Annotated in this window: 75 protein-coding genes and 1 tRNA gene (2 of these 76 running past the window's edge); 69 read left to right on the forward strand and 7 right to left on the reverse strand. The window is 66.2% G+C overall.

The window, feature by feature from the left end; all coding sequences use genetic code 11:
• The 66 genes from ACIPWA_RS18115 to ACIPWA_RS18440 form a co-directional block, all read left to right on the forward strand.
• Positions 1–30, forward strand: the final stretch of a protein-coding gene (locus ACIPWA_RS18115; RefSeq protein WP_400291938.1) for a hypothetical protein. It extends 222 nt beyond the left edge of the window; only the last 30 of its 252 coding nucleotides appear in the window; its start codon lies off the left edge, out of view; its stop codon occupies positions 28–30.
• Positions 27–293: a hypothetical protein gene (locus ACIPWA_RS18120; protein WP_400291939.1), complete on the forward strand. Its 267-nt coding sequence runs from the start codon at positions 27–29 to the stop codon at positions 291–293. The genes ACIPWA_RS18115 and ACIPWA_RS18120 overlap by 4 nt, the downstream gene beginning before the upstream one ends.
• Positions 294–713: 420 nt before the next feature.
• Complete coding sequence (locus tag ACIPWA_RS18125) at positions 714–998, forward strand: hypothetical protein (protein ID WP_400291940.1); 285 nt, start codon at positions 714–716, stop codon at positions 996–998.
• Between the two features lie 81 nt (positions 999–1,079).
• Positions 1,080–1,400, forward strand: coding sequence for a hypothetical protein (locus ACIPWA_RS18130; RefSeq protein WP_400291941.1), 321 nt, complete (start codon positions 1,080–1,082; stop codon positions 1,398–1,400).
• Positions 1,397–1,657, forward strand: a complete 261-nt coding sequence (locus ACIPWA_RS18135; RefSeq protein ID WP_400291942.1) for a hypothetical protein — start codon at positions 1,397–1,399, stop codon at positions 1,655–1,657. The genes ACIPWA_RS18130 and ACIPWA_RS18135 overlap by 4 nt, the downstream gene beginning before the upstream one ends.
• Positions 1,654–1,872 carry a DUF7455 domain-containing protein gene (locus ACIPWA_RS18140; RefSeq protein ID WP_400291943.1) on the forward strand — a complete coding sequence of 73 codons (219 nt, stop codon included), beginning with the start codon at positions 1,654–1,656 and terminating at the stop codon, positions 1,870–1,872. The genes ACIPWA_RS18135 and ACIPWA_RS18140 overlap by 4 nt, the downstream gene beginning before the upstream one ends.
• A gap of 136 nt (positions 1,873–2,008) precedes the next feature.
• The gene (locus ACIPWA_RS18145; protein ID WP_400291944.1) at positions 2,009–2,260 is read left to right on the forward strand and encodes a hypothetical protein; all 252 of its coding nucleotides are present in this window, start codon (positions 2,009–2,011) and stop codon (positions 2,258–2,260) included.
• A 91-nt stretch (positions 2,261–2,351) separates the two neighbouring features.
• Positions 2,352–2,576, forward strand: a complete 225-nt coding sequence (locus ACIPWA_RS18150) for a hypothetical protein (RefSeq protein ID WP_400291945.1) — start codon at positions 2,352–2,354, stop codon at positions 2,574–2,576.
• A 1-nt stretch (position 2,577) separates the two neighbouring features.
• On the forward strand, positions 2,578–2,742 hold the full coding sequence (locus tag ACIPWA_RS18155; protein ID WP_400291946.1) for a hypothetical protein: 165 nt from the start codon (positions 2,578–2,580) through the stop codon (positions 2,740–2,742).
• A 4-nt stretch (positions 2,743–2,746) separates the two neighbouring features.
• The gene (locus tag ACIPWA_RS18160; protein ID WP_400291948.1) at positions 2,747–3,544 is read left to right on the forward strand and encodes a hypothetical protein; all 798 of its coding nucleotides are present in this window, start codon (positions 2,747–2,749) and stop codon (positions 3,542–3,544) included.
• Positions 3,541–4,005, forward strand: coding sequence for an HNH endonuclease signature motif containing protein (locus tag ACIPWA_RS18165; RefSeq protein WP_400291950.1), 465 nt, complete (start codon positions 3,541–3,543; stop codon positions 4,003–4,005). Before ACIPWA_RS18160 ends, ACIPWA_RS18165 begins: the two co-directional genes overlap by 4 nt.
• Before the next feature lie 198 nt (positions 4,006–4,203).
• Complete coding sequence (locus tag ACIPWA_RS18170; protein WP_400291951.1) at positions 4,204–4,452, forward strand: hypothetical protein; 249 nt, start codon at positions 4,204–4,206, stop codon at positions 4,450–4,452.
• A 133-nt stretch (positions 4,453–4,585) separates the two neighbouring features.
• Positions 4,586–4,804, forward strand: a complete 219-nt coding sequence (locus ACIPWA_RS18175) for a hypothetical protein (protein ID WP_400291953.1) — start codon at positions 4,586–4,588, stop codon at positions 4,802–4,804.
• Positions 4,805–4,917: 113 nt separating this feature from the next.
• The gene (locus tag ACIPWA_RS18180; protein ID WP_400291954.1) at positions 4,918–5,616 is read left to right on the forward strand and encodes a lambda exonuclease family protein; all 699 of its coding nucleotides are present in this window, start codon (positions 4,918–4,920) and stop codon (positions 5,614–5,616) included.
• Between the two features lie 2 nt (positions 5,617–5,618).
• Positions 5,619–6,125, forward strand: a complete 507-nt coding sequence (locus ACIPWA_RS18185) for a hypothetical protein (RefSeq protein WP_400291955.1) — start codon at positions 5,619–5,621, stop codon at positions 6,123–6,125.
• Positions 6,122–6,313 (forward strand): hypothetical protein, encoded by a 192-nt coding sequence (locus ACIPWA_RS18190; RefSeq protein WP_400291956.1) that lies wholly within the window; start codon positions 6,122–6,124, stop codon positions 6,311–6,313. The genes ACIPWA_RS18185 and ACIPWA_RS18190 overlap by 4 nt, the downstream gene beginning before the upstream one ends.
• The gene (locus ACIPWA_RS18195) at positions 6,310–6,588 is read left to right on the forward strand and encodes a hypothetical protein (RefSeq protein ID WP_400291957.1); all 279 of its coding nucleotides are present in this window, start codon (positions 6,310–6,312) and stop codon (positions 6,586–6,588) included. The genes ACIPWA_RS18190 and ACIPWA_RS18195 overlap by 4 nt, the downstream gene beginning before the upstream one ends.
• Positions 6,585–7,091, forward strand: a complete 507-nt coding sequence (locus tag ACIPWA_RS18200; RefSeq protein ID WP_400291959.1) for a WhiB family transcriptional regulator — start codon at positions 6,585–6,587, stop codon at positions 7,089–7,091. The genes ACIPWA_RS18195 and ACIPWA_RS18200 overlap by 4 nt, the downstream gene beginning before the upstream one ends.
• On the forward strand, positions 7,088–7,336 hold the full coding sequence (locus tag ACIPWA_RS18205; protein WP_400291960.1) for a glutaredoxin domain-containing protein: 249 nt from the start codon (positions 7,088–7,090) through the stop codon (positions 7,334–7,336). The genes ACIPWA_RS18200 and ACIPWA_RS18205 overlap by 4 nt, the downstream gene beginning before the upstream one ends.
• Before the next feature lie 199 nt (positions 7,337–7,535).
• On the forward strand, positions 7,536–8,174 hold the full coding sequence (locus ACIPWA_RS18210) for a M15 family metallopeptidase (protein ID WP_400291961.1): 639 nt from the start codon (positions 7,536–7,538) through the stop codon (positions 8,172–8,174).
• 15 nt (positions 8,175–8,189) lie between these two features.
• A complete protein-coding gene (locus ACIPWA_RS18215) occupies positions 8,190–8,465 on the forward strand; it encodes a hypothetical protein (protein WP_400291962.1) in 276 nt (91 codons plus the stop codon).
• Between the two features lie 2 nt (positions 8,466–8,467).
• Positions 8,468–8,956 (forward strand): single-stranded DNA-binding protein, encoded by a 489-nt coding sequence (locus ACIPWA_RS18220; RefSeq protein WP_400291963.1) that lies wholly within the window; start codon positions 8,468–8,470, stop codon positions 8,954–8,956.
• A gap of 67 nt (positions 8,957–9,023) precedes the next feature.
• Positions 9,024–9,185: a hypothetical protein gene (locus ACIPWA_RS18225; protein ID WP_400291965.1), complete on the forward strand. Its 162-nt coding sequence runs from the start codon at positions 9,024–9,026 to the stop codon at positions 9,183–9,185.
• Positions 9,186–9,367: 182 nt separating this feature from the next.
• Positions 9,368–9,586 (forward strand): hypothetical protein, encoded by a 219-nt coding sequence (locus ACIPWA_RS18230; protein ID WP_400291966.1) that lies wholly within the window; start codon positions 9,368–9,370, stop codon positions 9,584–9,586.
• Positions 9,579–10,058 (forward strand): NUMOD4 motif-containing HNH endonuclease, encoded by a 480-nt coding sequence (locus ACIPWA_RS18235; protein ID WP_400291967.1) that lies wholly within the window; start codon positions 9,579–9,581, stop codon positions 10,056–10,058. Before ACIPWA_RS18230 ends, ACIPWA_RS18235 begins: the two co-directional genes overlap by 8 nt.
• On the forward strand, positions 10,051–10,428 hold the full coding sequence (locus ACIPWA_RS18240; RefSeq protein ID WP_400291968.1) for a hypothetical protein: 378 nt from the start codon (positions 10,051–10,053) through the stop codon (positions 10,426–10,428). Before ACIPWA_RS18235 ends, ACIPWA_RS18240 begins: the two co-directional genes overlap by 8 nt.
• A complete protein-coding gene (locus ACIPWA_RS18245) occupies positions 10,425–11,177 on the forward strand; it encodes a DNA cytosine methyltransferase (protein WP_400291969.1) in 753 nt (250 codons plus the stop codon). Before ACIPWA_RS18240 ends, ACIPWA_RS18245 begins: the two co-directional genes overlap by 4 nt.
• Position 11,178: 1 nt before the next feature.
• Positions 11,179–11,391 (forward strand): hypothetical protein, encoded by a 213-nt coding sequence (locus ACIPWA_RS18250; RefSeq protein ID WP_400291970.1) that lies wholly within the window; start codon positions 11,179–11,181, stop codon positions 11,389–11,391.
• A gap of 186 nt (positions 11,392–11,577) precedes the next feature.
• Positions 11,578–12,000, forward strand: a complete 423-nt coding sequence (locus ACIPWA_RS18255) for a GIY-YIG nuclease family protein (RefSeq protein ID WP_400291971.1) — start codon at positions 11,578–11,580, stop codon at positions 11,998–12,000.
• Positions 12,001–12,002: 2 nt separating this feature from the next.
• Positions 12,003–12,833 (forward strand): hypothetical protein, encoded by an 831-nt coding sequence (locus tag ACIPWA_RS18260; protein ID WP_400291972.1) that lies wholly within the window; start codon positions 12,003–12,005, stop codon positions 12,831–12,833.
• Positions 12,830–14,089, forward strand: a complete 1,260-nt coding sequence (locus ACIPWA_RS18265; protein WP_400291973.1) for an AAA family ATPase — start codon at positions 12,830–12,832, stop codon at positions 14,087–14,089. Before ACIPWA_RS18260 ends, ACIPWA_RS18265 begins: the two co-directional genes overlap by 4 nt.
• A gap of 11 nt (positions 14,090–14,100) precedes the next feature.
• On the forward strand, positions 14,101–14,646 hold the full coding sequence (locus ACIPWA_RS18270) for a hypothetical protein (protein ID WP_400291974.1): 546 nt from the start codon (positions 14,101–14,103) through the stop codon (positions 14,644–14,646).
• Positions 14,639–14,941 carry a hypothetical protein gene (locus ACIPWA_RS18275; RefSeq protein ID WP_400291975.1) on the forward strand — a complete coding sequence of 101 codons (303 nt, stop codon included), beginning with the start codon at positions 14,639–14,641 and terminating at the stop codon, positions 14,939–14,941. The genes ACIPWA_RS18270 and ACIPWA_RS18275 overlap by 8 nt, the downstream gene beginning before the upstream one ends.
• The gene (locus ACIPWA_RS18280; RefSeq protein WP_400291976.1) at positions 14,934–15,344 is read left to right on the forward strand and encodes a hypothetical protein; all 411 of its coding nucleotides are present in this window, start codon (positions 14,934–14,936) and stop codon (positions 15,342–15,344) included. The genes ACIPWA_RS18275 and ACIPWA_RS18280 overlap by 8 nt, the downstream gene beginning before the upstream one ends.
• Positions 15,341–15,883 (forward strand): hypothetical protein, encoded by a 543-nt coding sequence (locus tag ACIPWA_RS18285; protein WP_400291977.1) that lies wholly within the window; start codon positions 15,341–15,343, stop codon positions 15,881–15,883. Before ACIPWA_RS18280 ends, ACIPWA_RS18285 begins: the two co-directional genes overlap by 4 nt.
• Positions 15,880–16,173, forward strand: coding sequence for a hypothetical protein (locus tag ACIPWA_RS18290; protein WP_400291978.1), 294 nt, complete (start codon positions 15,880–15,882; stop codon positions 16,171–16,173). Before ACIPWA_RS18285 ends, ACIPWA_RS18290 begins: the two co-directional genes overlap by 4 nt.
• Complete coding sequence (locus ACIPWA_RS18295) at positions 16,170–16,373, forward strand: hypothetical protein (RefSeq protein ID WP_400291979.1); 204 nt, start codon at positions 16,170–16,172, stop codon at positions 16,371–16,373. Before ACIPWA_RS18290 ends, ACIPWA_RS18295 begins: the two co-directional genes overlap by 4 nt.
• Complete coding sequence (locus ACIPWA_RS18300) at positions 16,370–16,921, forward strand: hypothetical protein (RefSeq protein ID WP_400291980.1); 552 nt, start codon at positions 16,370–16,372, stop codon at positions 16,919–16,921. Before ACIPWA_RS18295 ends, ACIPWA_RS18300 begins: the two co-directional genes overlap by 4 nt.
• Positions 16,922–16,931: 10 nt before the next feature.
• A complete protein-coding gene (locus ACIPWA_RS18305; RefSeq protein WP_400291981.1) occupies positions 16,932–17,096 on the forward strand; it encodes a hypothetical protein in 165 nt (54 codons plus the stop codon).
• Between the two features lie 475 nt (positions 17,097–17,571).
• Positions 17,572–17,642, forward strand: a tRNA-OTHER gene (locus ACIPWA_RS18310).
• Between the two features lie 136 nt (positions 17,643–17,778).
• Positions 17,779–18,009 (forward strand): HNH endonuclease, encoded by a 231-nt coding sequence (locus ACIPWA_RS18315; protein WP_400291982.1) that lies wholly within the window; start codon positions 17,779–17,781, stop codon positions 18,007–18,009.
• Positions 18,010–18,161: 152 nt separating this feature from the next.
• Entirely contained in the window at positions 18,162–18,407 is a 246-nt protein-coding gene (locus ACIPWA_RS18320; protein WP_400291983.1) for a hypothetical protein, read from the forward strand.
• Positions 18,391–19,851 (forward strand): terminase large subunit domain-containing protein, encoded by a 1,461-nt coding sequence (locus ACIPWA_RS18325; RefSeq protein ID WP_400291984.1) that lies wholly within the window; start codon positions 18,391–18,393, stop codon positions 19,849–19,851. Before ACIPWA_RS18320 ends, ACIPWA_RS18325 begins: the two co-directional genes overlap by 17 nt.
• Positions 19,852–19,871: 20 nt before the next feature.
• Entirely contained in the window at positions 19,872–21,302 is a 1,431-nt protein-coding gene (locus ACIPWA_RS18330) for a phage portal protein (protein ID WP_400291985.1), read from the forward strand.
• A 22-nt stretch (positions 21,303–21,324) separates the two neighbouring features.
• On the forward strand, positions 21,325–21,960 hold the full coding sequence (locus ACIPWA_RS18335) for a VG15 protein (RefSeq protein WP_400291987.1): 636 nt from the start codon (positions 21,325–21,327) through the stop codon (positions 21,958–21,960).
• 92 nt (positions 21,961–22,052) lie between these two features.
• Positions 22,053–22,541 (forward strand): hypothetical protein, encoded by a 489-nt coding sequence (locus tag ACIPWA_RS18340; protein ID WP_400291989.1) that lies wholly within the window; start codon positions 22,053–22,055, stop codon positions 22,539–22,541.
• A gap of 26 nt (positions 22,542–22,567) precedes the next feature.
• Positions 22,568–23,494: a phage major capsid protein gene (locus ACIPWA_RS18345; RefSeq protein WP_400291991.1), complete on the forward strand. Its 927-nt coding sequence runs from the start codon at positions 22,568–22,570 to the stop codon at positions 23,492–23,494.
• Between the two features lie 164 nt (positions 23,495–23,658).
• On the forward strand, positions 23,659–24,090 hold the full coding sequence (locus tag ACIPWA_RS18350) for a Gp19/Gp15/Gp42 family protein (RefSeq protein WP_400291993.1): 432 nt from the start codon (positions 23,659–23,661) through the stop codon (positions 24,088–24,090).
• On the forward strand, positions 24,087–24,428 hold the full coding sequence (locus ACIPWA_RS18355) for a hypothetical protein (RefSeq protein WP_400291995.1): 342 nt from the start codon (positions 24,087–24,089) through the stop codon (positions 24,426–24,428). The genes ACIPWA_RS18350 and ACIPWA_RS18355 overlap by 4 nt, the downstream gene beginning before the upstream one ends.
• A 249-nt stretch (positions 24,429–24,677) precedes the next feature.
• Complete coding sequence (locus ACIPWA_RS18360; RefSeq protein WP_400291997.1) at positions 24,678–25,037, forward strand: hypothetical protein; 360 nt, start codon at positions 24,678–24,680, stop codon at positions 25,035–25,037.
• Between the two features lie 68 nt (positions 25,038–25,105).
• Positions 25,106–25,279: a hypothetical protein gene (locus tag ACIPWA_RS18365; RefSeq protein WP_400291998.1), complete on the forward strand. Its 174-nt coding sequence runs from the start codon at positions 25,106–25,108 to the stop codon at positions 25,277–25,279.
• 1 nt (position 25,280) lies between these two features.
• Positions 25,281–25,814 carry a phage tail tube protein gene (locus tag ACIPWA_RS18370; RefSeq protein ID WP_400292000.1) on the forward strand — a complete coding sequence of 178 codons (534 nt, stop codon included), beginning with the start codon at positions 25,281–25,283 and terminating at the stop codon, positions 25,812–25,814.
• Positions 25,815–25,903: 89 nt separating this feature from the next.
• On the forward strand, positions 25,904–26,269 hold the full coding sequence (locus ACIPWA_RS18375; protein WP_400292002.1) for a hypothetical protein: 366 nt from the start codon (positions 25,904–25,906) through the stop codon (positions 26,267–26,269).
• A 2-nt stretch (positions 26,270–26,271) separates the two neighbouring features.
• On the forward strand, positions 26,272–26,664 hold the full coding sequence (locus ACIPWA_RS18380) for a DUF5361 domain-containing protein (RefSeq protein WP_400292004.1): 393 nt from the start codon (positions 26,272–26,274) through the stop codon (positions 26,662–26,664).
• Positions 26,665–26,718: 54 nt separating this feature from the next.
• Positions 26,719–27,114: a hypothetical protein gene (locus tag ACIPWA_RS18385; protein WP_400292006.1), complete on the forward strand. Its 396-nt coding sequence runs from the start codon at positions 26,719–26,721 to the stop codon at positions 27,112–27,114.
• A 73-nt stretch (positions 27,115–27,187) separates the two neighbouring features.
• Positions 27,188–30,079 (forward strand): tape measure protein, encoded by a 2,892-nt coding sequence (locus tag ACIPWA_RS18390; protein WP_400292008.1) that lies wholly within the window; start codon positions 27,188–27,190, stop codon positions 30,077–30,079.
• On the forward strand, positions 30,076–31,008 hold the full coding sequence (locus tag ACIPWA_RS18395) for a phage tail family protein (RefSeq protein ID WP_400292010.1): 933 nt from the start codon (positions 30,076–30,078) through the stop codon (positions 31,006–31,008). The genes ACIPWA_RS18390 and ACIPWA_RS18395 overlap by 4 nt, the downstream gene beginning before the upstream one ends.
• Positions 31,008–32,159, forward strand: coding sequence for a Gp37-like protein (locus tag ACIPWA_RS18400; protein ID WP_400292012.1), 1,152 nt, complete (start codon positions 31,008–31,010; stop codon positions 32,157–32,159). Before ACIPWA_RS18395 ends, ACIPWA_RS18400 begins: the two co-directional genes overlap by 1 nt.
• 324 nt (positions 32,160–32,483) lie before the next feature.
• Positions 32,484–33,185 (forward strand): hypothetical protein, encoded by a 702-nt coding sequence (locus ACIPWA_RS18405; RefSeq protein WP_400292014.1) that lies wholly within the window; start codon positions 32,484–32,486, stop codon positions 33,183–33,185.
• A gap of 29 nt (positions 33,186–33,214) precedes the next feature.
• The gene (locus ACIPWA_RS18410; RefSeq protein WP_400292016.1) at positions 33,215–33,472 is read left to right on the forward strand and encodes a hypothetical protein; all 258 of its coding nucleotides are present in this window, start codon (positions 33,215–33,217) and stop codon (positions 33,470–33,472) included.
• Positions 33,472–34,428 (forward strand): M15 family metallopeptidase, encoded by a 957-nt coding sequence (locus tag ACIPWA_RS18415; RefSeq protein WP_400292018.1) that lies wholly within the window; start codon positions 33,472–33,474, stop codon positions 34,426–34,428. Before ACIPWA_RS18410 ends, ACIPWA_RS18415 begins: the two co-directional genes overlap by 1 nt.
• A 4-nt stretch (positions 34,429–34,432) precedes the next feature.
• Positions 34,433–34,657 carry a hypothetical protein gene (locus tag ACIPWA_RS18420; RefSeq protein ID WP_400292020.1) on the forward strand — a complete coding sequence of 75 codons (225 nt, stop codon included), beginning with the start codon at positions 34,433–34,435 and terminating at the stop codon, positions 34,655–34,657.
• A gap of 150 nt (positions 34,658–34,807) precedes the next feature.
• Entirely contained in the window at positions 34,808–35,017 is a 210-nt protein-coding gene (locus ACIPWA_RS18425; protein ID WP_400292022.1) for a hypothetical protein, read from the forward strand.
• On the forward strand, positions 35,014–36,216 hold the full coding sequence (locus tag ACIPWA_RS18430; RefSeq protein ID WP_400292024.1) for a hypothetical protein: 1,203 nt from the start codon (positions 35,014–35,016) through the stop codon (positions 36,214–36,216). The genes ACIPWA_RS18425 and ACIPWA_RS18430 overlap by 4 nt, the downstream gene beginning before the upstream one ends.
• A 24-nt stretch (positions 36,217–36,240) precedes the next feature.
• Positions 36,241–37,242, forward strand: coding sequence for a hypothetical protein (locus ACIPWA_RS18435; RefSeq protein WP_400292026.1), 1,002 nt, complete (start codon positions 36,241–36,243; stop codon positions 37,240–37,242).
• 14 nt (positions 37,243–37,256) lie between these two features.
• Positions 37,257–40,406: a hypothetical protein gene (locus ACIPWA_RS18440; RefSeq protein WP_400292028.1), complete on the forward strand. Its 3,150-nt coding sequence runs from the start codon at positions 37,257–37,259 to the stop codon at positions 40,404–40,406.
• A 437-nt stretch (positions 40,407–40,843) separates the two neighbouring features.
• On the opposite strand, the gene uvrB is transcribed toward ACIPWA_RS18440, so the two are convergent.
• Positions 40,844–42,940 carry an excinuclease ABC subunit UvrB gene (uvrB, locus tag ACIPWA_RS18445; RefSeq protein ID WP_400292030.1) on the reverse strand — a complete coding sequence of 699 codons (2,097 nt, stop codon included), beginning with the start codon at positions 42,938–42,940 and terminating at the stop codon, positions 40,844–40,846.
• A gap of 251 nt (positions 42,941–43,191) precedes the next feature.
• On the opposite strand from uvrB, the gene ACIPWA_RS18450 reads away from it, so the two are divergent.
• Positions 43,192–44,595: a choice-of-anchor A family protein gene (locus ACIPWA_RS18450; protein ID WP_400292032.1), complete on the forward strand. Its 1,404-nt coding sequence runs from the start codon at positions 43,192–43,194 to the stop codon at positions 44,593–44,595.
• Between the two features lie 150 nt (positions 44,596–44,745).
• On the opposite strand, the gene ACIPWA_RS18455 is transcribed toward ACIPWA_RS18450, so the two are convergent.
• From ACIPWA_RS18455 to ACIPWA_RS18465, 3 genes are read right to left on the reverse strand one after another with little or no spacing between them, the layout of a single operon-like run.
• Positions 44,746–45,381: a pyroglutamyl-peptidase I gene (locus tag ACIPWA_RS18455; RefSeq protein ID WP_400292034.1), complete on the reverse strand. Its 636-nt coding sequence runs from the start codon at positions 45,379–45,381 to the stop codon at positions 44,746–44,748.
• On the reverse strand, positions 45,378–45,995 hold the full coding sequence (gene coaE, locus ACIPWA_RS18460) for a dephospho-CoA kinase (protein WP_400292036.1): 618 nt from the start codon (positions 45,993–45,995) through the stop codon (positions 45,378–45,380). The genes ACIPWA_RS18455 and coaE overlap by 4 nt, the downstream gene beginning before the upstream one ends.
• Positions 45,996–46,011: 16 nt before the next feature.
• Positions 46,012–46,476 carry a MarR family winged helix-turn-helix transcriptional regulator gene (locus tag ACIPWA_RS18465; protein ID WP_056651544.1) on the reverse strand — a complete coding sequence of 155 codons (465 nt, stop codon included), beginning with the start codon at positions 46,474–46,476 and terminating at the stop codon, positions 46,012–46,014.
• Between the two features lie 150 nt (positions 46,477–46,626).
• On the opposite strand from ACIPWA_RS18465, the gene ACIPWA_RS18470 reads away from it, so the two are divergent.
• Positions 46,627–48,561 (forward strand): ABC transporter ATP-binding protein, encoded by a 1,935-nt coding sequence (locus tag ACIPWA_RS18470; protein ID WP_400292068.1) that lies wholly within the window; start codon positions 46,627–46,629, stop codon positions 48,559–48,561.
• 28 nt (positions 48,562–48,589) lie between these two features.
• Here ACIPWA_RS18470 and ACIPWA_RS18475 read toward each other — a convergent pair whose 3' ends face one another.
• From ACIPWA_RS18475 to ACIPWA_RS18485, 3 genes are all read right to left on the reverse strand, one after another.
• Positions 48,590–49,189: an NUDIX domain-containing protein gene (locus tag ACIPWA_RS18475; protein ID WP_400292039.1), complete on the reverse strand. Its 600-nt coding sequence runs from the start codon at positions 49,187–49,189 to the stop codon at positions 48,590–48,592.
• Between the two features lie 119 nt (positions 49,190–49,308).
• Positions 49,309–50,778, reverse strand: a complete 1,470-nt coding sequence (gene rpsA, locus ACIPWA_RS18480; RefSeq protein WP_056651541.1) for a 30S ribosomal protein S1 — start codon at positions 50,776–50,778, stop codon at positions 49,309–49,311.
• Positions 50,779–51,087: 309 nt separating this feature from the next.
• Complete coding sequence (locus tag ACIPWA_RS18485; protein ID WP_030152443.1) at positions 51,088–52,113, reverse strand: 6-phosphofructokinase; 1,026 nt, start codon at positions 52,111–52,113, stop codon at positions 51,088–51,090.
• Positions 52,114–52,244: 131 nt separating this feature from the next.
• Between ACIPWA_RS18485 and ACIPWA_RS18490 the strand changes: the two genes are divergently transcribed.
• Positions 52,245–52,649, forward strand: the beginning of a protein-coding gene (locus ACIPWA_RS18490) for a class I SAM-dependent methyltransferase (protein WP_400292042.1). Its footprint extends 405 nt past the window's final position; 405 of the gene's 810 nt are visible here — the first part of the coding sequence; its start codon is at positions 52,245–52,247; its stop codon lies off the right edge, out of view.

A 52,649-nucleotide genomic window follows, 5' to 3' on the forward strand; every position in this document is an offset into this window, starting at 1 on the left:
CAGCCCGTCATCCCCGCGGCGAAGCCATGAGCGCCGTACTGCTGCGCCGAGCCGCATCGGCCGAGTATGCGGAGTGGGGCGGCGACCTGAACGCTCGACTGTACCCGGGGGCGGTCGAGATCCACCTTGCCCTTGCTGGGTGGCTCGACGCCATCGCCTACCACTGGGAGCGTGTCGCCGAGCAGGCAGAGGACCCGGACGACCCGGTCGACGCAGACGGGCAGCGCATCGGCGAAACCCTAGACGCTTGGGCGGTCGTCATCGCCCGCCGGATCCTCGGGGACGACTCATGACGACGTACGCGGGTCGTCCTCTACCTGTTTGGCAGATTCTCGACCGGGAGACGGGCGAGCTCATCGACACCGTGCCGTCAGGGTCGCACCAGGACCTCGCACTCATGGCGGGGTCGACGGAGTACTTGTTCCGGCACGAGGTAGCGCACAACGTCCTCACTGGCGAACGGATCTACCGGTGAAGGCGCGCCGTGTTTTCAAGTACGGGTCCGCGCAACCTGACGAGCTGAACGGTTGGTCCCGCGCGCACTGCACCCTGTGCGCCGGCACTGGTCGCACGCCCGTTGCCGGGTTCACGCAGACGTGCGGGCGGTGCATGGGCCACGGGTTCGTGTACACGCCCGACGTCGTTCGCACGTACCAGGTTGACCGTCAGCCGGGTGGTCGCACCGTCACATACAGGGAGAGGCGGGTGCGGGTATGAGCGCGGCGACGGAAACTGACATCCTCGCCGGACTCGACTGGAACCCCGTCTGGGCGTGTGAGCACTCCGACCACCCGAAATGGCCCGGCAACCCCGCCGCGACGTGGATCAAGTACTCGAAGTGTCCCGCGTGCGACCACGGACCCCAGGTGCTGCTCGTGTGCAACCCGGACCGCCTCGACTTCATGAAGGCGCGGGTCATCGTGTGCAACTCCTGCGCGCATGAGGGCCCACCCCAGGCTTTCAAGCTGACGTTCCGCCCGATCGGTGACATGCCATGACCCCCGGCCAGCGTTTCACCGCGCGGGTGTGGCTCACGTTGTGGGCACTCACCCGACCCCGACGAAAGAAGGAGAACACCCGTGGCTGACTACCGCACCACCGGCTCTGTCAAGGGCACGCACTACGACCACACCGGCGACATCCCGCCGATGACGGAGGCCGAGTTTCTGGGCCGACCGCATCCGGCTGTGGTTGATCACACGGCCGCTGTCGTCGAACGCGTCCAAGCACTCACACCACCGTCCCTCGTGAAGCTCGATCGGGCCGAAGCGCTCGTCGCCGCTGTCGTCATCTGGCGCAACCGCGAGCTTCACGGCCAAGCGCCCGGCGAAGAACAGTACGACTCCGCACTCGACTACATCCGCGACCTCACCGACCGGTACATCGAGGCGACACCGTGAACCGCAAGACGACGCACGAGCCGAAGCCGCTCACGACCGAAGCCGACGCGTGGGACCTCGGATATGCCGAAGACGCGTGGTACCTGAACGGGTGCGGACAGTACCTCCCCGAGAACGCGGTCCACATAGCGGTCCGCCACAACCCCGCCCTTGTGGGGGCGTTCCAGGCCGGGTCCTGGGCACACACCAACGACGACCAGGCGGGCGGCTTCAACGGCCCCCGCACCCCCAACCCGCACAAGGAGGTGAAGTCATGAGCAAGTTGACACTGCTGGACCGGTGCGACGCCTGCAACTCCGCCGCATACGTACGGGTCACAAACCCCGAGAAGGGCCACGACCTGAACTGGTGCGGACATCACTGGCGCCGCGTCGCCGACCACATCCCCGACCACTGGCTGCTGCACTCCGAGCTCGCCCGCCTCGAGGCTGAACACGGACCCAACCGCGAACGACCGGGGGTACACGCGTGAGCCTGAATGCCGCTGGGAGCGGGAATCTCACCGACATCTGCCACTGCGGCCACTACTGCAAGTCACACGACTACCTCGGGTGCATCCGCTGCAACTGCAACACCCCGCACCCCACCGCCGCTCCCAAGGAGGACGCATGAGCCTGTTCATCCGTCTGACTGTTGGGCATCACATGGTCGACCGGATCCGCGTATCCCGTGTCTCCAACACGGATGAGAACGTGCTCGACCCCGACACCGTGTCCACGTACCAGGTCGACACCCCCGCCGGCCGGGACCGACAGGGCTACATCGTCTGGCGCACCGTCACCACGATCTCCCACCGGTACGGCGACGGGGCAACCGAACTCGCACGACTCGCCCTCAACGCACTCAAGGAGAACACGTGACCGGCGCCACGTTCACGCACTGCCCCACGTGCGGGCGCCTACTCATCTACGGGCAAACCTGCACCTGCGGCACCAACACCAAGGAGAACCCGTGAGCAAACGCGACCCGTGGTACTACCGCCCCCCGAAGTCCCTCGTCACCGCAATGGCCGTGACCATGGCGCTCTGGATGACGGGCCTCATCGTGTGGGTGCTGACCCTGAGTCCATGGGCTTTCGGCATCTGCCTTCTCGCTGTTGCGTGGGGCATTGGTCGCCCCGCCTTCGCACTCCACCTTCTCGCACGAGACGACGCACGCTACGACAAGGAGAACTGACATGTACCGCCTGACACTCACCCCCACGACCGGCCGCCACCACGCACCCACCCTCGGCGACGAGGGCGAGCAGATCGAAACGATCGAAGTCCTCCCCACCGAAGAGCCCCTCACCGCACCCGTCGCCCCCATCGTCCCGGCCGAGCCCACGCCCGTGCCTGCGTGACGACATGACCCACATCGACGACGGGTGGCAAGCCCCGAAACCCCACACGAACAACCCCTTCCAAGACGGCCCCACCCGATACCGGGTGGGGTCTCTCTATGGGGCACGAACGTTCATCGCAGACGCCGACGGCAACCTCGCCGGCGCCACGTACCGGCGAATCTGGGCACCCGGCGTCAACGAAGCCGAGTGCTGGAAGATCACCGGCTGGCAAGTCTGCAACGTCGGCCTCGTCCCGACGCGACCCGCACGCGAACACAAGACCGTCTTCACCGGCCGCACCATGACCCGCGCCGACGGAACCACGTACCCCGCGTACGTGCAGGAGTTCGTCGGGTGGGCGTGGACCCTCAACGGTGAGCGCGGCATCACGTCCGTCGAACCGCTGCCCCACTACGGGAACAACGGGTCCGACAAGCACTCCATCCACGACTGCGACTGTGGCCTGCACGGTTTTCTCACCGGGTCGCTGACGTACGCGAACCGTGACAGCTCGGTGAGCGGCGTCGTCCGTGCGTTCGGGAACGTCACCGTCCACGAGCGAGGGTTCCGGGCGTCGCATGCGGAGATCGTCGCGCTGTACATGCCGGACGGTTCTCGGCCTCGCGCGAAGGGGTACCGGGTCAGCCCTGATGCCCCGCTGAGCGAAGGGTTCGCGCGGGTTGGGAAGACCCTCACGCCCGAGCTCGCTCGCGCTGTCGCGGACCGTTACCCGCTGGTCCCTGTGTACACGGACCTCGACGCCATGCTCCGCGAGCACCCCACCGAACCGCCCCAGAAGAGGAAGGAGATCACGGCATGAGAGGCGAAGAAATACCTGTCACACGTGACGACATCACGAGTCGATACCGTCTGGACGAGGACACGGGATGTTGGCACTGGACCGGCGCGCTCAATCGGCACATCGGGTACGGGTACTTCCGACAGAAGATCGCGCACCGCCTGTCCTACGAGTTGCTCGTCGGCCCGATCCCCGACGGCTACCAGATCGACCACCTGTGCCGGGTCCGAGACTGCATCAACCCGGACCACCTCGAGGCGGTCACCCCAGAGGAGAACAACCGGCGCTCCGACTCGTGGAGTGCGGTCAAGATGCGCCAGACAGAGTGCCACAACGGCCACCCCCTGTCCGGCGACAACCTGAAGATCACTACTCGCGGCAGTCGCCAGTGCCGTGAGTGCCGCCGCAACTACAAGCGTGAGTGGTACCGCGAGAAGCGCGCCAAGGAGCGTGAAGCTCGAGCGCTTGTGAGGACCGCATGAGACATGCCCAGCCTCGTCCGAAGAGCCCCGCCCGACTCCTGATCGGTGCGGGGCTCTTCTGCGTCCTGACCGTGGTCTTGACCATCACCGCGCGTTGGGTGTGGGCGCACCCAGACACCGCGTTCTGGGCCCTCCTCGCCGTACTCATACCCACCACACTCGCCGGCAACCGGTGGTCCAAGCAGAAAGAGAAGGAACATGCCCGACACCCCCATTGAGCGCGCGGCCGAAGCGATCGGCGCGCACATGCGACCCGTGCTCGAACTCGACCTTGACGTCGCCCGTGCCGTGTTCGCGTCCATCGACACCGACGAACTCGCGCGGACGCTGCACGCGCACCGGTTTCGCAACATGCCGATCCCTTGGGACGCCCTTCCCAAGTCGCACCGCGTCGCATTCCGCGCTCAGGCCGAGGCCGTGAAGGCGCACCTGCTGGGGTCGTCGTGACGTTCACGGCGCGCACGGGCGAGGACCGACACGTGCACAACACGTGCGATACCTGCCAAGCGACCTCCTGGCACATCAACGTTCGCCTAGCCGATATGTGGCGCAGAAACCACCGCTGCCGAAAGGACACCCCATGAGCAAGTACACCCTCTACTTCACCAACGTCACGAGCACAGCCGTCGAGGTCGAAGCCGACGACCTCGACTCGGCCCTCGAGCTGGCCTACAACCGCCTGCCCGGCTCGATCTGCGCCCAGTGCTCCGGCTGGGGCGAGTCCTGGGACCGCGACGAGGGCGAGTGGGAGTTCGACGAGACCGCGCACTACGTCGACGACATCGAAGTCCGCTCATGAGTGACCCGGGTTGGTGGGGCGTCGTAATCGTCCTCTCTGCCGTAACCGCCTGGTGCCTCTACAAGAACCAGCGCTCCAAGTACTAACCCCCCTGACACCAGAAGAGAGGCACCATGCCGCCGATTGATACAACCCTGCGCGAGTACCCGAACATCACCCAGGGCACTGACGAGTGGCGTGACCTCCGCGCGGGGATCGTCACCGCCTCCACGGTCGGGCAGCTCATCACCCCGAGCACGTTGAAGGTCGCGTCCAACGAGACGTCGCGTGGCCTGACGCTCACCCTCGCCGCTGAGCGCATCACGGGTCGGGCGGAAGAGACCCCGATGACGTCGGACATGTGGCGTGGCGTCGAGAACGAACCCCGCGCCCGCGACAAGTACGCCGAAACCGTCGCCCCGGTTCGCGAGCTCGGGTTCATGACCCGCGACAACCCGTTCGACGGCTGGGCCTTGGGCTACTCCCCCGACGGTCTTGTCGGCGACGACGGCCTCATCGAGATCAAGTCACCCCGACCCAAGGGGCACCTCCGCACGATCCTGTCCGACCGGGTCCCGTCTATGTACATGGCGCAGTTGCAGGCGGGCCTGTTCGTGTCCGGGCGGCAGTGGATCGACTACATCTCCTACTCCGGTGGCATGCCGATGTACGTGAAGCGCGTCGAACCCGACGAGGAGTGGTTCACGGCGATCAAGGCGGCTGTCGTCGCGTTCGAGAAGGACGTCGCCGACATGGTCATGGCCTACACCGAGGCGGCACGGACGCTGCCCGCAACCGAGTACATCGAACCGTTCCAGGAAGCGAGGGTCTGACCGTGGACATCTCTGCAACGCTCGTCGGCAAGTCTGATCAGCTCGACAATATCGACCTCCTCTCCGGCCCGCGTGACTTCACCATCACGGACGTCTCGGCGGGCAACGCTGAGCAGCCGATCAACATCACGTTGGCTGAGTTCCCGCGTCCGTGGCGCCCGGGTCTGACGATGCGCCGCGTTCTCGCTGCGGTGTGGGGGCCTGACGCGTCCGTGTACGTGGGCCGCCGCGTCCGCCTCTACAGGGACCCGGGCGTGACGTTCGGCAAGGACGCAACAGGCGGCACGCGACTGTCCCACGCGTCCCACATTGAGAAGCGCGTGGAGATCACGTTGCCGACGTCGCGCGGCAAGTTCGGCCTGTTCAAGGTCGCCCCCCTCCCTGACGCTCCCCCGGTTGATGTGGGGGCGATCACGGACCAGAACGAGTTGCGTGATCTGTGGAACACGCGACCGGACCTGCGCGACGCCATCACGGCCCGCGTCAACGAACTCAAGGAGCAGCCGTGAAGGTTCGCATCCTCATCAGCGACGACCTGGGCGAGGTTGATCTGCAACGCGAGTACGACCTGACCCCACCCAAGGCCGCGTTCGGTTTGCACCCCACCGACGCACCCAAGCCGGGGTTCACGGACGACGTCGAAGCAATCCACCACCTCGTGGACCTGGCAACCGCCGCATGGAAGGAGCTGGCATGAGCACGACTGCGGCAACCAGCGCGCGCACGGCCCAAAACGCCCAAGCCCGCGCCGACCGCATCGAAGACATCAACTTCATGATCGCAACCGGCGTCTCCAACGAAGCGGAAGTCGCACACAGGCTCGGACTCACCCTCGCATCATTCGAACGCTGGTGCTACCGAACAGGGAACGCCGAACTCTGGAACCGCCTCATCGCATACCGCGCCATCCAACGCGACGACTGGAAAGGCGACCGGTCACTACTCCGCCCACGGAAGGACACCGCAGCATGAACGACGACAACCCGTGGCCCTTCCGCGCCGCATGCAACACCACATCACCCGAAACGGACCACTGGTACGCGCCAACGAAGATCCCGGGCGGGAAGATCGAGGGCGGCAAGGCCAAGCGGGCACGCCTCAAGCTCGCGTTGGCCGCGTGCGAAACCTGCCCTGTGCGCCGTGAGTGCGGTGACGCCGGCCGGGACGAAGAACACGGCATCTGGGGCGGCATCGACAAGGGTGCTGAGAAGCGCGAACCGACCCGGCCCACACGACGCACCCCCGAGCAGAACAGTGCCGTCCAGCAGAAGGCCAACGCTGCCCGAACCGCACGCGCAACCGCGGCGTTCGATCAGTTCGTTGAGACCATCACCACCCTCCACCTTCAGGGCGCAACCCTGGCGGACATCCTCGAGCACACCGGGTACGACGACCGGCAAGTGTTCTACAACCGCCTCCACCGACGCGGACGACTCGACCTCTACTCAATGCTCACAGGAGCCGCCACCACATGACGACCGTTGACCTGTATTCCAAAGCTCACTGCGTTCAGTGCACGTTCCAGAAGAAGAAGCTCGACCTCCTCGGCATCCCGTACGTCGAGCATCGGATCGACCAGGATCCGGAAGCGCTCGCCGTCGTGCAGGCCGCTGGTTTCCTTCAAGCCCCCGTCGTGATCGCGCCGGGGGCTTTCTCGTGGTCGGGGTACTCGCCCGACAAGTCCACCGCCCTCGCAACCCACCTCAAGGAGCAGACATGAGGTACGAACCCCAGCGCCTTGTCGTGGACCCACCGGGCTGCGGCTGCACTGACTGCATCACCCACTACTCGGTACCGGCTGACTACCTGACGGACGAGCACTTGGCCCTGATTCGGTCAGGTTCGCCCGAGTGGGTCGACCGCACGCACTGGCAGAACGAGCCCCTCGACAGGTGGCTTCAACTACTCCAGGAGCAGACATGACCGCGGTGGCGTTGGTGCTCGCCCTGACAGCACCCGTACTCGGCAGCGGCCCGGATCTCACCACACCACCCCTCGAAGCCCCGGTCATCGTCGAGCTCAGACCGGTCGCACCACCCCGCACACCACCACCCACACCCGTCACACCGGTGCAGGTCCCAACCGAGGCCGCGTTCTCCGTAGAGATCGCGGCCTCTGCTGTGCAGCCCAAACCGCCGTCGCCCGTGGTTGTGCAGCAGCCCGTTGCACGAGTCGCCGACCACGCGGACGCCATCGCACGCGCACGGTCCGCACCCAACGGGCAGTTGCCCCGCGACGCACTCTGCCCCATCTGGGACGGCACCCTCTTCCGCTGCGACATGGCCGCCGCACTCGAATCAGCAGCCGCCGCTGGTATGCCAAGGGTCAACATGACCGACGGCTACCGGTCCTACGACCAACAGGTCTCCGTCAAAGCATCACGCGGGTCGTGGGCAGCCCAACCCGGCACGTCCAACCACGGGTACGGCACAGCAGCCGACATACCCGAACCCGCCCGGTCCTGGCTCTTCCGCCACGGAGCCGACCACGGACTCATCAACCCCGCCTGGGCCAAGACCGAGAAGCACGAGCCCTGGCACTGGGAACTCGCCAACTAACCAAGGAGCACAACCATGACCAGCACCGCGACGACCGTCACCTACGCACTCCGCCCCCTGTTCGAGGCGTTCCTCGAGGAGCAGCACTCCACGGGCGACGCTGACCTCTACTACTTCATCCGGGACTACAACGGGCGACCGTGGATCGTCAGCTTCGACCACAACGGCGACCCGTTCGTGGCGTCCATCCCGTACGAGGACAAGGACTCGGGCCTGATCGAAGAGCCTGACCGGTTCCACGGCGGACTCGACCTCCCCACCTACCCCGTCCGCATCGTCGAGGAGTCCTGAATATGTCCGGAGAAACCATCATCGCTGTCGTCGGCAACCTGACCGGAGACCCCGAGCTCAAGTTCACGCCGTCGGGCGCAGCCGTCGCGAACTTCACCATCGCGTCCACCCCCCGCACGTTCGACAAGCAGACCAACGAATGGAAGGACGGCGACACCCTCTTCCTCCGCTGCTCCATCTGGCGCGAGGCCGCGGAGAACGTCGCCGAGTCCCTCACCAAGGGAACACGCGTCATCGCACAGGGCCGACTCGTGCAGCGCTCCTACGACAAGGACGGCGAGAAGCGCACCGTCGTCGAGCTCCAGGTCGAAGAGGTCGGGCCGTCGCTCAAGTACGCCACGGCGAAGGTCACCCGCTCCACCAAGGGCAACGCGACATCCTCGGGTGGCTTCAACCGCCGCACCCCCGCCAACACCGGCGACTACGGCCAGGCACCCGCGTCCGACCCCTGGACCACGTCGACCGAGGGAGCATCCGGTGCCCCGTTCTAGCCGACCCCGCTACCGGGTCTTCAAGACATGGAGCCAAGGCTGGTACATCGCGGATCGCGAAGCGGGGGTGGTCACCTACGCCGGCGAACGATGGGCCGACGCGATCGAAGGTGTCCGCGCACGCTACGACCGCCTCCAACGCGCACACGACTACATGACCCACTTCCACCCCGACCAAATCGACGCCGACGAAATCATCTACACACCCGGCAACTGGGCCAACGGATAGGAACACCGGATGAGAATCCGATTCACGCTCGACGTCACGCGGGCGCCCAAGCCTGAACCCGTGGATGCCCCCGACGTTTACGACCTGTCGGGGGCATCCACGGAGCGAGCCGGGGACCAACCCATCGGCTTCCGCATCCAACCCCCTAACGACCCCGCATACGCAGACGAGGTGAAGCACGCATGAGCACCCTCTACCCGCAACGGCGACCAGGCGGAATCGTGTGGCGAGACTTTGTCGGCGACGTGCACTTCCACTGGTGGCCCGGCCTGGACTGGGCCGACACCAGCACCGGGCGACTCTACGGCGCCCACTACACCGTCAACGACTGGGTCACCCGCGCCCAAGCCGAACGCACCCTTCGCCAGCTCGGACACACGATCGGCGAATGGGATGACTGACCTCGAAGAGGTTTGGCTTCCTGCCGTTGGCTACGAGGGGCTCTACGAGGTAAGCAACCACGGGCGGGTCCGCTCGCTTGATCGCATCGATGCTAATGGCCGACGCAGGAAAGGCCGCATTCTACTACCGGTGAAGAACCTCAAGGGCGGCCGTTTGCGGGTGGATCTTTACCGTGGCGGGCAGAAGCGCATGCTGCTGATTCACCGCCTGGTTTTGATGACCTTCGTAGGCCCCGCACCTGACGGCATGGAGGCTTGCCACAACGACGGCAACCATACGAACAACGCGCCCAACAACCTCCGCTGGGACACGTCGTCAGCGAACAAGCTGGATTCCGTTCGCCATGGCACACACGCCAACGCCATCAAGACCCATTGTCCGCGCAGTCACCCTTACGACTCGGTGAACACATACATCGACTCGAAAGGCAAGCGCAGGTGCCGAGCGTGCTGGAGGCCACAAGATGCCTGACCTTTGGCTCGAGTTCACCAAGAACGAATGGTGGAGCTCCAACGACCGCCTCCACTGGGCAGTCAAATCCAAACTCACCAAGAACGCCCGATCGAAGGCCCGCGACGCAGCAGTTGTCGCGGGCCTTCCCGTGTTCGACCGCGCCCACGTCACCGCCTGGATCTCCTACCCGCGCGCATCCAAAGCCGACCCGAGCAACGCAGCGCCATGCGTCAAAGCGCTTTTAGACGGCATAACGGACGCAGACGGGTACGGCTGGGTAGACGACGACAGCACACACGTCGTCGCCGTCACCTACCGCAGAGGGCCGCACACCAAACGACCCGGCACCTGGGTTATTCGGCTCCAAATCGAAGAAGAGAACACATGAACCGACCCAAGGCCCTCGACCTCTTCGCGTGCGAAGGCGGCGCAACAGTCGGATACCAGCGCGCCGGCTATGACGTCTACGCCGTCGACATGGATCACAGCCGCCTCAAGCGCAACCCCGCCGAGCACAAGCTGGTCGGGGACGCGCTCAAGGTGCTGGACGACCTGTACGTAATGGGGCGAGTGTTCTTTGACGACGGCTCCTCACTTGAGCTCACGGACATCGACCTCATCCACATGTCGCCGCCCTGCCAGGCCTTCACGCGCGGCAACGCCGGCCGAGAGACGTCCTGGCCGAAGCTAATCGAGCCCTGCCGGGAGAAGGCGGCGATGCTCGACCTCCCCTACGTCATCGAGAACGTGAAGGACGCCGGCCCCGAGATGGTGGACCCGGTCGGCCTGTGCGGGTGCATGTTCGGCCTGTCCACGATCGACACCGACGGGGTGCGCATCCACTTGCAACGCCTGCGCTTGTTCGAGACCAACTGGAACCTTCAGCCGCCCCGGCCGTGCGACCACTCAACGCACGAGTGGGTGGCCGGCGCGTACGGGGGTGCCCGCCGCGACAAGTACGAAGCCAAGTACGTCCGCAAGGGCGGCTACGTGCCCCGCGAGAAGGCCGTCGTGAAGCGGCTACTGGGTATCGAGCACGACGTCACATGGAACGGGGCGTTCGAGTGCATCCCGCCGGCCTATGCCGAGTGGGTCGGCCTCAACGCACGCGTACAGCTCATCAAGGAGGCCGCCTGACGTGTGCCCCGACTGCACCGCCCAGTACATGGCCTGGCTCGACTACAAAGCACCGATCGGCCGATGGCTCCACTACTCCCCCTCGCACGAGACCAGGGCGCGCCTGAGCCGGGAGAACTACTCCGCCCTCGTCGCGGACCGGTACCAGCTCATCCGGGAGCAGACGACCGCGATCCGACGCCACTGCCACGACAACCACAAGGAGGCCGCCTGATGGCCGGCAAACACACCGGGCCGCGACGGGAACACCTCGAGCACCTCTCGTGGCTGTTCGCGAACCACGGCGTGAGGGAACCCCTCGTCGGCCGCCACCACCTCACGTGCGCGCCCGCGATCGTGCGCGCCCACTACCACCGGTGGAACGCATCCACTGAACGACAGCACACACAAAAGGAGCAGCATGCAAGCCCTCTACCGCTTCTATGACGACGGCGGCTCCCTCCTCTACGTCGGCATCACCTCCAACCCGGGAGCTCGGTTCGCCGCGCACGGCACCACCAAGTCCTGGTGGCCGCAAGTCCGCGGCATCTCCGTGGAGTGGTACGACACGCGACCCGAAGTCCTGGCGGCAGAGACCCGGGCCATCGCGCTCGAGGCCCCCATCTACAACATCCGACGCCCGCCCCTGCCCACCGGGGCATCGACCGCGACACGGTGCGGACACTGCACCCTGTGCCGCGACAACGCCGGCTGCGTCATGGCCGAAGACACCGCTGGCGACCTGGCCTGCGAGTGCGGCAACCCCACATGCCTCTACGTCCTGGCCTACGAGGCCGGGTCGCAAGTCGGATGGACGATCGCGAACCAGATCAGGAAGGAGTAGACGTGGCGAAGCCGAAGCGGATCCCCAGCACGTTCGTCCCCCTGGACGTGAACTACCTCCGCGACAGGGCCATCCGACAGGCCGGCCCGACCGCCGAACTGCTCTTCATCCGGTCGTTGGCATACGCGAAGGGCGCACAAACTGACGGGTTCGTGCCGGACTACGACCTCGAACTTGTCACCGTCGGGGTGCGCAACGGTGCCCGTCATGTCGCAGCTCTCATCCGCGAGGGCCTGTGGGACGAGAGCGAGGGCGGGTGGACGATCCGGTCCTGGTCCAAGTGGAACGGAACAAAGGCGCAGGTAGAAGAGGTGACGGACACCCTTTCAGCGGCTGGGCGCCTCGGACTGCACCGCCGCTGGCACGAGTCAAAAGGGGTAAACAACCCCGACTGTGAGTACTGCGCGGATAGCCAAGGCTATAGCCACCCTAATAGCCCCTCGATAGCAGAGAAGAGTAGAGAAGAAGAGAAGAGAGACTCTACGTCCGACGCTGACGCGACGGACGGCGGATCCTTCTCCGACGACGTCCACCGCCTCTGCGATCTCCTCGCCGAACTCATACGCGCCAACGGGCACAAGGTCGGCACAGTCGGCACCACATGGCACCAAGCATGCGACCGCCTCATCCGCCTCGACGGGTACACCCCGGAACAGATCGAGTGGATCGCTAGGTGGGCCACAACCGACGAGTTCTGGGCGGGGAACATCCGGTCCATGTCCACGCTGCGGGACAAGTTCTCCACCCTCAAGGCGCGCGCCCTCGCAGGACGCGACGCGGCCAAGCCCACGAAGCCCGCCGCGCTCGACGACGACCAATGGAGGTTCAGGTGACAACAACGGAGGAAGCGGAACGGTCAGTCATCGGGGCCGCCCTTCTCGACGCAGGGAGTTTGCGCCTTACGTCCGAGCACATCGACGCCAACGACTTCGGCGACAAGCGCCTCGGGCAGGTCTACGGGCTCCTTGCGCGTCTCCACGCGACCGGGGAGCCTATCGACCCAGTTACGGTCGCTGGTGCCGCCCGCACGCAGCGCATGTCATGGTGCGACGGCGTCATGCTCCACGACCTCTTGGCGTCCACCCCCACCGCATCGAATGCGGGCTACTACGCGAAGATCGTCCGCGAGGCCGCAATTCGGCGCCGGATGGAAGCTGCGGGGCTGAGGCTCATTCAGTTCTCCACCACGTCTGACCCGCTCGAGGAAGTCATGGGGCACGCCCGGGCCGAGTGGGAATCGATCCGCGGGTCCGCAGCCGGCACCCTGACCACGAAGCGCCTCGCCGAACTCCTCGAAGGCACCGACGAGTACGACTGGCTCATCCCCGGCCTCATCGAACGTCACGACCGGTGGGTCCTGACAGGCGGTGAAGGTGGAGGGAAGTCAACCCTGTTCCGGCAGGTCGCGATCCTCGCCGCAGCGGGCATTCACCCGTTCCTCCTGACCCCGATCACCCCCGTCAAGGTTCTCGTGGTCGACGTCGAGAACACCGAACGGCAATGGCGGCGCGAGGTCCGCACCACGGTCGCCAACGCCCGCCTGCAAGGCTCCGTCGACCCCGCCGAGACCATCAACATTCAGTGCATGGACGGCATGCCCGGTGGCCGCCTCGACCTCACCACGGAACGCGACCTAGGCGCCGTTCACCGCCTCATCGACCAGCACGAACCCGACATGCTCCTCATCGGCCCCCTGTACAAGCTCATCCCCCGCGCCATCACGTCAGACGACGACGCCGCACCCCTCATCACCAACCTCGACGCGCTCCGGGCACGCGGCGTCGCGCTCCTCATGGAAGCGCACGCCGGCCACGGCAAAACAGCCAGCGGCAACCGCGACCTACGCCCTCGAGGGTCTGCCGCGCTCATGGGTTGGCCCGAGTTCGGGCTGGGCCTCACCGCGGACCCGGAAGACACGTCCGGGTGCACATCCAAGCTCATTCCGTGGCGTGGCGGTCGCGATGGGGAGCGCGCCTTCCCTGACCGCCTGGTTCGTGCCGCGAAGGGTGAGCGGCAGGCATGGCCGTGGATGACCGAAGAGAACGCCCGAAGCCCATGGACGCCGCGGTATCCGGGCGATCCGACATGAGAGGAACCCTGATGACCAACGATGATCTGCGCACCGCCCTCACCAAGCTCGCGGACAAGTGGCTGAGCAACAAGGACCGACCGTCTGACTACCAGGACGGCGTCGCGGATGCGGCTTGCGCTATCCGTGCCCTGCTCGCCGCTCACCCGGCAGAGGTCGTGTCCGACACCCGACGCGAGGACGACGAGCTCGTGGAGGCCGTGGCCCGAGCGCTGCAAGAGCACGCCAACAGCCTTGCGCGCGACCTTGAGTGGGGAGAGGGCGTCCCCTTCGAGGACCTGGCCCCGCACATGCAGGACGCACGCAGAGGCCAGGCCCGCGCCGTCCTGGCCGTGCTCCCTGCCCCGCCCGTGGTGGGCGAGACGCTCGCCCTTGAGGAGGCCGCTGACGACATGGAAGCGGTGATCGCGCTGGGCGACGCTGCGGAGAGCACGGCCGTACCGGCTGGCACGACGGGCGTCGGCTCGGCAATCGGGGCACGCGATGCCCTGTACGAGGACCCGGTCGCTTGGCTTCGTGACCGTGCCGCCCGCCTGAGAGGAGAGTCCCGTGGCTGACGAGTACACGCCGACGACCGATCAGGTGCGCGAGGAGTACAGCATCACCGTGATCGACGGGACCGTGCTGCCCTCGCGCGCCAGAGCATTCGACCGGTGGCTGGCCGCGTATGAGGCGGAGGTGTTGGCTGCTGCTGGCCTGATCCCCACGAGCACCGAATGGGGCGTGCGGGGCAGGAAGCGCGTCGTCGTGGTTCGAGATCTCGAACACGCAAAGCGATTCGCGCCGTACGCACCTGAACAACCGATCTACTCCCGCGCTGTGACCGACTGGAAGGACGCAAGCGATGACTGACCCTCGCGCCTGGCTTGACCAAGTGGACGCACGCACCAACGCCGCCACAGACGGGCCATGGAAGGTCGACGGCCTAGACCGCGAGGGACAGTACGTCACACGCCCTCGTGACCTAGACGAGTGGCCCGAAGCGTCGATGTTCTTCGTGACATCGAAGGGGTCCATCGAGGAGGACGCCGAGTTCATCGCTCACGCGCGGACTGACCTGCCCGCCGCGACCGCCGCACTCCGCGCAGTACTCGACCTGGCTGACATGTGGGACTCGCGCGCAGACCACGACCTCGAAGCGCTCAAGGCGTTCCCCGTCGAAGTCCAGGACGCGCTCTACGGCCAGGCGTGGGACATGAAGCACAAGGCGACCTACATCCGCACCGCCATCACGACCGCTTTGGAGGACGCATGAGCACCGACGACCTGGTTCGACGCGCGAGGGAGTGGGCTACTGGTCCCATCGCTGCCAGAAGTTCCGAGTCCACGTTCACCCTCGTGTCCGAGCTGGCCGACGAGGTAGACCGACTACAGGCCGAGAACGACAGCCTGCACAGCGCCGCACTCGAAGGCATCAAGCTCATCGCCGGCCTGCGATACCAGGTCGAGAGCCGGACCGCCGAGCGTGACGAGTGGGCTGCACAGTGGCGCGGCGCGAACGACATGTTCGGCGCCATGCGAGACGTACGCGACGAACTACGGGCCGAGGTAGACCGACTGACCGCGCGGACCGCCACCCTGTCCGAGACCCGGCCCCGCCTCCTCGCCAAGTACCCACACGTCGGCTGCGAACAGGTGCGCGAGGAGGTCGAAGCCGAGAGGGATGCGGCACGGGCAGCACTCGAACGCGTGCGGCTCATCACGGACCGGGTGGCCGGCGTCGATAGCGAACTGGCACACCGCGCAACGGTCGTGCACCACCTACGCGTCGCCCTCGAAGGGGAGCCCTCATGACCCGCATCGACACCGTGGACCAGCTCGACGCACTACCCATCGGCAGCATCGTCCACTGGCCCGACACATCCCGCGCAGCCGCCGTGAAGCTCGATGCCGACACCTGGACGATCACCGGCTTCGAGAACGGATACGAGACCTACCGACTCCTCGGCGGCAACCCGCCTGCCCTGCTGTTCGTGCCGGGGCGTGACCTCGTGCAGGAAGCCCGGGCCGAGGGGTGGGACGAAGCCAACAACTACGTCGGGTCCGCTGTCCCCACCAACCCTTACCGAGACGAGGCCCCGTGAGCGTCGATCAGATCGTCGACCTCATCGCAAAGCACGGCTACCACAGCCCGACCAGCCACGGGCGCAGCATGGGCCTCTACTGCCGCTGCGGCAGGTACATGCCCGGCGGCCTGGTGCGCGGCGAGCACATCACCGATATCGACATGTGGCGACGGCACGTGAAGGCCGTCGTCAACCGAGCGCTCAAGGAGCCTGCGTGACTGGATCCGTGTACGACACCCGCGACCGACTCCGCGAACTCGCCGACACCTGGCCCCGCCTCGAGGCCGCGCTCGGGGGCTTGAAGGGCGTCATCTACGACGACATGCCCAAGCCCGCCAGCAAGGAACGACAGTTGCCCATCAACGCCGCAGTGAGTGACCTCATGGCCGAAATCCGCGACTGGGCAGCCTTCCTCGCCAGGACTGTCCACAGCGAGAGCGACGCCATCCTCGCCATCGACCCACAAGGCCGACTTCGAGGACTCGCAACCCACGCCGAGTGGCTGACCGCACACCCCGAGCTCGGCGACCACGTAGCCACCGAAGCCGCCGACTGGATCACCAAAGCCCAGAAGCAACTCAACCCCGGCCACCGCAAAGCCCGAATGCCCGGATGCCGCCAACCCGGCTGCAACGGCACCTACAGCGCCAACAACGGGCGCCTCGAATGCTCCACCGGCAACCCCTTGCACGCCGTCAACATCACCCGACCACCCACCATCAACGAAGCCGCACTCACCCGGCTACGGCAAGCCGCCACGCGATAGGATCACCGACATGCACCCCGCCTGGATCATCGTCCTCATCGAAGCAGCAATCCTCGTCGGCATCTGCTTCGCCGACGACCTCCTCGCCCGACCCTGGAACGCGATCCGAGACTTCATGGTCAAGTGGACCGGCCTCGAATGGCTCACGGCCAAGATCAATCACTATCAGCGCTAGACAAACCATCGCTCTTGACATAGAGTGATCTTTGATGGTTCTTCCATCCCAAGCCCCGCCGAGCACACCAGCTCGCCGGGGCTTTCTGCTTGCCCGTCCGGTGCATGCTCAAACCGCCCGCTCATACGATGCGACCGGGCAAGCCACTGCACCGGCACAAACACGGCCCCGTCACAGTAGCTTCGGTGAACGACCGGCCGTCATAACCATGCAACAACGCCACCGTGAAGAGTCGGTGCGGCCTGCGAGATCCTCTAGCCACGGCAGAAGATGGTCAGCCCGTTGTTGCATGGCCCCGTTCACACACGGCCCGCGTTCACCACACACGAACACGGGCCAAACATGAACACACCCGTTGGAACCACGGCGTACCCACCACGGTGAGGAAAACCCCCAACGGGCACACGCTTCCGGCACCCACGCGGTGAACCGGGCGGCACAACAGCCGCGGGACACCTCACCCACCAAAGAGGCAAGCCTCGTAGCTTAACCAAGGCAAAGCCGCCACTCGAGGGCGAGTTGCAGGTTCGAATCCTGCCGAGGCACAACAAGGGGAACACACCACATGGCAAGCAACCCACGCTCTGCCAACGGACACCGCCGCAGACAAGTACGCGCACGAGTACTCGCAGAAGAGACACACTGCGCACTATGCGGCAACCCAGTAGACAAGACACTCAGCATGCAGTCTGGTCAACACGGACCAAGATGCACCATACCCAACTGCCCAGGCTGCACACCGCACCCAATGCGGGCAGAGGTCGACGAGATCATCCCAGTAAGTCGCGGCGGATCACCATACGAACGATCCAACACGCAACTCACACACCGCATCTGCAACCAGCGCAAAAGCGACGGACGCAAGCCCAAAGCAAGTGACGTAACAGGAATGCCAGTCTCAACCGGGTGGTAACCACCAGAACGGACAAGGGCCCCCACCCCCCTCCCCCCACCGCAAAGGCGCCCCCTTAGGCATAGCGCCTATCTCTCTCCACGTTTTTCCACCGGGGGTGATCCGAGATGGCCTCTTCGCTTCGTGTTGTGGCTGCGGGTGAGCAGCCCCTGGTGAAGATGACGATCACTGAGGCTGCGGACGCTGGCGAGTTGCGTGCGCTGTTGGTTGCGATGCGGTCTCGGGTTGCTACTGCGGTGCAGAACCCGGAGACGCCGGCGCGTGATCTTGCTGCGTTGACGAAGCGGTTGATGGAGATCGCGCACGAGATTAAGGCGCTTGACGCTGAGGATGAAGAGGCGGGAGGCGGCGGATCTCATGGCAGCGTCGACACCAGCTTCGATGCCTCGGCTGTCTGAGGCTGCTCGTCACGTCGTTTTTCCGTCGGGGATTGTTGAGTCGGTTTGGCCTAGGGTTCAGCCGCGTCTTGCTGGTGTGGGGATTAGTTTTGATCCGTGGCAGCAGGGATTTTCGACGGTTGCGCTTGGTTTGGATGACCGCTGCAAGTATGCGGCGACGATCGGCGGGGTTGTTGCGACGATCCCGCGTCAGGTCGGGAAGACGTTCACGGTCGGTAGCTTGCTTATCGGGTTGGCGCTCGAGTTTCCCGGGTTGCGTGTAATTTGGACGTCGCACCACTTGTCGACGACGAAGAACACGTTGCAGTCCATGCAGGCGATGGTGATGCGGAAGGCCATGCGCCCGCACATCCGGAACGTGTACACGAACAACAACGATATGCGGATCGCGTTTAACAACGGGTCGGTAATCATGTTTGGTGCTCGTGAGCATGGGTTCGGTCGCGGCATGGACGCGATCGACGTTCTGGTGTTTGACGAGGCGCAGAAGCTGGGTTTGAAGGCGCTTGAGGACATGGTTCCGGCTGCGAACCAGGCGCGCAATCCGCACGGGGCGTTGGTGTTCTTTCTGGGGACTCCGCCGCGGCCGGAGGATGACGGTGAGGCGTTCACCGCGAAGCGTAGCCAGGCCCTCGAAGGTAACGCGGACGACGACATGGTGTACGTCGAGTTCTCGGCGGACCGTGGTGCGGATCCGATGGATCGCAAGCAGTGGCGTAAGGCGAACCCGTCCTACCCGCACAGGACCCCGACTGACTCGATGCTTCGCATGCGGAAGAACATTCCGGATGATGCGTCGTGGCTTCGTGAGGCAATGGGCGTCTGGGATGAAGAGGGCGACAACAGGGCTGTTACTGCGGCGCGTTGGGCCGAGCTTGAGGTTCCTGAGGCGCCTGAGGGTGTGCGGTCGTATGCGGTGGCGTTCTCGTTTGATGACTCGCGGGTCGCGGTTGCGGGTGCGCGGAAGCCTGTTGCCGGCCCGATCCACGTTGAGTTGATTGACGCTGTTGCGTCGTCGCGTGATGCGGGTGTCGCTCAGCTGGTTTGGTGGTTCTGCGATGACCCGTCGAATCCTGAGCGGTGGCGAAGTGCGGCGCAGATCGCGTTGTGTGGCCGCTCTGGGGCAACGGTCCTGTATCAGGCTTTGCGCGACGCGGGTGTTCCTGCTCGGGTGTTGAAGCTGGTGACGACGGAGGAGTACACGACTGCGTGTGCGATGACGTTGGATGCGGTTCGGGATGGGTCGCTGTCTCACCTTGCGGGGCAGGGGCCGTTGGACGCGTCCGTTACGACGGCTGAGAAGAAGGCTCGTGGGACGTCTGGCGCTTGGGGCTGGGCTGTTCCTGGGGGCGATGAGACGCCTGTGGAGGCCGTTTCGGTGGCCTTGTGGGCTGCGAGGACTAGTAAGCGTAAGCCGGGCCGTAGGGCCACCGTGTCGTTCTAACTGAAAATTGGGGGTGTCGCGTGAGCGGACTTATCGCTATCCCCCAGTTGGATCACTCGGATGCTGCTTTGCTTGATGAGCTGTTGAATAAGTGGGCGCAGAAGCGTACGCGGAACATGTTGCGGTCGGTGTATTACGACGGGAAGAACGCTCTTCAGGATCTGGGGATTTCGATTCCTCCTCAGTTGAAGAGTGTGGAGACCGTTCTGGGTTGGCCGGCGAAGGCTGTTGGTGCGCTGGCGGCTCGGTGCACGTTCGATGGGTTTGTGCTTCCGGGCTTGACTCAGGACCCGTTTGATCTTGCGGGCTTGTTCACGGATAACAACATGGATGTCGAGCTGCCGCAGGCGATTACGTCGTCTCTGATTCATTCGACGGCGTTTCTGACGATCACTCCTGGTGACACGTCGGTTGGTGAGCCTGAGGTGCTGTTGCTGGCGCGTTCGGCTCAGTTCGGGACTGGGATTTGGGATCGTCGCCGCAGGATGATGCGGGCGGCGTTGTCGATCGTGGATACGGACGAGACGGGCTTCCCGACCGAGTTGGTCATGTACCAGCCGGACAAGGTGTCGACGTTCACGCGCACGGCGGCCGGCAAGTGGGCGGTTGAGATCCAGGCGAACCGTCTGGGGCGTGTGTGGGTTGAGCCGTTGGTGTTCAAGCCTGAGCTTGACCGTCCGTTTGGTCACTCGCGGATCTCGCGTGCGGTCATGAGCATCACTGACTCTGGGGTGCGCACGATCTTGCGTTCGGAGGTGTCGGCGGAGTTCTTCAACACGCCGCAGCGGTACCTGCTGGGTGCTGAGGAGGGCGCGTTCTCGTCTGATGCGGCGCGGTGGAAGGCGATCATGGGTCGCTTCCTCGCGATCTCGAAGGATGAGGACGGAGACACCCCGACGGTTGGTCAGTTCGCTCAGCAGTCGATGCAGCCGCACATGGACCAGCTCAAGGGTTGGGCTGCGTTGTTCGCGGGCGAGACCGGTCTGCCGTTGTCGTCGCTGGGCATCGTGCAGGACAACCCGGCTTCCGCGGACGCGATCTACGCGGCGAAGGAAGACCTCGTCATTGAGGCGAACGCCGCGAACCGTGGTTGGGGTGCGTCGCTGCGTAGGGCGGCCACTACGGCGGTCATGTTGCGTGACGGTCTGACGGAGCCTCCCGAGGAGCTGCGGACGTTGCAGGCGAAGTGGCGTAACCCGGCGACGCCGTCTGTGGTGTCGGCTTCGGATGCGCTCGTGAAGCAGGTTTCGGCGATCCCGTGGCTTGCCGAGTCGGATGTCGCGCTCGAGGCGTTGGGTTACGACCAGGCCACGATTACGCGCCTGGTTGCGGACAAGCGGCGGGCGCAGGGTCGGGCGATGGTTGCTGGCTTGTCGGCCGCTGCCGGTGCTGCGACGGCTGGTGTTGCGGACACTGCGGAGGTTGGCGCGGATGGCGACGGATCTTCGTAGCACGAACGCGGACATTACTTCGTTGGCGCTGCGTGACCTCCGGTCGTTCTGGTCCTCCTTGGATCTGGGACGACCGGAGGCCGCGCGGGACGAACTGTTGCGCTTCACGCCGCTCCTCGTTGCGCAGTATGGCGAGATCGCGGCGACCGTCGCGGCCGACTGGTACGACGACCTGAGGTTCGAGGCTGACGTCCCGGGCCGCTTCGCGGCTGAGATGGCGGACGTTGCGAGCTCGGAGAGGGTGGCCGCCAGGGCTCGGTACGCGGCCGGGCACCTGTTCACGGAGAACCCTGAGGCGACTCTGGCGCTCCTTGATGGGGCGGTGCAGAAGTACGTGCTCGAACCATCGCGGAACACGATCGTGCGGAGCGTCGCACGGGATCCGAAGGCGACTGGTTGGGCGCGTCACACGCGAGCGGATGGGTGCGACTTCTGCCGGTTCTTGGCTCAGCGTGGCGCGGTCTACAAGGAGGCTACGGCCCGGTTCGCGTCGCACGACGACTGCAACTGCGCGTCGGCGCCGTCGTGGGATCCGGACGCACCCGAGGTGGACGTGAAGGCCTACGTGGCGTCGCGCCGCACCTCCACGATGTCGCCCGCTGAGCGTGATGAGCACAACGCGCGCGCACGCGACTGGATCAACGCATACATCACATGACTTCCCGCCGCACGGCGGGTTTTGCACGACCCACATTCACTGATCCGGTTGCCCGCACGGGCGCCCGGTGATCCCGCACGGGAGAGAAGAAGATGAGCGAAACGACCGAATCTGCCGCTACCGAGGCTGCCGCCGCAGAGGCTCCTGCACAGGAGACCGACTGGAAGGCGAAGTACGAGGAGACCGTCGCGGAGTCCCGTAAGTGGGAGTCGCGCGCGAAGGACAACAAGGGCGCTGCCGAGAAGTTGGCTGAGATTGAAGAGGCCAGCAAGTCGGAGGCGCAGAAGCTCGCCGAGCGTGCGGAGGCTGCGGAGAAGGCACTCGCTGACGCGAAGGCGGATTCGTTGCGCCTGTCCGTGATCGCGAAGCACAGCATCCCCGAGGAGTTCCACGAGTTCATCTCGGGGGCCACGGAGGAAGAGCTGGTCGCGAAGGCGGAGAAGGTTCAGAAGCTCATCGAGGCATCCACCACCCCGGCAACCCGGCACGTGGTGATCTCCGGCGAGGGCAAGTCCCCCGCCCTCGCATTGAACGGCGACGGCATCGAGCAGTCCCTGCGGACAGCGCTCGGCATCGCCTAACCCCTTAACTTTCCCGAGGAGGAACCGTGGCTATTACCGCCGCATCCAAGACCAGCGATTTCGCTGGGTTCCTGAAGCCCGACCAGGCTCAGGCGTACTTTGACCAGGCCCGTAAGTCTTCGAGCTTCATGCAGCTCGCCCGCCAGGTGCCGCTCGGCATCAACGGTGCTGAGGTGCCCGTCGTCACCAGCAAGGCCACGGCCGGCTGGGTCGCTGAGGGCGCGCAGAAGCCGGCGTCGAAGGGCGCCGTTGGCATCAAGACGATCACGCCGAAGAAGATCGCGGCTATCGCGGTCGTCTCTGCTGAGGTCGTCCGTGCTAACCCGGCGAACTACATGAGCCTCCTCCGTGAGGACATCGCGGAGGCGTTCGCGATCGCGTTCGACGCTGCGGCGTTCCACGGCACGAACACGCCGTTCGCGCAGTACATCGACCAGACCACGAAGACGGTCGAGCTCGGCACGACTGTGAAGGCGAATGGTGGCGTGTACGGCGACATCGTCGCTGGTCTGAAGCTGCTCGTGCAGGACGGCAAGAAGCTGAACGGGTTCGCATTCGACCGTGTCGTTGAGCCGACGTTCCTGTCGGCTGTCGACAACAACGGCCGGCCGCTGTTCGTTGAGACGCCGCTCGAGGACACCGCTTCGGTCGTGACTCCGGGTCGTCTGATCGGGCGTAACGCGTACATCGGCGATGGCCTGACCACGGCCGTTGTGCCGGGTACGCCGAACACGGGCGGCATCGTCGGGTATGGCGGTGACTGGTCGCAGGCTGTGTGGGGCACCGTCGGCGGCATCAGCTACGACGTGTCGACGCAGGCAACGGTGACGATCAACGGTGCTCTCACGTCTCTGTGGGAGAACAACCTGGTCGCGATCCGTGCTGAGGCTGAGTTCGGTCTGCTCATCAACGACGTTGCGTCGTTCGTCGAGTACACGGACCACACCGCCTGATGGCTGACTCCGTGAGGCTGACCGCTCCGGCCGGGACGCGCGTGACTGTCTCGGCCGATCAGGCGGAGGTGCTGAAGGCGCAGGGCTGGGTGGAGACCGACGCGGAGCCTGCGAAGCGCGGTCCTGGGCGGCCGCGCAAGTCCGAGTAGTGGAGAGGGGCCGTCATGGCTGCATTTGCTGAGGTCTCTGACCTCGAGGCCCGCTGGCGGCCCCTCTCAACCGCGGAGGACGCCACAGCGGAGGTTCTGCTGCTCGACGCGGCGACGATGATCCGGGCCGAGTGCCCGGATGTTGACGCTCGTCTCGAGGCGGCCCCTCCGACTCTCGACCCGAACATTCCGTTGATGATCTCGTGCGCGATGGTGAAGCGGGCCATGCTCGCTGGCACTGGTAGTGACGCTGTCTCGCAGACTTCCCAGACGGCGGGTCCGTTCTCTCAACAGGTCACGTACGCGAACCCGATGGGGAACTTGTACCTGACGAAGGCTGAGCGGAAGTTGCTTGGTTGCTCGCAGCAGAAGGCGTTCATGGTTGACATGGGGCCGTATGAGGAGCCGGGCGCGACGCCGTTGAACTGGTGGGAGCTGAACCTGTGAGCGCCTTCCCGACGCCGTACACGGTTGGTGTGCGGGCGTATGCGCCGACGACGGATGCGCACGGGATTGACCGTGACGAGTGGGCGGCCCCGGTGACGCAGGCGGTTCACGGGTACGCCCCGCCGGCGCCGTCGTCCGAGCCGTTTGAGGCAGGCCGTGACGCCGTTCTGTGGGATCTGGACCTGTACTGCCCGCCTGGTTTCGTGGTGGGGCCGCACGACCGGGTCGTTGTCGATGGTGTCGAGTACGACGTCGTCGGTGGCCTCGAGGACTTCACGCATGGGCCGTGGCAGTGGGCTGCGGGTCTGCGCGTGAGCTTGAAGCGGGTGGAGGGGTGACATGGCGGATCCTCGCGTGAAGATGAACCGGCGTGGGGCCCGAGCGGTCCTTCAGTCGGCCGAGGTGCAGGCGGATCTCCGTCGGCGTACTCGTGCGATTGCGTCAGCCGCTGGGCCGGGCATGGTTTCCGAGGTTGAGGTTGGCCCGAATCGTGCCCGTGGCGAGGTCCGTACGGCGACGTCGGCGGCGCGGAAGCGTGAGGCGGAGTCGAAGGCGTTGACGCGTGCGTTGGATGCGGGGCGGCTCTGATGGCGTTTCGTGATGCTGAGCTTGCGGTGATCGAGTATCTGCGCGGCGCGTTGACTGGCGTGACCGTCCTGTCGAAGGTTCCGAAGACTGTGCCGGCGAAGTTTGTGCGTGTGTGGCGTACGGGCGGTCCGGTGGGTGGTCGGGTTGTTGATCGGCCGCAACTTTCGGTGCAGGCGTGGGGTGCGGATTCTCGGGAGCTCGCCGAGGCCGTTCGTGTCTTGCTGATTGATGGGGCGAGGCGGTCGACGGCGGGTTTCTCGCGCGTGACTGTGGAGTCCCTGTACTACGACCCTGATCCGACGTCGGGTGTGGACCGGTATTCGTTGCTGGTGTTCCTGACGGTGCGGGCCTCCCGTTAAACAATCAAATATCCCTTTCCGCCCCTCACGGTGTCTGTCGTGTGGGGCTTTCTCTTTGAGGAGACCCCATGAGTAAGACCCGAACGGTTGTGACTGCTACGGCGCTCACGACGAAGGACGGCCGCAACCACAAGGTTGAGGCGACTGTCACTCTTCCGGACGTGGAGGCGCGCGATCTGATTCGTGCCGGCCTGGCACGCGAGGCAGCATCCCCCGCGACCGCAGAGAAGGGCGGCAACTGATATGGCCAAGGACCAGGACAACATTCGGATTTATGGTTCTGAGGACGACACCGTTTGGTTGGCGCCTCTGGGTACGACTCTCCCGACGGGCCTTGCTGCGCCTGGTGCTGGGTTTGAGGACGTGGGCTACCTGGGGGAGTCGGGTATCGACCTGACTCGTGACGACTCGGTGCAGCAGTTCCGTGCGCACCAGGGCGGGAAGGTCGTTCGGAAGAAGATCACGGAGTCGTCTACGTCGTTCGTGTTCCGGACGCTCGAGGACAACGAGACGACGGCGAAGCTCGCGGACAACGTGATTTCGTCTTCGACTGCGACGGGTGTGACGACGTCGGTTCTGTCGTCTGCGCGTGAGGTGCAGGCGTATGCGTGCGTGGTTGACAAGTTCGACGCTGGCATTCACGAGCGTCACGTCATTGCGCGTCTTGAGGTTGCGGGTGGCGGCACGGAGACGTGGTCGAACTCGGAGCTGACTGAGCGTGAGTTCACGGGTGAGGTTATCGGAAACTTCACGAAGATCGTCGGCCCTGCGGCCTGACTTATTCCAGCGGGCTGGGTGGTTTGGCGATGACTCGCCCGGCCCGCTGTTCACTTGTCATCGCCAACATACTTTGAGGAGTCATCGCCATGACTGAAGCAACTGACGTAGTGCCTGTGAAGAAGCCGAAGGTCAAGAAGCCTGCCGATCACAAGCCCAAGGCGGAGAAGCCGAAGGTTGAGAAGGTCGACGGCGGGCGGAAGGTCACACACCGCGGGATCGTCCTCACGGTCGAGGACGCGGCGTTCGACGACTTCGAGCTCCTGGACGACCTGCGGGCAGTCCAGGACGCGGAGGATGCCTCGCGTATGCCGTCGCTTCTGCGGCGCCTGGCCGGCGAGGACGGGTACCGCGCCGTGATGGCGGGCCTGCGTGACAAGAAGACCGGGCGTGTCTCGGTCATGGATGGTGCCACGTTCGTGCAGGAGCTGTTCGAGGCGATCTCCCCAAACTGACGATGCTCGTAGGCGCCTTGCATGAGCATGAGGGCGCGCTACGGGCATCGCTCCGAGCCGAGTACGGCATCGACCTGCGCAACCCGGGCATGAACATCCTGGACCTCGCGGACATGGTTGGCGGCCTGCCGCCTGGGTGCGCGCTCTGGCGTGCAGTGGGTGGCCCGATGGCCTACTCGGCGGAGGCGCAACTCTTGGTCGCTGTCGAGTACCGGCTGCACGTGTTGCAGTGGTTCAAGACGAAGGACGCGAGGACGGGCGCGAACGCTCCGAAGCCGATTGAGTTCCGTGCCTCGAGTGCCGCTCCGGACGACCGGAAGGTGCGTGCGAGGCGTGAGCAGCGCATGCGTCGCCGTCCGCGACCGGGCTCGGGCTCGGGCTCGGGTGAAGAATGACCGCCACACCTGTCCTAAACGCGACCCTGACCCTACCCTTCTGATATGGGACTCATGGGAAAGCTCAAGGAAGCTCAGGCCGCGGCCCGGGAGCACGTGCAGTACGACACGCGCTTTGGCGGGGTTTCGATGGCGAGCGGCAAGATCGCCTACGAGGGCACCGATCAGAAGGTGCATAAGCACTCTGTGGCTGGTGTCACGGCTGAGTATGAGGGCGGCTCGAATGCTGGGTCTCGTACGACGGTGACCCGTGTCGCCGCCGGCGCAGTCGTTGCCGGGCCCGTGGGTGCGATCGTGGGCGGGATGTTCAAGAAGGATCGCAACAAGGTTTACGTGACCTTGTACTTCCCTAGCGGGGAGTCGTTCACGCTGGTTGGACCGGCGAAGCAAGACGCCCAGGCGCGCGAGTTCGCGCGCAGAATCACCGCGGCAGGCGAGCGCTACATGTAGCGCTAACCTCCTCCCGCGTCCTTAAGGCCCCACAGGCACCTGTGGGGCCTTTCGCATGCCCGGGAGGAGCCTCATGGCCCAGGAGCTGGCTACCGCATACCTGTCCCTTGTTCCGTCGCTTAAGGGCGCGGGGAAGACCATTGGCAAGGAGCTCGGTTCGTCTGAGGTTCAGGGCGAGGTTGAGTCCGCCGGTCGCAAGTCTGGTGGCGGCTGGGTCAAGGGTATGGGGAAGGTCATCGGCGGGGCTGCCCTTGCGGGTATCGGCATCGCGGCGGGCCTGGCGATTAAGGGCGGCCTGGACCGTGCGTTGTCGGTGGAGAACGCTGAGGCGAAGCTGACTGGCCTGGGTCACTCGGCTGATGGTGTCGCCCGGATCATGGATGACGCGTTGAAGTCCGTGAAGGGCACCGCGTTTGGCATGGGCGAGGCGGCGACGACCGCTGCGGGTGCCGTGGCTGCTGGTGTGAAGCCGGGTGCTGACCTTGAGCGGACCCTGAAGCTGGTGGCGGACGCGGCGACGATCGCCGGTACCGACATGGGGTCGATGGGCGCGATCTTCAACAAGGTGGGTGCGTCGAACAAGATTCAGGGCGACGTGATCGCTCAGCTTGGCGATCAGGGCATCCCTATCTTGCAGTTCCTTGCCGCTGAGATGGGTGTGACGGCTGAGGCTGCGGCGGACATGGCGTCCAAGGGGCAGGTCGACTTCGACACGTTCCGTAACGCGATGGAGGCGGGTCTTGGCGGGGCGGCGCTTGCGTCTGGTGACACGACGCAGGGCGCGATGAAGAACATGATGGCGTCGCTGTCGCGGGCCGGGGAGTCGTTCCTTGGTGGCGTGTTCCCGATGTTCAAGGATGGCTTCTCTGGGATCACGGGCATGCTCGACGGGATTGGTCCGACTGCGGAGGCTGCTGGGCAGTTCCTCGGCGAGGCGTTGCAGAACGTGGGTCAGTTCATCGGCGACGAGCTCATCCCTCGCGTGAAGGAGCTCGCTACCTGGTTCAGCGACAACGTCCTTCCGGTGCTTCAGTCGCTCGGTTCGTTCCTGGTCGGCACGCTGATCCCGGCCCTAGTCGGCATGGGCACTTGGATCGTAAAGAACAAGGATTGGCTGATCGCGGTCGCGATTGCAGTCGGTGGGATTGTTCTTGGAATCCAGGCGTACATCAAGGTAATGGCGCTGTGGCGGTCGATCACTATTGCGGCGACGACGCTTCAGGCGGCGTTCAACGCGGTCCTGTCGGCGAACCCTATCGGTCTGATCATCCTTGCGATTGCCGCGCTGGTGGGTGCTCTGGTGTGGTTCTTCACGCAGACGGAGACGGGTAAGGCGATTGTTCAGGCTGCGTGGTCTGGGATTCAGTCGGCGATTTCTGCGGTCGCTTCGTGGTGGACTGGTACTGCGTGGCCTGCGATCAAGGCTGTGATCGACTGGTTTGGTGCAGCGTTCCAGGTTGCGGGCACGATCATTAGCACGGTGTGGTCTGGGATTCAGACTGCGATTGGTGCGGTGTGGGCGTGGATCCGCGATAACGTGTTCGCGAAGATTCGGTGGTGGATTGACGTTATCAAGATCGCGTTTGGCCTGTATCGGGACGCGATTGTGTCGGCGTGGAACACCGTGAAGGATGGTTTGGCGACTGGTTGGCAGTGGATCAGCACGAATGTGTTTGAGCCGTTGAAGGCTGGCGTGGCGTTGATCGGTGACGCGTTTGAGAATGTGAAGGACGCGATCGGTACGGCGTGGGATGCGTTGAAGGAGATTGCTGCTAAGCCGGTGAACTTCATTCTGGGGACCGTGTATAACGACGGGATCCGGGAGTGGTGGAACAAGATTTCGGGTGCTGTGGGTATGGATTCCCTGGCGCTTCCGAAGGCGAACCTGGTGAAGTTCCAATCGGGTGGTGTCATGCCGGGGTATACGCCTGGTCGTGATGTGCACGAGTTTTACTCGCCGACGGGTGGGCGTCTTGCCCTTTCTGGTGGTGAGGCGATCATGCGCCCGGAGTTTACGCGCGCGGTTGGTGGTCCTGCTGGTGTTGCTCGTTTGAACATGGCTGCCCGTAAGGGTCAGGCGTTCAAGGATGGTGGCGTGTGGGACTTCTTTGGTGACGCGTGGGACACGGTTAAGGGTGTCGGTAAGGGCATTTGGGATGCAGCTGGTATGGCGGTGGAGGTCGTCAAGGATCCGATCGGGGCCATTAAGAAGGCTGTTGTTGATGGGATCGTCACGCCGTTGATGTCGAAGGTTGGTGTTGACGGGGACTTCGTGAAGATCCTCACCCAGCTTCCTGTGAAGTGGGCTGGTGGTTTGGCTGACAAGGTCAAGTCGATGTTCGCGTCGCAGGAGTCGACGATGGCGAATGGTACGCCGGGTAGTGGTGTTGGTCTCGGGATGATGGGGCAGATGCTTCAGGCGATTCTTCCTGGCGCTCGGGTTACTTCGGGGTTCCGTTCTGGTGCGCGGACGGCTGGGTTTGGTGCTGTGTCTTTCCATGCTTTGGGGCGTGCGTTGGATATTGGTGCTGGTGGTGGCCGTTCGTTGTCTCAGATTTGGGATGTCATTAACGCCGCTTATGGGTCGCAGTCGCAGGAGCTGTTGTATACGCCGAAGGGCGCGAATCAGATTCTGCGTGGTGGTAAGCGTGGTGGCACGTCTGGTGTTACTGCGAAGAATCACTATGACCATGTGCACTGGGCGATGGCTAATGGTGGTGTGATTCCTGGCCTATATGACAATGGTGGGTGGATTCCGGATGGTGGGATGGCGCTCAACTTGTCGGGTCGCCCTGAGGCTGTTCTGGATCCTGAGGAGTCGGCCGCGTTGAAGAACGGGTTGCACAACCAGGGGCCGCTCGTCAACCAGATCATCGTGCGTGACGAGCAGTCAGCCGTTCGCGAGCTTGAGGCGATGAATCGGCGAGCGATTATCGCAGCAGGACTGAAGGGGGCGAGGCGTTGAACTACGTCGTCTATGCGGCGGCTCCGATTCCGGAGCCGCCCCTTCCCCCGGCCTTTGATGGCTTCCGTCACAGGTGGACTGGTTGGGACGGTACAAGTTTCGACTTGTCCGTCCCGACCGCTGGCGTTCAGCTCTTGCAGGACGGCATCACGGGTATGCACATGCCTGAGTTCGATCAGTACATGGATGAGCACGCGTCGGTGGATGGCGCCCGGTATCGGGGGTCTCGCACGCGGACCCGTAACCCGGAGTGGACGCTTGGCATCTTCGGGGACTCGTCGAAGGAATGGCGTGAGCGGGACAGGTCTTTGTGGCACTCGCTGCACCCGGACCATCCGGGCTTGTGGACGGTCAGCGACCCGGACGGCGTGTCGCGTTCGCTGACCTGTAGGTATCGATCAGCGCCCGAGGTTCCGTATGCGCGGGATCCGCTGAGGGCTGGGTGGGCTGTTCATCAAGTGACGCTCCTGGCGGTGAACCCGTACTGGGAGGGCGCGCCGATCCACTCCCCGATCTGGGGGAACGCGGAGACTCCGGTGAACTTCACCGGGCCGTCGGACAGTGCACCTGACTTCTACGTGTCGGGTGCTACGTCGATCGGGTCTGCGTCGATGACGAACCCTGGCGACGTGGACGCTCACGTCACGTACACGGCTAAGGGCACTGGGACTGGCTTGACGTCGGTCCGGATTCAAGCTGCGGGGGGCGACATGTTGTATGGCCCGATCGCGGCTGGTTCGACGCTGCGCATCATGACGGATCCGACGGCGCCGATCGCGACGCTTGACGGGGTAGATGTGTCTGGGGCGGTGAGTCCGTGGGATCCACGGCCGATCCCTGCTGGTGAGACGTCGCCTCTGTTGGTGACGTTGGTTGGTCAGGGCACGTTGCAGGCGTCGTTCACGCCCCGATACTTCCGGGCGTTCTGATGGCGGGCCTTCCGTTCGAGCTGACGGTGTTCGACAAGGCGTACGTGAACAAGGGGCCGCTGGGTGCGCCGAAGTCGCTCTCGGGTCAGGTCGTGAAGAACGCGATCGGGTCGCTCGAGTTCACGCTCCCGGCCGATCACCCGCGCATCCCGGCGCTGACGGCGTCGGGTGCGCGTGTCCTTGCGAACTACCGACCGCCCGGTCGTGATGAGCAGTTCTTGATCTCGGGCGCGGTCGAGCAGGTTGACGGTGGAGGGCCTCGTCACTCGCCGTGGCGGAAGTTCGCCGTGGAGGATGACTTCTCGGTCTTGACGGGCGAGGTGCAGTGTTGGCCGAATCCGACTGGGACGATCGCGCAGCAGGGTGATGACGAGGCGTACTTCACGGTCACGGGCCCGGCTGAGACGGTCCTGAAGGCGATCCTGGCGCCGAACGTGACGCGTCAGGGCACGGTGTTGACGATCCCCGCGACGGCCGGCCTGGGGGCGACGATCACGGGCAGCGTCCGGTTTCACACCGCGTTCGAGCGGCTGTTCCCGGCCGTGGAGCAGGCGGGCCTGGGCGTGCGGGTCCGGCAGGCGGGTGCGTCCCGGATCCTCGAGGTCTATGTCCCCGAGACGTACGACCGTGAGCTGACTCAGGAGTCCGGGATTGTGGTCTCGGGCGAGTACTCGGTATCGAGGCCGACGATCACGCGGGTGACGGCCCTTGCTGGTGGTGAGGGCACAGCCCGTGTCGTGCGGCAGAAGATCGATGCCGCGCGTGAGGCCGAGTGGGGTGTCGTAATGGCGGCGACCCGAGACGCGCGCGACGTGGCGTCTGACGACCCGAACCTTGAGGCGCTGCTCCTGGCGCGCATGGACGAGACCCTCGCGGAGGGCGCCTCGAAGGCGTCGCTGAAGTGTGAGCTCACGGAGACCGAGTCGTTTCGGTATGGGGTCACTTTTGCGCTGGGCGACAAGGTGACTATTCGCTTGGCGGACGCACCTCCGATTACGGATTACGTGCGGTCGGTCGACTTCTCTTGGTCGAAAGATGATGGCGTGAGGATAACGCCTCGCGTCGGCGAGTGGTCCGACGTTTCGAACGACCCCCTCATTGAACGCGTGGTTGAACTGACCCGCGCCGTGAGCAACCTGGAAAAGAGGTAGACCGTGGGCACGGTGGCGAATAGCAATTATGGGTTTAAGGGGACGGTGTCTTCGGCTGAGACGCCGCAGGTTCTCGGGAACGGGTCGCTGTACTCGATTGAGGGTGAGGATGACCTGAAGGTGTCTGCGGGCGGCACGGGTGACCGTGCCGTAACTGTTGCCGCTGGGCCGAATGGGGCGTGGGGTGACGGTGTCCTGTCGAAGTGGACGACTGGGGCGAACCTGAACTGTGCCGCGAACTCGACCGGGGCGACCAGGTGGGACACGGTCGTAGCCCGTCGCACGTGGACGCCGGCAGGTTCCCCGACCGGTACGACCACGCTGATGGTCCTCACCGGTGGGTCGTCGGCTGCAATCGCGGCCGGGCGCCTGACTGACCGCGGTGTGACGAGCTCGGATCAGCCGATCGCGTTGGTCCCGGTTCCGAACGGGTCCGCTGTCGTGGGTACGCCGATCGACCTGCGCTGCTGGACCGGTGAGGGCGGGGGCCTGGTCGCTGAGGATGTTGCCGCGTTGCAGTACCTCGGGTCGAAGGGCACCACGGTGCGGATCGGGCGCACCATGTACACGCGACTGGTGGACGGTACGGGCACTCTCTATTGGGATGACCAGTCGCCTGTTACGGGGACGGTCGCGTTGACGGCTGGGTATGGCACCTATTCGGCGGGGTATCCGACGAGTTTGCGCTGGCATCTGTCGGCGGGGGTTGTGACGTTGTCTGGTTTTGTTGGGCGGACGGGTGCTACGACGTCGGTTGCTGATGGGTCTGCGGCGCCGTCTGGTTCGTCGTCGGAGATTGTGTTGAGTGCGCCGATGCCTGAGGAGATTCGTCCTGGGTTTGCGTCGCGGCCGTTGGGGATTGTGGCGTCGTACTTGTCGAATTTTGCTACGACGGAGTTGTTGTTTAACTCGTCTGGTGCGTTGACGGTGCGGCATCGGCGTATTACGTCGACTGGTCCTTTGCCGATTACGCAGAATGCGTGGTGGGTTGCGTTGGATGGGGTGCAATGGCGGGCGGGGCAATGAGCCCGGGGCAGGACCCCCAGCCTCAGGTTGTGATAATCGACCAGACGAAGATCTACGATCTTGTGCTAAGCGTGAAAGACAAGGTGATGGCTGTCGACGCGAAGGTGGATTCCGTGGACGCGAAAGTCGATTCGCTTGTCGAGGGCAAGAAGGATCACGAGACGCGCCTACGTGTCCTGGAGCAGCGGAAGACTATTGCGCCGTGGCAGTTGTGGACTGCGGTTGGTAGCGGCGTAACGGTGTTCGGCGGTCTCGTTGCCGCACTTCGAGGATTGGGAGTCGGCTGATGGCGTACGCGAATGGTCAGATCCCAGCGGCGGCCCTGGTAAAGATCTCGTCTGGACACCTGCTGCGCGCCGACGCCGCTGCTGGGTTCGAAGCAATGAGCAAGGCGTTCCGTGCACGGTTCGGATACGCCCTCGGAGTGTCAGACGGCTACCGGCCCCTGACCGGTATCAGTACTTCGGCGTTCTCCTACCCTCACGCGTACTCGCAGGTGGGGATCTTCGAGAACCGGTACCCGTCACTGGTCTCACTGGGCGTGCCGGATCGTCGAGGCCCGTACAAGGGCAAGTACTGGTGGCGGCGTCCGGGCACGGCGGCTGCGGCTGTCCCTGGCACGTCGAATCACGGGTGGGGCGTTGCGCTTGACCTGGCGTCGAACGTGAACCGCCTGAACAGCGTGGAGAACCTTTGGGTTCGCGCGAACAGCACCCGCTTCGGCTGGGTGTGGCCGTCGTGGGCGCAGAAGTTCCCGTCGCTCGAGCCGTGGCACTACGAGTTCGTCGGGACCGTGAGCTTCCCCGTTGGGGGCGGCACGGGCTCTATTACGACTCCCACTATCCCTGGCGCTCCTGCGCCGATTACCCCGGAGGACGACATGTCAGCAGAAGCCGAACGGAAGATCGACGCGATCTATGCGGCGATCTTCGAGGGTGGTTCGTCCATGCCGGGCGGGCGGCCGATGAAGGACCAGAACGAGTTCAACTTCAAAGGCCTTCGGGCACTCATCGCCGACCTTCCGAAGGCCCCGACAGCGAAGGCTGTCGCGGACGAGGTGTGGACCCGGCAGGTGAGCCTCGCGAACGGGCAGAAGCTGACCGTGGGTGCCGCGCTTCAGGCCATCGCCCGGGGTGTTGGGGGTACCGACGCTAGCGCCATTGCGGACGCCATCGTGGCCTCTGCTGGAACCAAGCTTGCCCGCGAGATCCTCGATGGCCTCGCGGCCCGACTGAAGGACTGATCCTGTGCTGACTGACATCCTCTCCCCCGCCGCCCGCAAGGTGGCGTACGCGATCTTCGGCTTCGTCGGCCTCGGCCTGTTCGCAACGCAGGCCGGGTTCGTCGCCGCCGAGGCAGGGCAGCCCGTCGCGCTGACTGTCGCGCTCGCCGTGTACGCGTTCCTCGCGGGCGCCCTCGGCTTCCCGACGGCGCGCTCGAACGTTCCTCCGGCCGACGACGTTTCTCGCTGACCCATGTTCGAGTGCCCGTATTGCACGACGGTGTACACGTCGCAGCGCGCCCGTGAGGCGTGCTGCACCGAGAGCGACTGAAGCAACACCCCCCAAGGAGGCCGGGCCGTCATGGCCCGGCCTTTCGCATACCCCCAAGGAGCCGAACCCGTGAGTCTCGCCACCCTGCTTGAGAACGCCCGGCCCAAGCCGCCCGAGACCAAGCTTGAGCGAATCTTCAAGGCCCTCTCCCCCGAGGACAGTGCCGCACTGGTCGCCGCGATGAAGGATCCCGCGACGCCGAACACGGTGATTGCGAAGGCCCTCACGGACGCCGGGCACCCGATCGGTGCTGAGGCCATCCGCAAGGCGCGCGCATGAGCAGCCTCTCGGAGGCCCTCGCCGCTGCGTCCGCGCCGAAGGACGAGCCCGCGAACAAGGGCATGTTCACGACCAACGCGACCGGTGGCGAGTTCACGAACGTCGAGCTCGACCGCGCCCTGAACGACAACTTCGACCACGTCTTCGAGTTGTTCAAGGCCGACCCGGCGAAGTACGCGATCGTTGAGGACACGGTCCGGTGCTCGACGTGGTCGCAGTCGAAGACCCTCGAGGACGGTAGCCGCGACATCGTCCAGCTCTACTCGTACTCCGCACGGTTCCGCCGGGTCACGCGCGACATGGTGCGCCCCGAAGTCACTGAGGCGTGGCGCAAGGACCTAATGGCCGCCGTGGTGCCCGTTGGGTCGGTTAACGAGCAGGCCACTGGCACCTACGTGATTCCGATCGCGGACCCCCAGTTGGGGAAGAAGGGCACCGAGGAGGCCGTCGCGAACTGGAAGCGCGGCGTCACGAAGCACCTCGAGCAAGCGCGCCGCTTGTCCGTCGCTGGCGTCCACGTTGCGTGGATGGGCGATGAGACCGAGGGCGTGTGCAACAACTACACGAACCAGTCCCACACGATCGAACTGAACCAGTCGCAGCAGCTCGAGCTCGACTTCGACCTGCGCGTGTGGACCCTGAAGCAAGCCCTCGCACTGGGCGTTCCCGTGTCCGCGTCGTCCGTCATCTCCAACCACGGCGAATGGACCAGGAACGGATCCAAGGACCCTGTCACGACGGCGAACGACAACGCGTCAACGCACATCGCCCGCCAAGTGCAGAAGTTGTTCGTCGAGCTCGAGGAGCACGGCGTACCGCACATCGACTGGACGATCGGCGCCGGCCGGCCTGGGGTGACCCTGACGCTGTCGGGGGTGGAGACGTACTTCTCGCACGGGTACATCGAGAAGGGTCGCGGGACGTCTACGGAGACGCGGACGCGGTCCGCGATTGAGCGTCAGATCCTCGGCAACACCGCCGACTTGGGCACGACGAAACTTTGGATCATGGCGCATTACCACCATGCCTACTACCAGGAGTTTGAGGGCCGCACCTTGTTTGGGTGCCCTGCTCTTGAGGCTGAGCGCTCCTCGGAATACATGCTCGATCAGTACGGCGTTTGGTCTCCTGCCGGAATGCTCGGGTTCGTCGTGACGTCGGACAATCCGCGCGGCTGGGCACACAAGAACATCTTCTGATCAACAACTTCATAGGAGGCCGTCGTGGCTCGTATTCAGTATGTCGCCAGGCTCGCTACGGACAAGAACTCTGGTCTGCCCTTGCCGCAGTTGGCGGGGCAGGCCGTCACGATCGTGAAGCGTGGCACGACTACGCCCGTCACGATCACGGAGGACGAGGCCGGGACGATGGTCATTCCGTCGTCCATCCGGACGGTGTCGACGCTGTTGTTCATCCCGAGCTTCTGGGTGAATGAGGCGGATATGCCGGTGTCTGCGTTGGGTGCTGGTGTTGAGGTGCCGTTGGACACGTCTGAGGGCATTGCGAAGCGGCTTGACGTGCTTGAGCCGCAGGTGGCTGCGGCGGTGTCGTCGTCTGCGGCTTCGGCGGCTTCTGCGGAGGCGTCGCGGATTGCGGCAGAGGCTGCTGCTGCGGGTGGTGGTGGCGGTGGGGTGACGGCTCACGGCGCGTTGACTGGTTTGGGGAATGACGACCACACGCAGTATCACAACGATGCTCGGGGTGATGCGCGGTACCCGTTGAAGAGTGCGGTGACGACGGAGATTGGTAATGCGGTCGCGACGTCGTCCGCGGCGGATCGGAACCGTGCGAACCACACGGGGCAGCAGGCTATCTCGACGATCACGAATCTTCAGACGATCCTGGATGGCTTCGGTGGGACGGCCGTGAACTCGGTCAACGGCCTGTCCGGGGTCGTCGTTGTCTCGGTGACGAACCTGGCGGGCACGGGCACTGCTGGACGCGCCGTGATGGGCGCCGAGTCTGAGGCCGCCGGTCGTACGGCGCTGGGTGCTGCGGCTACGTCGCACACGCACACGGCGTCGCAGATCACGGATTCGACGGCTACGGGGCGTGGCCTGTTGACGGCCGCGGATGCGGCTGCGGCTCGTGGCGTGATCGGTGCTGGGACGTCGAGCCTTGAGCTGGGGACGACGGGCACGACTGCTCTGCGTGGGAACGCGATCGTCCTGAACCCCTCCACTCTTACGGGCCTGCCTGTTGGCACGTTCGTCGCCCATACCTGATCGGAGCCTGATTCGTGGCTATCACCAAGATTGGTAACGGCGTCACCGACCGGTTGAGCGGGAACTCTGGGACGACGTTTGACGTCAGCTTCACGGGCCTGGGTGTCGCGGCGGGTGACTATGTGGTCCTGGACATGCTGGTGCACGTCGCGGCTGCGGCTGCTCCGGACGCGACAGGGGCACTGGCGGCGGCGAACGCGACGAACCTGGTCGCGTGGTCGAGCTCGCCTACGGATGCGGTGACGTCGGGCGTGTGGCTGTACAAGGTGCCGTCGTCTCCCCCGGAGACGATCACGGTCACGTTCGGCACTGCGCGCGAGGGCAACCTGCTGTGGTCGATCTGGCGTGGTGCTGATGCGACGACCGCGCTGGATGCCGCGGTGGGCTTGTCGTCGGGTACGGGCGGTTGGGCCGGGTCGGTTGGGAACTCGATCAACGCGCCGTCTGTGACGACGGTGACGGCTGGTGCGCAGATCGTCGCGGGCCTGCACATCGGGTCCGGGTCGGAGGCCGTCACGGCGCCGTCTGGGTCGACTGTCCTGGCGACTGGTGGGCGTCGTCGTGGCGTCATGGTTGATCGTGGCGTGGTGGCGTCCCCGGGTTCGTCTGGGATCGCGACGTTCTCCTACGTCAACGGCTACCGCGGCAGGGCGTGGCAGATTGCTCTGCGTCCGGCTGTGGCTGGTGGGACGCCTGGCGCGATCTCGGGTGTGTCGACGACGTCTCTGACGGATCCGGTCGCACGGTGGACGAAGGGCACGACCCGCGTCGCGTGGCATGACGGCGCGAACTACGGCGCGGTCCTGCCGACGGCTACGGGGCACCGCCTGTTTACGAACCTGAACTCGCCCAGCGCGGGGACGGTTGTGGATTCGCGGTCGGGTTCGCGCCCGACCGTGGTCCAGTCGACCGGGTGGTTGGGCATCCTGCGCGGTCACCCGACTCAGTCGCGGTTCTCGTCGTACAACACGGCGTCCGCGTACGCGGCTCTGGTGACGGATGCCGTCGTGCCGCTCACGCCGGCGAACACCGACCAGTCCCCCATCGCCCTCACCCGCTCCCCGAACGGGTACCTGTGGGCCGCGATGGTCGCAGCGAACAAGGTGACCGTGACCCGATCCACCGACAACGGAGCGACGTGGGGTGCGGCGCAGGACGTCGTGACTGGGTGGTCTCTGTTCCCGACGGGCGTGGTGGCACTGTCTGTGACGGGCGCGACGGTTGTCCTGCTCGCTACGGGCAACGACGGGTCCGGGCGTGCAGCACTCTCGATCCCGCAGGCGTCGGCGTCCTACGCTGCCGCCTCGTGGACGACGGAGACCCTGCCCGCCCTTGCCTCCGGTGCCCTGTCGGACGACCACCTGTCCATGACCGTCGCGCCTGATGGGCGGATCCTCGCAGCCGCGAAGACCACGAACGCCGCCGCGAACATCCAGCTCCTGTACCTGCTCGTCAGGTCGACGGGCGGCACCTGGACCTCGTCCAACATCGAGGTCGGGCCGGACGATGACGGTGGCACGAACCCGGGGTACACGCGCCCCACGATCACCCTCACCTACGACCAGGTGGTGGTGGCGTACGGGTCGATCTACACCCCGCAGTCCCTGTCGTACCGCACCACGAGCCTGGCGTCGCCGGGTACGTGGTCGTCGCGTCAGACGCTGCTCACGGGCCCGAACTACTGGGACTCGGCGCAGACACCTGACGCGGCTGTGGTGCGTGCAGCTCGGGGCAACTTCCCGATCCTGTCGCACCAGGTCTCGGACGGCACCATCGTCCTGTCCTGGATGGCATCCGGCGCACCCGCGGCACCGACCATCGTGTACAAGATCGTCGGCGCACCCACCTCGAGCGGGTACACCGTCGCGGTCAAGAGCACGGGCGCACAGTCGGTCCGCATCAAGTCGGGGTCGACGTTCGGCACGTCGGGTTCGGTGGACGGCGACGGGTGGGCGAAGTCCACCATCACTGGTCTCGCCGCTGCCACGACGGCCGCGTACGACATCGAGGTGACGGAGTCCGACGGGTACGTGACGCCCCTGTTCACGTCAGCCGGCGAGTGCAAGACCCTCCCGACGGCAGGTTCGCAGGCGTCGTTCACGTTCGGCTTCGGGTCCTGTTTCGACTCGCTGAACGGGTCCCTCACGTCCCCCAACACGGGGTCGTTCGGGCGCCTCGACGCACGCAACCCCGACCTGTTCTTCCACTTGGGTGACTGGACGTACGCGGACAACGCGTCCTCGTCGCAGGCGTCGCACCGGGCGGATCTTGAGCAGCCGTTGGGGTACTCGTCGGCGCTCAGGTCTTTGGTGTCGACGACGCCGACCGTGTACGTGAAGTCCGATCATGATGCGGGTGGTGGGAACAACTCGTTCCCTGGGGCGTGGACGTCGGGTAACCGTGCGGCGGCGTTGCAGGTCTTCCCGTACAACACGCGGCCGGACTCGAACGGGCTGTACCACTCGATCGTGGTTGGTCGTGTGAGGTTCATCTTCACGGACACCCGGTACTTCGCGGTGGCCGGGTCGACGCGTCTGGGTGCGACTCAGAAGGCGTGGTTCAAGGCCCAGCTCCAAGAGGCCGAACCCGTGAAGGTGTGGGTGCAGGAAGCCGCGTGGATCGACAACGCGGCGGCCGAGTCTGGTGGCGACAAGTGGCAAGACTTCGCGAGTGAGAAGTCCGAGCTCGGGTCGTTCATCGCCTCGAGCGCGGTCGGCAAGGTCGTCACGATCCACGGCGACCAGCACGCCATCGCAGCGGACAACGGCACCCACAACCCGTGGGGCGCCTTCCCGTCGTTCGCCGCTGCACCGTTCCGTAACTACACGTCGATCAAGACCACGGCGTACACGGATTGGTCGGGCGGGCTCTACCCGAACCCGGTAGGTGCGGAAGCGGCACAGTACGGCATGGTGACCGTCACCGACACTGGGGACGACATCACGTTGGCGTTCAGGGCGTACGACACGTCCAACACGCAGCGGGTGTCGCTCGACGTGGTGGTGGACACGACGCCGCCTGAGTCGTCTGGCCCGAAGGTCATCACCGCGCCCGGGGTGGAGACCGCGGCGTCGTGGTCTGTCATCACGGCGCCTGGTGTTGAAACCCCTGTCGTGTCGTGGGGTGTCATCACTGCACCTGGTGTGGAGACCGCGCTCGTGTGATGTCAGGAGGGTGCCGTTCGTGGCACTCTTCTGACGCGACTTGGCCCCCGTTCTCTTCGGAGGACGGGGGCCAATCTGCGTATGTGGATGTATCAACGCGTATAAACGGACCCGTTAGACATCCCGGCGTGAGGCTTGAGACGGGCGCATCAAGGCTCACTGCACTGCACTGATCATCACTGAACTGTAGTGACGGCTGCACTGACGCGGACGGGGTGAAGTTCGGTCTACGTGCGGGCCACATGTTGAAAACGTCGGTTGATAGGGCTACGTTTTTGGTGTCTGACCAGTGCTTCAACGGGAATACTCCCCTTCAACCGAGCAAGCATAGGCCATCGCAGCCGCGAGTCGCCCACGCCTTCCACAACCGTCATGAGCGGCGGGATCATCCCGCCCCGCGAACCGGCCCGCTCCTGGGGCCGGCACGCGGATCCCCGTCAGGCGGTCGCGGAGTGCATCTGACGCAGCTCCTTCTTGAGACCCGAGATCTCGTCGCGCAGGCGCGCCGCGAGCTCGAACTGGAGCTCGGCGGCCGCCCCGTGCATCTGGTCGCTCAGCTCCTGGATCAGGTCGGCGAGCTCGCCCGCAGCGACCCCGGCGAGCCGGTTGGTGGCCGCACCCGCCTTGGTCCCACCCGGCACGGGGGCCTTCCCCTTGCCCGGCTGGCGGTAGCCACCCGCGAGGAGCTCCTGCGTGTCGATGTCCTCGCGCGCCAGCATGTCCGTGACGTCGGCGATCTTCTTGCGCAGCGGCGTGGGGTCCACGCCGTGCTCGAGGTTGTACGCCACCTGCTTCTCGCGGCGTCGGGTGGTCTCCTCGATCGCCTGCGCCATGGCCGGGGTGATCTTGTCGGCGTACATGTGCACCTGGCCCGAGACGTTGCGGGCCGCGCGCCCGATCGTCTGGATGAGCGACGTCCCCGACCGCAGGAACCCCTCCTTGTCCGCGTCCAGGATCGCGACGAGCGAGACCTCGGGGAGGTCCAGCCCCTCGCGGAGCAGGTTGATGCCGACCAGGACGTCGTACTCGCCCAGGCGGAGCTCGCGGAGCAGCTCGACGCGGCGCAAGGTGTCCACCTCGGAGTGCAGGTAGCGGACGCGCACGTCCCGCTCCAGGAAGTAGTCCGTGAGGTCCTCGGACATCTTCTTGGTGAGCGTCGTGACCAGGACGCGCTCGTTGCGCTCGACCCGTTCACGGATCTCGTGGAGCAGGTCGTCGATCTGACCCGTGGTCGGCTTGACCACGATCTCCGGGTCGACCAGCCCGGTGGGCCGGATGATCTGCTCGACGACCCCGTCCGACATCGAGAGCTCGTACTTGCCCGGCGTCGCCGACAGGTAGACCGTCTGCCCGATCCGTTCGACGAACTCCTCCCAGCGCAACGGCCGGTTGTCCATGGCGCTGGGCAGGCGGAACCCGTGGTCGACGAGGTTGCGCTTGCGCGACATGTCGCCCTCGAACATGGCCCCGATCTGGGGCACGGTCACGTGCGACTCGTCGATCACGAGGAGGAAGTCCTCGGGGAAGTAGTCGAGGAGCGTGTGCGGCGCCGTCCCGGCCTCACGGCCGTCGATGTGCCGCGAGTAGTTCTCGATGCCCGAGCACGACCCGATCTGGCGCATCATCTCGATGTCGTACGTGGTGCGCATGCGCAGACGCTGGGCCTCGAGAAGCTTGTTCTGCCGCTCGAGCTCGGCCAGCCGCTGCTCGAGCTCCGCCTCGATCGAGGTGATGGCCCGCTCCATGCGCTCCGGCCCGGCGACGTAGTGCGTGGCCGGGAAGAGGTTGACGCTCTGCTCGGAGCGCACCACGTCGCCCGTGAGCGGGTGCAGAAGGTGGATGGCCTCGATCTCGTCGCCGAAGAACTCGATACGGATCGCAAGCTCCTCGTAGACCGGGATGATCTCGACCGTGTCCCCCCGGACCCGGAACGTGCCACGCGTGAAGGCCATGTCGTTGCGCGTGTACTGCATGGTGACGAACTGGCGCAGCATCACGTCGCGCTCGACCTGGTCGCCGACGTCGAGACGGACCATGCGGTCGACGTACTCCTGCGGCGTCCCCAGGCCGTAGATGCACGACACCGACGCCACGACCACGACGTCCCTGCGGGTCAGCAACGAGGACGTCGCAGAGTGCCGCAGACGCTCGACCTCGTCGTTGATCGACGAGTCCTTCTCGATGTAGGTGTCCGTCTGCGCGATGTACGCCTCGGGCTGGTAGTAGTCGTAGTACGACACGAAGTACTCGACCGCGTTGTTGGGCAGCAGCTCGCGGAACTCGGTGGCGAGCTGCGCAGCCAGGGTCTTGTTCGGCGCCATGACGAGCGTCGGACGCTGCAGCTCCTCGATCAGCCATGCCGTCGTCGCAGACTTGCCGGTCCCGGTCGCACCGAGCAGCACGACGTCCTTCTCCCCCGCCCGCAGGCGCTCGGAGAGCTCGGCGATGGCTGTCGGCTGGTCGCCCGAGGGTGTGTAGTCGGAGATGACCTCGAAAGGAGCGACGGTGCGCTGAAGATCGGTGACGGGTCGCATGTCTCCACGGTACGGCGAACCACCCACACGGACCTGACGGCTCCGTGCCGTGCCGCGATCCGCGCCGCGACCCGAGGCCGGACTTTCACCCGACAGGGGATTTGGCGTGTCGCAGCAGAGCGCCCTAGGGTGCCCGTAATCCTTGCTATCTCGTGCTATCCCCCGACAAAACGGACGTCGGCGGATTCGTCCGAGCTGGATTCGTACACAGAACTTACTTTCACGTCCTCGACCCCACCCCGGAGACATCGATGTTCCTCAGCACGACGCGCCGGACCCCCCGGCGCACCCTTCTCAGCGCGCTCGCCACGGGCGCACTGGCCACCGGACTGATCGGTGTCGCCGGGATGCCGGCCGCCGTCGCCGCGCCTCTGGCGACGACCCCCTTGTGCACGCCGTCGAGCACCCTCCCGGGAATCACGACCGGTGGCCCCGCCTTCACCGACGAGGGCGTCGCGGTCTTCGTCGGGGGCGACTACGCGGCCCGCGCGGGAGCGGCTGAGTCCGAGGGTGTGCTCCTCGCGGGAGGAACGGTCGACATCGCCACGGGCGGACTGATGAACTTCGGCCGCGCAGGCGGCGGATCGCAGATCGTCCCGCCCGGCGGGAGCGACATGATCGTCGCGGGCGCCGGCGTCTCGGTCTCGAGCGGCCGCATCGACGTCGGGCACGGCATCGCCAAGGGGGGCAACGTCACGGCCACGCGCTCGATCGACGGGACCATGGAGCTCAACGGCGGCGCCCGGAAGCCGAACAGCTCGGCACCCACGCAGAGCGCCAAGGTTACGGGCTCCCTGCTCAGCACGACCTCGGCCGACCTCGCGGCCCTCCCGGCGACGGGTTCGCTCGGGACGAAGGGCGGCTACGCCTCGCTCACGGGCGACGGGACCAGCGCCACGCAGGTCTTCTCCCTGTCGGCCCAGGAGCTGAGGAAGACGAACGGCACGCTCGTCTTCGCGAACGTCGGCACCACGGCTCCGATCGTCGTCAACGTCTCGGGCGGCTCCGTCGACTTCGCGATGGTCCACACCGCGGCAGAGTCGATCGACCAGCGGATCGACACGTTCGCCACCCTGGGGGCGTGGGCGCCCCGCATCCTGTGGAACTTCCCCGACGCCACGTCGCTCGCCCTCTCGGGCAACAGCCAGACCGTCGGATCGATCCTCGCTCCGAAGTCCTCGGTCAAGGTCGTCCAGAGCACCAACACCAACGGCCGGCTCTGGGTCGGCGGTGACCTGACGTTCGGCGGGAACGGCGGCAGCGGGCTCGAGCACCACAACTACCCGTGGATCGGCCTCACGTCGCTCGGGTGCGACCCCGAGCCGCCGACGAACCTCGTGGTGCCCCCGGCACCGGACGAGCCCACGATCCCCGAGGTCCCGGACGCCGAGGAGACGCCGGCCCCCGCACCGTCCGAGAGCGTCCCCTCGGAGGACAAGACCACCACGCCCGCCGAGAAGGTCGCCGCGCCGGGCGAGACCCCCACCTCGGGGACCGCAGGGTCCACCACTCCCCCGGCCGCGACCGCGGCGAAGGAGGAGAGCGGGCTCGCGAGCACGGGTGCGCGCACCGCACTCGTCGTCGCGATCTCCGTCGCGCTCCTCGGCGCCGGTGCCGGCCTCGTCGTGATGGCTCGCCGCCGCGCCACGAGCTGAGCACCGCTCTGCCGATCGGGACCTGACACGCCACGGGCCCCAGGGATCACCCTGGGGCCCGTGGCGTGCCCGTCGGCACCGCGGCTCGACAGCGGACTGCTCGTCGACGCCGGAGCCGTCGAGGTCCGGAACCGCCAGCGTTCAGCGCGCTCAGTGCTCGGCGCCCGCCGAGACACGCACCACGTCGTCGCCCACCCCGAGCGACCCGTCGAGGTCTGCCCGGGCCGTCTCGACGACGACCCGCAGGGCCGTGACGGTCGAGGCCAGCGGCAGGGACTCGCCGTCGGGCACGTGCACGAACCCCGACCGCACCCCCTCCCGACCCGACGTCCCGTGCATGAGCGCAGCGAAGGTCGCGTTGCAGACGTAGGTCCCGGCGGTGCTGGACACCTCCACGGGTATCCCGGCCGCTCGCACCGCGACCAGGCTCGCCTTGAGCGGGAGCCCGGTGAACCAGGCCGCGGGCCCGTCCGCGACGACCGGCTCGTCCACCGGGGCGGAGCCCGCGTTGTCCGGGATCCGTGCGTCGATCACGTTGATCGCGACCCGCTCGAGGCGGACCGCGCTCGTCCCGCCCGCGAGCCCGACCGCGATCACGACCCGGGGCTCGTACTGCTCGATCGCGGCCCGGAGCGCGGGCCACGCCCCGTCGAACGTGCAGGGCAGCTCCACGGCGACCAGTGGCTCGTCGCCGTCCCACGCGTCGCGCAACGCGCTCACGGCCTGCCAGGAAGTGTTGGTCGAGGCGCCGTCGAACGGCTCGAACCCCGAGAGCAGGATCGTCACGCGAGCTCCTCCGCGGTCTCCTGGACGATCCGCTCCCACAGCGCGTCGACCTCGGCCCGCAGCGTCTCGGGCGCTCCGCTGCCGTCGAGCGTCACGTCGGCCGCAGCGAGCCGCTCCCCGTCGGTGGCCTGCGCGGCGATGCGTGCGCGCGCCTCGTCCTCGCTCATGCCGCGGGACTCGACGAGGCGTCGGACGCGGACGTCCTCGGGGGCGACGACCACGGCCACGAGGTGGAAGGACTCGGCCTGACCGGTCTCGACGAGCAGAGGGATCGCGTGCACGACGACGGCGCGGGGGTCGCGCGCGGCCACGAGCGCCTCGCGCTCGGCCGACAGGCGGCGCACCTCGGGGTGCACGATCGCGTTGAGCCGGGCCCGCGCCGCGTCGTCGCTGAAGACGATCGTCCCCAGGCGAGCGCGGTCGAGCGTGCCGTCGGGCGCGAGCACGGTCTCGCCGAACGCATCGACGATCTCGGCGAGGCCCACGGTCCCGGGTGCGACCGCGTCACGCGCGAGCACGTCGGAGTCGATGACGCACGCCCCGAGCTCGGCGAAACGGTCGAGGGCCACGGACTTTCCTGCTGCGATCCCGCCGGTCAGGCCTACGCGAAACATGGGTCCATCCTGCCAGTCATGGCCGGTGCGCACGCCCTGAGACCTGGTCCGCCTCACCGGCCACCGCGCGGAGCAGGCGCAGCAGCTCGTGCCGGTCGTCCTCGCCCAGGCGGGCCAGGAGGGTCCCTGCGCTGGTCTCGCGCTCGGCAGCGACCTGCGCGAGCGTCTGACGGCCCGCCTCGGTGAGCTCGACGAGCGTGGCACGACGGTCGGTCGGGTCGGGGAGCCTGCGTACGAGGCCGGCCGCCTCGGCGTCGTCGACCTTGGACGTCACGGAGCGCGGGGCGACGTCGAGCATGCCCGCGAGGGCGCTGGGGCGCTGGGGTCCGTCGCTGTGCGCGAGCGCGCGCAGCATGCGGAACTGCCCCGGGGTCGTCCGGGCGCGCCCCAGCCGCTCTCCTGCCTCGCGGCGCACGCTGCGCATCGCGGCGTGCAGGAGGGTGAGGAACTCGGCGTTCTCGGCGTCGAAGTCTGTCGTCACAGGCACGAGACTAGCCGTCGTGCGACATATTGTGAACCAACTCATGGTGAGGTAGGCTCACTACCGGCGTCGAGGCTCCTCCTCCGCCGCTCCCTCCGACCCTCTGGAGGCCACGTGTCCTTCCCCTCACCCTTCGGCGGCGGCTCCGGCATGCGCACCTTCCGCCAGGACTCCTCGATCACCAAGCAGCGCCTGCACCGCGGGACCGTCCGGCGGATCCTCGGCTTCGCCCGCCCCTACAAGGCGCAGCTCGCCGTGTTCCTCGTGCTCATTGCGCTCAACGCCGCGGCCGGCGCGGTCACCCCGCTCCTCTTCAAGGCCCTCATCGACGACGGCATCACCGCGGGCAGGGTGGACGTGGTCGTCCGGATCGCTCTCGTCGTCGCGCTCCTCGCCCTCGTCTCAGGAGTCCTGAGCGTCGGCGAGCGCTGGTACTCGGCGCGCGTGGGCGAAGGCCTCATCTTCGACCTGCGGACTGCGGTGTTCGACCACGTCCAGCGCATGCCGCTCGCGTTCTTCAGCCGCACCCGCACCGGAGCCCTGGTCCAGCGCCTCAACGGGGACGTCCTCGGAGCCCAGCAGGCCTTCACCTCGACGCTGTCCAACGTCTTCTCGAACCTGCTGACCGTGGTGTTCGTGCTCGCGGCGATGCTCTCCATGTCGTGGGAGCTCACCCTCATCGCGCTCGCGCTCCTGCCCGTGTTCGTCCTGCCCGCGCGCTGGGTCGGCCGCAGGCTCGCGGGCATCACGCGCGAGAGCTACGCCCTCAACGCCGACGCCGCGCAGATGATGAACGAGCGCTTCAACGTCGCGGGCGCCCACCTCGTGAAGATCTTCGGCCGCCCCGAGCAGGAGTCCGCGACCTACGCCGAGCAGGCCGGACGCGTGCGCGACATCGGCGTGACCTCGGCCATGTACGCGACGGTCTTCCGCGTGGCGCTGACGACCGTCGCCTCGGTCGCCGTCGCGATCGTCTACGGGCTCGGTGGCGTCATGGCCATCCGCGGGACGCTCACCGTCGGCGTGGTCGTAGCACTGACCGCGTACCTCGCACGCCTCTACGGCCCGCTCACCGCGCTGTCCAACGTGCAGGTGGACGTCATGACCGCACTCGTCAGCTTCGAGCGGGTGCTCGAGGTCCTCGACCTCGAGCCGTCCGTCACGGACGCGCCGGACGCGGGCGACCTGTCCGACGACGTCGCGCACCACGGCGCGACGCTCGCCCTCGAGCACGTCACCTTCCGCTACCCGGGCGCCGCGGACGTCTCGCTCGCGTCGCTCGAGGCCGTGGCGACCGAGTCCTCGGACCCGACGACCGACACGCTCACCGACGTCTCGTTCGCCGTGCCCGCGGGCGCCATGGTCGCGATCGTCGGCCCCTCGGGGGCGGGCAAGACCACGATCTCGCAGCTCGTCACGCGCATGTACGACCCGACGGGCGGGTCCGTGCGCATCGCGGGCCGTGACCTGCGCGACGTGACGCAGCGGTCGCTGCAGGACACCGTAGGAGTCGTCTCCCAGGAGGCGCACCTGTTCCACGACACCATCGCCGGCAACCTCCGGTACGCGAAGCCCGCGGCCACGGACGCGGAGCTGTGGACCGCCCTGCGGCAGGCGCACATCGCCGACCTGGTCGACTCTCTCCCGGCCGGCCTCGAGACCGTGGTCGGGGACCGCGGCTACCGCCTCTCGGGTGGCGAGCGCCAGCGCCTGGCCATCGCCCGGCTGTTCCTCAAGGCCCCCTCGCTCGTCGTCCTCGACGAGGCGACGGCGCACCTCGACTCGGAGTCCGAGGCCGCCGTCCAGCTCGCCCTGGACGCGGCGCTGCAGGGACGCACCTCGCTCGTGATCGCGCACAGGCTCTCGACGGTCCGGCAGGCCGACATGATCGTCGTGCTCGACCAGGGACGCGTCGTGAGCACCGGGACCCACGCCGAGCTCCTGGCGCACGGCGGGCTCTACGCGGAGCTGTACCGGACGCAGTTCGCGACGGACGGCGACGGTTCTGCGCGCGTCGGGGCGGCCGGGACCGTCCGTCCCGACGGTCTCTCGACCTCAGCGCACGAGGAGAACGTGGTCGCCTGACGCACCCTCGGGCGGACCGCCCGAGGACTCACGCGAACCGGCCGAGCCACAGTCCTGCCAGTGCGAGGGCCGCGATGGTCTCGCCGTCGCGGATCGTCCCGTCGGCGACCATCCCGAGGACCTGACCAAAGGGCAGGGCCTCGACGCGGGAGATCCCCTCCTCGGCCTGGTCGGCCGAGGAGGCGCTCCCCTGTCGCCCGAGCACGGCCCCGTCGGAGCTGCTGGACTCCGGCCCGGGCGGGAAGCCCGTCAGCCCTCGAGCCACGAACACGTGCTCGGGGGCCTTCGCCACCCCGTTGAGGGCGTCCATGCCTCCGACGCGCACCCACTCGTCGGCCCGGAGCCCGGTCTCCTCGAGGAGCTCGCGCCGGGCCGCGACCAAGGGGTCCTCGCCGTCGGTCGCTCCGGCCGGGACCTCGGTCGAGACGGCTCCGGTCGCGTACCGGTGCTGGGTCACGAGCACGACCTCGTCGGCGTCGGTGAGGGCCACGACGAAGACCGACGGCCACCGCATCTCGACCACCCCGTAGATCCCGGGCGCCCCGTCCGGCCGGACGACCTGGTCCTCCCGAACCCTGATCCACGGGTTCTCGTACGCGGTCCTGGTGCTCTGGGTGGTCCACGGCATCGTCACACCCTAGGCGACCTGGCGTGCGGCGCTCGGCGACCCCAGACACGACAGGACCCGCCACCCGAAGGTGGCGGGTCCTGTCAGAAGATCACCCTGGCCGCGAGGCCAGGAGGAGATCAGTTACCCGTGAGCTTCTCGCGCAGAGCGGCGAGCGCCTCGTCCGAGGCCAGCGTGCCGGCAGCCTCGTCCTGGACCGGGGTCGAGGAGTAGGTCGCTGCAGAACTGGTGGACTCGCCCGAGGTGACGGCCTCGTCGTCGGCCTTGAGCGCCTCGGCGACCTGCTTGCGGTGAGCCTCCCAGCGCTCGTGGGCCTTCGCGTACTGCGACTCCCACGTCTCGCGCTGAGCCTCGAAGCCCTCGAGCCACTCGTTGGTCTCGGGGTCGAAGCCCTCGGGGTACTTGTAGTTCCCCTGCTCGTCGTACTCGGCAGCCATGCCGTACAGCGCGGGGTCGAAGTCGTCCGACTCCGGGTCCACGCCCTCGTTGGCCTGCTTGAGCGACAGCGAGATGCGACGACGCTCGAGGTCGATGTCGATGACCTTGACGAAGACCTCGTCACCGACGTTGACGACCTGCTCGGGCAGCTCGACGTGGCGGACAGCCAGCTCGGAGATGTGCACGAGGCCCTCGATGCCGTCCTCGACGCGGACGAACGCACCGAACGGAACGAGCTTCGTGACCTTGCCCGGCACGACCTGACCGATGGCGTGCGTGCGAGCGAAGGTCTGCCACGGGTCCTCCTGCGTCGCCTTCAGCGACAGGGAGACGCGCTCGCGGTCGAAGTCGACGTCCAAGACCTCGACCGTGACCTCCTGGCCCACCTCGACGACCTCGGAGGGGTGGTCGATGTGCTTCCAGGACAGCTCGGAGACGTGCACCAGACCGTCGACGCCGCCGAGGTCCACGAACGCACCGAAGTTGACGATCGAGGACACGACACCGGGGCGGACCTGGCCCTTCTGCAGCGTCTGCAGGAAGGTCGAGCGAACCTCGGACTGCGTCTGCTCGAGCCACGCACGACGCGACAGGACGACGTTGTTGCGGTTCTTGTCGAGCTCGATGATCTTCGCCTCGATCTCCTTGCCGACGTACGGCTGGAGGTCGCGGACGCGACGCATCTCCACCAGCGACGCGGGCAGGAAGCCGCGCAGGCCGATGTCGAGGATGAGGCCGCCCTTGACGACCTCGATGACGGTGCCGGTGACGACGCCGTCCTCTTCCTTGATCTTCTCGATCGTGCCCCAGGCACGCTCGTACTGAGCGCGCTTCTTGGAGAGGATCAGGCGACCTTCCTTGTCCTCCTTCTGGAGGACGAGGGCCTCGACTGCGTCACCGACCTTGACGACGTCCCCGGGGTCCACGTCGTGCTTGATGGACAGCTCGCGGGAGGGGATGACGCCCTCGGTCTTGTAGCCGATGTCGAGGAGAACCTCGTCGCGGTCGACCTTGACGATCGTGCCTTCGACAATGTCACCGTCATTGAAGTACTTGATGGTGGCGTCGATGGCGGCAAGGAAGTCCTCTTCGGTGCCGATGTCGTTGATGGCAACCTGAGGTGCGGACTTCGCGGGGGTGGAGATGGTCATTGAGTTCGATGCTCCGATGCGGACAGGAAGTAGTTCGGATAGGGATGCTGCTGTGGTGGTCACCACCGGTGACCTCCGCTCCGAGCACGGAACGGTCCCACCACGACGGACACGGATCGGCGTCACGTCTCAGGCAGAAGGTAGGGCGGTAGGCGCACTGCACCGTCAGACATCTTATCGACGGAATGGCGCAGGGGTCAAAGGGAGATTCTCGCGTTCACCCCCGAGCGCGGGAACGCGCCCGCCCGACGACGCACGACGGCCGCCCGTGGTCCCACGGACGGCCGTCGTGCAGTGCGCGTGCGCCGGTCAGGACAGCGCGTGCGCGACCCGCAGCAGCTCCGCCGGGACGTGCTTGACCTTGCCGGCGATCTCGTCGAGCGGCACCAGGACGACGCTCTCCCCGCGCAGCGCGGTCATGACCTTCGACTCGCCGCGCGAGATGGCGTCGACCGCGGCCACACCGAAGCGGCTGCCGAGGATGCGGTCCGTCGGCGTCGGCTCCCCGCCGCGCTGGACGTGCCCGAGGACCGTCAGGCGCGTGTCGAACCCCGTGCGCCTGGCGATCTCCGCCGAGACGCGCTCGCCGATCGACCCCGCGATGATCTCGCCGTACTTGCCGAGCTCCTGCGTGAAGTTCATGCTGCTGCCCTCGCGCGGCACGGCCCCCTCGGCGACGACCACGATCGAGAAGTTGGCGTGCGCACGGTGGCGGTGACGCAGGAACTTCTCGATGGCGTCCATGTCGAACGGGTCCTCGGGCGCGAGCACGACCTCGGCGCCACCGGCGATGCCCGCGTTCACCGCGATCCAGCCCGCGTGCCGGCCCATGACCTCGACGACCATGACACGGTTGTGGCTCTCCGCGGTCGTGTGCACACGGTCGATCGCCTCGGTCGCGATGTTGACGGCCGTGTGGAACCCGATCGACAGGTCGGTGCCCTCCACGTCGTTGTCGATCGTCTTGGGGATCGCGACGATGTTCACACCCGCGTCGGCGACCTTGCTCGCCGCGTGCAGCGTGCCGTCGCCCCCGATGCAGATCATGGCGTCGAGGCGCTCGGCCTCGACCGTGGCCAGGACCGCGTCGATCCCGCCGTCGGAGGCGTGCGGGTGAAAACGCGCCGTACCCAGGAGGGTCCCGCCGACCGGGAGCACGTTGCGGATGTCCTGGCGCCCGAGCGGGATGATGTCGCCGTCGACGACACCCTTCCACCCGTTCCGGAACCCGATGATCGTGTGTCCGTACTCGCCCATCCCCTGCTTGACGACGGCCCTGATGGCCGCGTTCAAACCGGGGCAGTCCCCGCCACCTGTGAGCAGACCGATGCGCAACTCGAACCTCGTCTCGTGATGAGTGATCGTCGGAAGGCGGACCAGCGCCATCGCTCGACCGACCAGCCCCTACCCTATCGACCACCTGGGCGGATGCTGACGCAGGCCCCTCGTCGCGAGACGATAGATGCATGACGGATGAGACGATCGGATCGGTCGGGTACCGGGACGTCCCGGCGGAGCAGGGCGGCGCCGCGGGTCGCACCTGGTGGGACGCCAACGCCGAGGAGTACCTCGACGAGCACGGGGACTTCCTGGGGGCGGTCGACTTCTGCTGGTGCCCCGAGGGGCTCCGCGAGGCCGACGCCCACCTCCTGGGAGACCTGGACGGGCGGCGCGTGCTCGAGGTCGGCGCGGGCGCCGCGCAGTGCTCGCGCTGGCTCGCCGCGCGCGGCGTCGCGGTCGTCGCGACCGACGTGTCGGGCGGCATGCTGGGCAGAGGGGCCGCGCTCAACGCCTCGACCGGGGTCCCGGTCCCGCTGGTCCAGGCGGACGCCCGGCGTCTCCCGTTCGCCGACGCGAGCTTCGACGTCGCC

Origin of the sequence: Oerskovia enterophila, from assembly GCF_044748475.1 — a bacterium.
Classification (GTDB): domain Bacteria; phylum Actinomycetota; class Actinomycetes; order Actinomycetales; family Cellulomonadaceae; genus Oerskovia; species Oerskovia enterophila.

What these genes read in the sequence shown, in the direction of transcription:
- ACIPWA_RS18120 (WP_400291939.1), top strand. Translation starts at nt 27, where the DNA reads ATGAGCGCCGTACTGCTGCGCCGAGCCGCATCGGCCGAGTATGCGGAG.
- ACIPWA_RS18125 (WP_400291940.1), top strand. Translation starts at nt 714, where the DNA reads ATGAGCGCGGCGACGGAAACTGACATCCTCGCCGGACTCGACTGGAAC.
- ACIPWA_RS18140 (WP_400291943.1), top strand. Translation starts at nt 1,654, where the DNA reads ATGAGCAAGTTGACACTGCTGGACCGGTGCGACGCCTGCAACTCCGCC.
- ACIPWA_RS18145 (WP_400291944.1), top strand. Translation starts at nt 2,009, where the DNA reads ATGAGCCTGTTCATCCGTCTGACTGTTGGGCATCACATGGTCGACCGG.
- ACIPWA_RS18155 (WP_400291946.1), top strand. Translation starts at nt 2,578, where the DNA reads ATGTACCGCCTGACACTCACCCCCACGACCGGCCGCCACCACGCACCC.
- ACIPWA_RS18160 (WP_400291948.1), top strand. Translation starts at nt 2,747, where the DNA reads ATGACCCACATCGACGACGGGTGGCAAGCCCCGAAACCCCACACGAAC.
- ACIPWA_RS18165 (WP_400291950.1), top strand. Translation starts at nt 3,541, where the DNA reads ATGAGAGGCGAAGAAATACCTGTCACACGTGACGACATCACGAGTCGA.
- ACIPWA_RS18170 (WP_400291951.1), top strand. Translation starts at nt 4,204, where the DNA reads ATGCCCGACACCCCCATTGAGCGCGCGGCCGAAGCGATCGGCGCGCAC.
- ACIPWA_RS18175 (WP_400291953.1), top strand. Translation starts at nt 4,586, where the DNA reads ATGAGCAAGTACACCCTCTACTTCACCAACGTCACGAGCACAGCCGTC.
- ACIPWA_RS18180 (WP_400291954.1), top strand. Translation starts at nt 4,918, where the DNA reads ATGCCGCCGATTGATACAACCCTGCGCGAGTACCCGAACATCACCCAG.
- ACIPWA_RS18195 (WP_400291957.1), top strand. Translation starts at nt 6,310, where the DNA reads ATGAGCACGACTGCGGCAACCAGCGCGCGCACGGCCCAAAACGCCCAA.
- ACIPWA_RS18200 (WP_400291959.1), top strand. Translation starts at nt 6,585, where the DNA reads ATGAACGACGACAACCCGTGGCCCTTCCGCGCCGCATGCAACACCACA.
- ACIPWA_RS18205 (WP_400291960.1), top strand. Translation starts at nt 7,088, where the DNA reads ATGACGACCGTTGACCTGTATTCCAAAGCTCACTGCGTTCAGTGCACG.
- ACIPWA_RS18210 (WP_400291961.1), top strand. Translation starts at nt 7,536, where the DNA reads ATGACCGCGGTGGCGTTGGTGCTCGCCCTGACAGCACCCGTACTCGGC.
- ACIPWA_RS18215 (WP_400291962.1), top strand. Translation starts at nt 8,190, where the DNA reads ATGACCAGCACCGCGACGACCGTCACCTACGCACTCCGCCCCCTGTTC.
- ACIPWA_RS18220 (WP_400291963.1), top strand. Translation starts at nt 8,468, where the DNA reads ATGTCCGGAGAAACCATCATCGCTGTCGTCGGCAACCTGACCGGAGAC.
- ACIPWA_RS18230 (WP_400291966.1), top strand. Translation starts at nt 9,368, where the DNA reads ATGAGCACCCTCTACCCGCAACGGCGACCAGGCGGAATCGTGTGGCGA.
- ACIPWA_RS18235 (WP_400291967.1), top strand. Translation starts at nt 9,579, where the DNA reads ATGACTGACCTCGAAGAGGTTTGGCTTCCTGCCGTTGGCTACGAGGGG.
- ACIPWA_RS18240 (WP_400291968.1), top strand. Translation starts at nt 10,051, where the DNA reads ATGCCTGACCTTTGGCTCGAGTTCACCAAGAACGAATGGTGGAGCTCC.
- ACIPWA_RS18245 (WP_400291969.1), top strand. Translation starts at nt 10,425, where the DNA reads ATGAACCGACCCAAGGCCCTCGACCTCTTCGCGTGCGAAGGCGGCGCA.
- ACIPWA_RS18255 (WP_400291971.1), top strand. Translation starts at nt 11,578, where the DNA reads ATGCAAGCCCTCTACCGCTTCTATGACGACGGCGGCTCCCTCCTCTAC.
- ACIPWA_RS18270 (WP_400291974.1), top strand. Translation starts at nt 14,101, where the DNA reads ATGACCAACGATGATCTGCGCACCGCCCTCACCAAGCTCGCGGACAAG.
- ACIPWA_RS18280 (WP_400291976.1), top strand. Translation starts at nt 14,934, where the DNA reads ATGACTGACCCTCGCGCCTGGCTTGACCAAGTGGACGCACGCACCAAC.
- ACIPWA_RS18285 (WP_400291977.1), top strand. Translation starts at nt 15,341, where the DNA reads ATGAGCACCGACGACCTGGTTCGACGCGCGAGGGAGTGGGCTACTGGT.
- ACIPWA_RS18290 (WP_400291978.1), top strand. Translation starts at nt 15,880, where the DNA reads ATGACCCGCATCGACACCGTGGACCAGCTCGACGCACTACCCATCGGC.
- ACIPWA_RS18305 (WP_400291981.1), top strand. Translation starts at nt 16,932, where the DNA reads ATGCACCCCGCCTGGATCATCGTCCTCATCGAAGCAGCAATCCTCGTC.
- ACIPWA_RS18315 (WP_400291982.1), top strand. Translation starts at nt 17,779, where the DNA reads ATGCAGTCTGGTCAACACGGACCAAGATGCACCATACCCAACTGCCCA.
- ACIPWA_RS18325 (WP_400291984.1), top strand. Translation starts at nt 18,391, where the DNA reads ATGCCTCGGCTGTCTGAGGCTGCTCGTCACGTCGTTTTTCCGTCGGGG.
- ACIPWA_RS18340 (WP_400291989.1), top strand. Translation starts at nt 22,053, where the DNA reads ATGAGCGAAACGACCGAATCTGCCGCTACCGAGGCTGCCGCCGCAGAG.
- ACIPWA_RS18350 (WP_400291993.1), top strand. Translation starts at nt 23,659, where the DNA reads ATGGCTGCATTTGCTGAGGTCTCTGACCTCGAGGCCCGCTGGCGGCCC.
- ACIPWA_RS18360 (WP_400291997.1), top strand. Translation starts at nt 24,678, where the DNA reads ATGGCGTTTCGTGATGCTGAGCTTGCGGTGATCGAGTATCTGCGCGGC.
- ACIPWA_RS18365 (WP_400291998.1), top strand. Translation starts at nt 25,106, where the DNA reads ATGAGTAAGACCCGAACGGTTGTGACTGCTACGGCGCTCACGACGAAG.
- ACIPWA_RS18370 (WP_400292000.1), top strand. Translation starts at nt 25,281, where the DNA reads ATGGCCAAGGACCAGGACAACATTCGGATTTATGGTTCTGAGGACGAC.
- ACIPWA_RS18375 (WP_400292002.1), top strand. Translation starts at nt 25,904, where the DNA reads ATGACTGAAGCAACTGACGTAGTGCCTGTGAAGAAGCCGAAGGTCAAG.
- ACIPWA_RS18380 (WP_400292004.1), top strand. Translation starts at nt 26,272, where the DNA reads ATGCTCGTAGGCGCCTTGCATGAGCATGAGGGCGCGCTACGGGCATCG.
- ACIPWA_RS18385 (WP_400292006.1), top strand. Translation starts at nt 26,719, where the DNA reads ATGGGAAAGCTCAAGGAAGCTCAGGCCGCGGCCCGGGAGCACGTGCAG.
- ACIPWA_RS18390 (WP_400292008.1), top strand. Translation starts at nt 27,188, where the DNA reads ATGGCCCAGGAGCTGGCTACCGCATACCTGTCCCTTGTTCCGTCGCTT.
- ACIPWA_RS18400 (WP_400292012.1), top strand. Translation starts at nt 31,008, where the DNA reads ATGGCGGGCCTTCCGTTCGAGCTGACGGTGTTCGACAAGGCGTACGTG.
- ACIPWA_RS18405 (WP_400292014.1), top strand. Translation starts at nt 32,484, where the DNA reads ATGGTCCTCACCGGTGGGTCGTCGGCTGCAATCGCGGCCGGGCGCCTG.
- ACIPWA_RS18415 (WP_400292018.1), top strand. Translation starts at nt 33,472, where the DNA reads ATGGCGTACGCGAATGGTCAGATCCCAGCGGCGGCCCTGGTAAAGATC.
- ACIPWA_RS18430 (WP_400292024.1), top strand. Translation starts at nt 35,014, where the DNA reads ATGAGCAGCCTCTCGGAGGCCCTCGCCGCTGCGTCCGCGCCGAAGGAC.
- uvrB (WP_400292030.1), bottom strand. Translation starts at nt 42,940, where the DNA reads ATGCGACCCGTCACCGATCTTCAGCGCACCGTCGCTCCTTTCGAGGTC.
- ACIPWA_RS18450 (WP_400292032.1), top strand. Translation starts at nt 43,192, where the DNA reads ATGTTCCTCAGCACGACGCGCCGGACCCCCCGGCGCACCCTTCTCAGC.
- coaE (WP_400292036.1), bottom strand. Translation starts at nt 45,995, where the DNA reads ATGTTTCGCGTAGGCCTGACCGGCGGGATCGCAGCAGGAAAGTCCGTG.
- ACIPWA_RS18470 (WP_400292068.1), top strand. Translation starts at nt 46,627, where the DNA reads ATGCGCACCTTCCGCCAGGACTCCTCGATCACCAAGCAGCGCCTGCAC.
- ACIPWA_RS18475 (WP_400292039.1), bottom strand. Translation starts at nt 49,189, where the DNA reads ATGCCGTGGACCACCCAGAGCACCAGGACCGCGTACGAGAACCCGTGG.
- rpsA (WP_056651541.1), bottom strand. Translation starts at nt 50,778, where the DNA reads ATGACCATCTCCACCCCCGCGAAGTCCGCACCTCAGGTTGCCATCAAC.